This is a genomic window from Desulfocurvus sp. DL1XJH-121, assembly GCF_054819825.1.
Genome location: NZ_JBTVWW010000007.1, coordinates 57,158 through 113,488, shown reverse-complemented (window position 1 = coordinate 113,488; position 56,331 = coordinate 57,158). Strand labels below are relative to the sequence as shown.

The following is a 56,331-nucleotide window of genomic DNA, read 5'->3' as shown; positions in this document are numbered from 1 at the left end:
ACCCTGGCCGGAGCCTTGTCCGGGGCCGGGTTCGGGGACGTGAAGGTCGTCCGCGATCCCCAGTCGTTCTCCCTCTGGGCCACGGCGAGGAACGCCGCGTCCGGCACCGCCGCGCCCGAGGGCGCCGACCCGGTGGACGACGTTTCCGAGCCGGACGGCCCCTTCGGCATCTAGCCCTCTTCCCCTCCGCGCCCATTTTCCGCGTTCAGGTCTTGCGTTTTCCCCTGCCCGTGCTATTTTATTGAGAACGTTTACTATGTTCAAACCCCGCCAAGGAGGCCATGATGGACAAGTGGGAATGCCCTTGCGGCTATGTCTATGATCCCGAGGAAGGCGACGTGGAGAACGGCGTGCAGCCCGGAACCCCGTGGGAGCAGGTGCCCGAGGACTGGGTCTGTCCCAAGTGCGGCGCGGAAAAGGAATATTTCGAGAAAGTCGAATAACAACGGCGCGGCCCCCGGAGAGAATCCGGGGGCCGCGTTGCTTTTATGTCCCGGCGGGGCTCAGGCCTTGCCGTTGCGCCGCGCCAGAAGCAGGGAAAAATACTGCGGATGGGCCCCTTCCGGGTCCATGTCGCTCTGGATGCGTTCCCCCTCCTGCCCGCAGTTGGAGACCAGGACGGCCGATTCGCGCAGGCCCGTCTCGTCCAGGGCCGCCAAGATGTCGTCGAAATGCTTGTAGGCCTTGAGCACCACCACGCTGTCCGCCGTGCGCGCGGCCTTGCGCAGGGCGTCCCCGCCCTTGGCCCCGGAGACCACGGCCAGGGTCTCCTCGGCCTCGGCCAGCACCGTGCCCGCGGCGGCCGCCGCCGCGCAGTAGGACGTCACCCCGGGCACCACCTCCACCGGGGCCTTGGAATCCAGCCCGCGCAGGGTGCGCAGGAGATAGCCGAAGGTGCTGTAGGTCAGCGGATCCCCCAGGGTCAGGAAGGCCACGGACAGCCCGGCGCGCAGGTCCGCCAGCACGGCCCGGGCGTTTTCCGTCCAGGCCGCGTCCAGGGCGGCCTTGTCGCGGGTCATGGGAAAGGCCAGGGTCTCCACCTCCACTCCCGGGCGCAGATGCGGCCGCACGATGCCGTGGGACACGGAGTGGGTGTTCTTGCTGGAGCGCGCCGCATAGACCTTGTGGGCCTCGCCCAGCACGCGCACGGCCTTGACCGTGAGCAGCTCGGGATCGCCCGGGCCCACGCCCACGCCGTACAATATTCCGTAATCCATTACTTTTCCTTTTGTTTATCAAAATTCCGAAAATTATTCTTCCCAGGCCGTTCAAAAATAGTGAGATGCAAGGCGCAAGAAAAATTCAAGACCGAAGCGTACTCCCCGTACGTGAGGGTTTGAATTTTTCGCAGCAACGCAGCAGATCGCTGTTTTTCAACGGCCTGGGTGCAGAAATTCCGCCAGTTCTTCCACGGCCCGCACCGCGTTGGGGCCGGGCCGGGAATACAGGCCCTCGTCCACGGTGAGCACCCTGCCCCGGCGCACGGCGGGCAGGGACGCCAGAAGCGGCCGCTCGGCCGGGGGCAGGGGATTTTTGTTCATGGCCCCGCTCTGGACCACGTACACGTCCGGGTCGAGGCCGTACACGGCCTCCTCGCCCAGGCGCACCATCTTCTTGGACGAATCCACGGCGTTCTCCCCGCCCGCGCGGCGGATCACGTCGTCCACGATGCCCCCGCGCCCGGCGGCCAGCAGGCTCTGGGCGCGGACCTCGAAAAACACCCTGGGCCGCCCGGGCTCCGGCCCCAGCCGCGAGGCCACGGCGTCCAGCCGCGCGCGCATGGAGTCCGTGAGCGCCCCGGCCTCGGCCTCGGCCCCTGCCAGCGCGCCCAGGGACTGGACGGCCTGGAACAATTCCTCGAAATTCCTGGGGTTGTACACCGCCACGGTAAGGCCGTGCTCGCGCAGGGCGGCCACGGCCTGGGCGGCCTGGCTGCGCCCGGCCAGTTGCACCACCAGATCGGGCCTGAGGCCCAGCACCAGCTCCAGGCTGGGGCGCATGTGCGTACCCACGCTGGGCAGGGCCGCGAGCCCGGGCACGGTTTCGTCCGCCATGGTGCGCCCCACCAGCCGGTCCCCCAGGCCCATGGCCAGGTACAGCTCCGAAAACGCCCCGTACAGGCAGAGGATGCGCCGGGCCGGGGCCGCAAGTTCGATCCGCGCGCCCTGCCCGTCCACGGCCCGCACGCCCCCGGCCGATGCGGGCCGGGCGGCGGGGAGCAGCAGGACGAGGAACAGCAGCGCGGCCATCAGCCGTCTACCCATTGAAAACCTCCCGCATATGGCTGGCCCCGGGCACCCAGTGCGCCTGGGGGGCGCCCGTGCCCGGGTGCGGGGCCACCTGGATGCGCGTGCCGTAGATGCGGGTCAGGGTGTCGGCGTCGAAGACCTCCTCCACCTTCCCGGACACGGCCACGACCCCGTCCTTCAGGAAATGCAGCTCGTCGCAGTACAGGGCCGCGAGGTTCAGGTCGTGCACGGCCACCAGGGCGGCGCGCCCGGCGTCGGCCAGCTCCCGCAGCAGGTCGAACAGGGCCACGGTGCCCGCCATGTCCATGCTGGCCGTGGGTTCGTCCAGGAGCAGCACCTCGGCCTCCTGGGCCAGGGCGCGGGCCACGAGCACGCGCTGGAACTCGCCCCCGGAAATCTGATCCACGGGCCGGTCCCAGAGCCCGGGAACGCCGGCCAGGCGCAGGGCCTCGCGGGCCACGGCGATGTCCCGGTCCGAGGCCCGGCCCAGAAGCCCCTGATGCGCGTAGCGGCCCATGAGCACCACCGAGGAACAGCGCAGGGCGAAGGTGGTCTCGGCGCGCTGGGGCACGCAGGCGATGCGCCGGGCGCGCTGGCGCGGGGCCATGGAATGCACTTCGCACTGTTCGCCCGGCCCGGTCCAAAGCACGCGGCCCGCAGCGGGCGCGAGGACCCCGGAGAGGGTCGAGAGCAGCGTGGTCTTGCCGCTGCCGTTGGGGCCGAGGAGCCCGGTGATGGTGCCCGGCCCGAGGCGCAGGTCCACGCCCGAGAGCACCGTGCGCCCCTGGTGGGCGCAGGAAAGGTGTTCGGCCCGGATCACAGCGCGCCTCCCCTGGCCCGCCGCCTGAGCAGCAGGCAGAAGAACGGCCCGCCGAACAGGGCCGTGACCACGCCCACGGGCAGTTCCTGCCCGCCGGGCAGCAGCACCCGCGCCAGCACGTCGGACCAGATGAGGGCCACGCCCCCGGCCAGGGCCGATGCGGGCACCAATCGGCGGTGCTCCGCGCCCACTGCCATGCGCACCAGGTGCGGCACCACCAGCCCCACGAAGCCGATGACCCCGGACACGGACACGGCCGCGCCAGTGAGCAGGCTGGCCGCCAGGAGCAGGCGCAGGCGCGAACGGTCGGCGTCCAGCCCCAGCATGCGGGCCTGGGCGTCGCCCATGGACAAGAGGTCCACCTCCCGGGCCCAGGCCAGGGCCGCGAGGCCGCCGGCCAGCATGTAGGGCCAGACGAATGCCACGTGGGCCCAGCCCCGGCCCTGGAAGCTGCCCATGACCCAGAACACGATGCCCGTCACGGACTCCTCGTCCAGGGACTTGAGCAGGGAGATGAGCGCCGAAAGGAAGGTGGCCACCACGATGCCCGCCAGGACCACGGTTTCGCGCCGCAACCGCCCGGCCACGCTGCCCAGGGCGATGACCGCCGTCAGCGCCGCCCCGGCCCCGGCCATGGCCGCCAGGGGCAGCAGCCCCACCCCGGCCAGCACGGGCAGGGTTGAAATGCCCAGAAAGATGGCCACGGTGGCCCCGAAGGCCGCGCCCGTGGACACGCCGATGGTGAAGGGGTCGGCCAGGGGGTTTTGGAGGATGCCCTGGAACACGGCCCCGGCCATGGCCAGGGAAGCGCCCGTGAGCCAGGCCAGGCAGGCCCGGGGCAGGCGGATGTCCAGGACCACCACCCCGGCCACGGGGATCGGGTCGGCCAGCCCCCCGGTGAGCCCGGACCAGAGATGGCCCAGGACCTCGCCCGCGGGCACGGACAAGGGGCCGAACAGGCAGGCCAGAAACACCGAAACCACGGAGGCCAGCCCCAGCCCCGCCAGAAGCGGAGTCGTGGCCGCCTGCGCGTGTCCGGCGCCCAGGCGCCCCCTGTCCGTCCCCTGTCCGTTCATGATGCTAGTCCAGAGTGGCCAGGGCGGCTTTCAGATGCTCCACCCAGATGGCCCGGAAGGCCGGGTATTCGGCCGTGCCCTTGATGACGGGGGTGACCTTAAAGCCGGCCTTGGTCAGCACGGAGATCCAGGAATCGTCCTCCGCGCCGGCCATGTCGTTGCGCGCGTGGTCGCCGGCCACGGACATCAGGGGCCGGAGCCACACGGCCTTGACCTTGCGGGCCTTGAGCTCGGCCACCACGTAGTCCAGGCTGGGCGTCCCTTCCACGGTGCCCACCAGGATGTCGGAGTCCTTCTGGGCCAGATACCACTGCAGGCCGGGATAGTAGATGTTGCCCGCATGGTGGGTGCCGTGGCCCATGAGCACCACGGCCTCGCCCTTCTTGCGCTGTTTGGGCGTGGTGGCCAGGATGGCGTCCACGACCTTTTCCATGTCGCCGGGCCCGGTCATCATGGGCAGGCCCACGCTGAGCTTGTGGAACCCGCCGGGGATGCCCCGGAAGGAGTTCACCACGGACAGGACCTTCTGATGGAACTCCTCGCCGGGAATGGTGTGCAGGGACTGCACGGCCACGTCGGTGAAGCCCTCGTCCATCATCTTGGCCAGGGCGGTCTGCACGGAATCAGGCGACACGCCCTCTTCCTTCTGCAGCTTGTGGCGGATGATGTTGCTGGTATAGGCCCAGCGCACGGGCACGCCCGGGCAGTCCTTGGCGACCTGCTTCTGCATGTCCAGGAACGAGACCTTGGCCTCGGGCACGGAGGTGCCGAAGGCCACCAGCAGGATGCCCTTCTTGGGGGCCTTGGCACCGTCGTGGCCAGCCAGGGCGGGGATGCAAATGAGGCACAGGATCAGCGCCAGGGTCGCGGCGGACGCCGCTTTGAAGCCGGGGACGAAGCGCATGGACAAACCTCCTGCGTTCGTACAGGTGGGCGGCCTGAAACAATGGAGTGGAGCCGGCCGTTCCCATGGAACGGGCCGGGTAAGCGCCGGACGTATGTACGGGGAACGTCGAACCCGCCTGACGAATGCCCTCGTCGCCCGGCGGCTAGCGCAGGCCCCAAGGCAGGTCTTCTGGCTCTCCCGGAGTCCGTTTCGCCTTCCCGGAGCGCTTAACGCGTCCAGTGGCGTCATGAAACGGACATCCTCCCTTCCGCGCGGGAAGGGCCGGGATCACAGCGGCGGGGCCGCCCCGGATTCGCACCGGGTTCCCTGGCCCGACAAGCGGGCCGCCTTGAGGAAGCATCCTCTTACGCCAAAGCGCGGGATTTGTCATCGCCCCGGGGGGGCGCGCCGCATCCGGGACGTCGTATTTTTGGCTACCCGAGGTGTCCGTCTCGTCTTTTGATAATATCTTGAAAATACAGCCAGTTATAAAAAAATCTCATAATTTCTAGAGTCCCTCGCGCCCCTTTCCGTTGTTGGGCTATTCGCCCCGCTGCCCGCCCCTTCGCCTCGGGAAGTCCGCCGCGCAAGGCCCGGCGCGCCCTGGCCCGCGAGTTGCAAACGATCCCGTGTGTCCGTTGCGGCGCGGTGAGTTTCACTGTCCGCATGAAAAACTTTACCAATTTTCAAGAGGATCGCATGCGCTGGACGCCCCTGTTCCTGTTTCTGTTCCTGGCCCTGATCGTGGCCTTCGCCACCCCGGTGACCTGCGCCGAAGACTCGCAGGAGCGCGAGGCCCTGTCGCGGGTCACGGACCAGGCCGCGCCTTCGGGCTCCCACAGCGTGCGCCTGAAGGTCTCCCCCGTGACCTACGGCGGCTCCCACGGCCAGCAGGTCGCGCCCGCGCCCGACAAGCAGGACAGCACCGCCCTGGAGCGCCCCGTGCCCGACTCCCGCTATCGCGTGCGCCTGCATTTGGACGCCGCCGCGCCCCACGGGCCTTCGGATTCCGTCCTGGCCGCCAGGAGCTGCGCCAGGCGGCTCATGGCCCTGGTGGAACAGGACCTGCTCTCCCGCGCGCGGTTCCCCGGCATGGCCGCCTAGGGCCGCCCCGGGCCGCGAGCCCGCGCCTCACGGTCCGCCCGGGGCCGCCGCCCCCCCTCTCGCCTTGACTTTAGGGTGCAGTTGACTAAATTGGTGCCCTCCCTTTCGCACCAACATTTTCCTTACAAGGATTTGACCGCACCATGAGCGATTACAAGAAGACCCTGCATCTGCCCCAGACGTCCTTTCCCATGAAGGCCAACCTGGTCCAGCGCGAGCCCGAGACCCTCGCCTTCTGGGAGAAGATCGACGCCTACGGGGCCATGGTCCAAGCCAACGAGGGCGCGGACCGCTACGTGCTGCACGACGGCCCGCCCTACGCCAACGGCCACATCCACCTGGGCACGACCCTGAACAAGGTGCTCAAGGACATCATCGTCAAGTCCCGCAACATGGCCGGGACCAAGGCCGAATACGTGCCCGGCTGGGACTGTCACGGCCTGCCCATCGAGCACAAGGTCTCCCAGGAGTTGCGCGAAAAGGGCAAGACCGACCTGCCCGCCCTCACGGTGCGCAAGATCTGCCGTTCCTATGCCGAGAAATGGGTGGACGTGCAGCGCGGGGAATTCAAGCGCCTGGGCGTGCTGGGCACCTGGGACGACCCGTACCTGACCATGAAGCCCGTGTACGAGGCCGCCACGGCCCGCGAGCTGGGCAATTTCATGGGCAAGGGCTCGGTGGTGCGCGCCAAGAAGCCCATCTACTGGTGCAACGATTGCCAGACCGCCCTGGCCGAGGCCGAGGTGGAGTACGCGGACCACACCTCGCCCTCCATCTACGTGCGCTTCCCCCTGAACGATCCCAAGCTCAAGGACGTCGCCCCGGCCGTGGACCCGGCCAAGGCCTACGTGGTCATCTGGACCACCACGCCCTGGACCCTGCCGTCCAACCTGGCCGTGGCCCTGCACCCCGAGTTCGACTACGTGCTGGTGGAAGTCTGCGGCGAATACTTCCTGCTGGCCCAGGGCCTCCTCGAGGACTGCGCCAAGAAGTTCGGCTGGGACGCCCCCAAGGTGGTGGCAGAGGCCAAGGGCGAGGCCTTCGAGGGCCTCAAGGCCTCCCATCCCTTCTACGGCCGCGAGTCCGTGCTCGTTCTCGGCGACCACGTGACCCTGGAGGCGGGCACCGGCTGCGTGCACACGGCCCCGGGCCACGGCCGCGAGGACTACGAGATGGCCCTCAAGTATGGCCTGGACGTGCTCTCGCCCCTGGACGACCAGGGCCGCTACCTGAACAGCGTGGAATTCTTCGCGGGCCTGCGCGTGGAGGAGGCCAACGAGCCGGTCATCGCCAAGCTCACGGAGCTTTCCCGTCTCATGGCCCGGGAGAACCTCTCCCACTCCTACCCCCACTGCTGGCGCTGCAAGAAGCCCGTCATCTACCGGGCCACCACCCAGTGGTTCATCTCCATGGAGGAGAACGGCCTGCGCGACAAGGCGCTGAAGGCCATCAACGACGACGTGCGTTGGATCCCGGCCTGGGGCCGCGAGCGCATCCACAACATGATCGAATTCCGCCCGGACTGGTGCATCTCGCGCCAGCGCACCTGGGGCGTGCCCATCGTTGCCCTGCTCTGCAAGGACTGCGGCGAGGCATGGTTCGACAAGGACTGGGTCATGGGCATCGTGGACAGGTTCGAGACCCATGAGCGCGGCTGCGATTATTGGTTCGAGGCCCCCATGGAGGACGTGGTGCCCCAGGGCCTCGTCTGCCCCCACTGCGGCGGCAACCACTGGGAAAAGGAAGACGACATCCTGGACGTCTGGTTCGACTCGGGCACCAGCTTCGCGGCCGTGGCCGAGAAGCGCCCGGAGTTGTCCTTCCCCACGGACATGTACCTCGAGGGCTCGGACCAGCATCGCGGCTGGTTCCACTCCTCGCTGCTGGCCAGCGTGGGCACGCGCGGCGTGGCACCCTACAAGAACGTCCTGACCCATGGCTACGTGGTGGACGGCGAGGGCAAGAAGATGTCCAAGTCCGTGGGCAACGTGGTGGCGCCCCAGGAGATCATCGACAAGTTCGGCGCGGACATCCTGCGCATGTGGGTTTCCAGCGTGAACTACCAGGACGACGTGCGCATCTCCGACGACATCCTCTCGCGCCTGGTGGACGCCTACCGCCGCATCCGCAACACCCTGCGCTACCTCCTGGGCAACCTGGGCGACTTCGACCCGGCGGTGAACGCCGTGTCCCCGGAGGCCATGCTGCCCCTGGACCGCTTCGCCATGACCCTGGTTAACGGCGTGCACAAGCGCGTGCTGCGCGGCTACGACGAGTTCGAGTTCCACCGCGTGCACCACGCCCTGCACAACATGTGCGTCACGGAGCTCTCGGCCTTCTACCTGGATATCGTCAAGGACCGCCTGTACGTGTCCGCCCAGGATTCCGTGGAGCGCAAGAGCGCCCAGACCGCCCTCTGGCAGATCGCCCTGACGCTCATCGGCGACATCGCGCCCATACTGACCTTCACGGCCGAGGAGGCCTTCTCGCACCTGCCTAAGGCCATCAAGCCCGACGTGCCCACGGTGCTGGCCATGCGCTTCGCCATGGACGAGGCCTATCTCCTGCCCGAGGCCGAGCGCCAGCGCTGGGAGACCGTGGCCGACGTGCGCGCCGAGGTCACCAAGGCCATCGAGCCCGTGCGCAAGGCCGGGACCGTGGGCCACAGCCTGAACACCCACGTCACGCTCTACGCCCGCGAGGAGCTGTTGGACGACCTCTCGGCCCGGGGCGTGGACCTGGAAGAGATCTGCATCGTGTCCAAGGCCGAACTGGCCCCCCTGGCCGACGCCCCCGCCGACGCCTTCGAGAGCGAGGAAGTGGACGGCCTGAAGGTGGCCGTGGCCGTGGCCCCGGGCGAGAAGTGCCAGCGCTGCTGGAAGTACAGCCAGGAGTTGGGAAGCGACGCGGACCACGCCGACGTCTGCCCGCGCTGCGCGGCCGTGCTGCGCGCCGAGGGCACGGCGGACTAGGGAGACGGCCATGCAGCGAGGACCAAGGCTCCGGGGGATGCGATGACGCGCTCGCGCTTCACCTATCCCCTGTCCCTGGCCGCCATCGTGCTCGTCCTGGACCAGTGCACCAAGTTCTGGGTCCAGGCGTCCCTGGCGCAATACGAGAGCGTGGAGATCATCCCCGGGTTCTTCAACCTGGTGCACGTGCTCAACCGGGGCGCGGCCTTCGGGTTCCTGAACCAGGACGACATCTCCTGGCAGCGGCCGTTCTTCGTGGCCGTGGCCCTGGCGGCCAGCTTCGTGGTCATCCACCTCATCCGCGGCGGGCAGGCCCGCGAATGGTTCTCGGCCACGGGCCTGGGGCTGATCCTGGGCGGGGCCCTGGGCAACCTCGTGGACCGCGTGCGCCTGGGCCTTGTGGTGGATTTCCTGGACTTCTTCGCGGGCGGCTGGCACTGGCCCGCCTTCAACGTGGCGGACATGGGCATCAGCGTGGGCGTGACCCTCCTGCTGATCTCCTTCTACATCACGGATCGCGGGCAGCGCAGGCGCCCCAAGGAGTAGACCGTGCAGATACTTGCCGACCTGCCCCCCTGGTTCCTGGTCGTCCTGGCCGTAACCATCATTTGCCTCGGCATATCTTTTTGGGGTATTTGGCATGCCTATTGGCGTGAGTTCCCGACCGTCCAGGAAAAGATGATCTGGCTGGTCGTGATAGTCTTCATTCCCTTCGCGGGTGGCATCGCCTACCTGGGCTGGGGACGGACCAGAGCAAGGAAAACGACATGAAACGCATACTCATATTCGCGGCCCTGGCCGCCTGTACCGTTCTTACGGCCTGCGTGAAACCCGAGGACGTGCGGACCCTGGACAACCGGGTCTACGAGCAGAAACTGCGCATCGACGAACTCGAGGGCAAGGTGGAGCAGGCGACCCAGGTGGATTCGGAAAAGGCCGATCTCTGGGCCCAGGTGCAGAGCATGCGCCAGGAGCTGGCCCAGACCAGGAGCGAGCTCGAAGCCCTGCAAAAGGACGTCGCGGGCGTGCACGAGGGCATGGACCTCGGCGCCAAGGCCCTTGATACCCTGGGCGAGGACGTCAAGGACGTGAAAATCGGCTGGCAGCGCCTCAATTCGCAGCTTGGGGCCGACGTGGACCTGGCGGCCATCCGCGCCGAGCGCATGATTCCGCCGGCGGCCCAGCCGCAGCCCGACGGGGTCAACGCCACCCTGCCCGGAGGCCCCGAGGCCGGACCGGCCGGCGAAAGCTCCACCGCGGCCGACACCCCCAACGCCTCGGCCCCGGACCAGACCGCGGCCCAGGTCACGGCGGACGCCGCCTCCACCCTGTACAAGAGCGCCCGCTCGTCCTTCGAGGCCAGCGACTACCGCCAGGGCGTGGCCCTGTGGGACGAGTTCGTGTCCTCGTTTCCCGAGCACAGGCTTGTTCCCAACGCCCTCTTCTGGCAGGGTGAGTGCTATTACCAGATGAAGGATTACGCGCGGGCGGTCCTCAAGTACCAGGTGGTCATCGACAAGTACAAGAAGAGCACCAAATACCCCACCGCACTCCTCAAGCAGGGCATCTCGTTCATGCGCCTGGGACGGGTCAAGGCGGGCAAGCTGCTGCTCAAGGACGTGGTCAAGCAGTTCCCCCAGGCCCCCGAGGGCAAGCGCGCGGCCACCATCCTCAAACAAGTGAAGTAATACGAACGGGCCCCCGCATCCGGGGGCCGGAGAAATCCATGCAGGACGTGATCAAGGCCCAGCGCAAGATAGTCTACCTCAAGTTCCCGCCCGAGCGCTCGGGAAGGCCCGTGATGTGCAACCTCACGCGGCTCTTCGACCTGACCTTCAACATCCTCCAGGCGCACATCCTGCCCCGGGGCGAAGGCCGCATGACCCTGGAGCTCACGGGCACCGAGGACAACTACCGCAAGGGCGTCAACTACCTGAAGGAACAGGGTATCCGCGTCGAGCACGTGGCCCAGAAGATATTCCGCGACGAGGATTCGTGCATCGATTGCGGCGTCTGTACGGCCCTGTGCCGCAGCCAGGCCCTGCACGTGCACCCGGTGACGCGCAAGGTGGAGTTCGACTCGGAAAAATGCACGGCCTGCGGCATGTGCACCAGGGTCTGCCCGGTGAACGCCATGGTGGTGCAGTTAGAGGAAAACGACTAACCGCGGATCGCTGCTTTCGGGCGGCCTGCCGGAGGGAACCATGGACGACGAAGGCTTTGCACGGGTTGAGACCAGAGTGCGGGCCTACGTGCGCCCCGCTCCCTCGCGCGACGCCCTGCCCCTGGCCTACGACAACCCGGCCCTGGCCGAGGGCGACGCGGGGCCGGATCTGGCCTCGGGCGGCCTGTCCCAGGCCGTGACGGACTTCATGGTTTCCCTGGACGCCAAGCTGGACACGGTCATCAGCCTCCTGAACCAGAAGAGGCTGGAGGACGAGTTCGCGGCGGAGGTCGAGGTCGTGGAGGTGGGCGGCGACGGCCTGCGTTTCGCCACCACCGGAGACTTCGCGGACGGCGACGCCCTTGAGTTCGCCCTGGTGCTGAATCAGTTTCCCCTGCGCGTGGCCTCGGTGGTGGGCGTGGTGGAGCCGGCCGATTCGGGGCCGGGACGTCCCGTGACCTTCACCCGGGTCCGCGAAGCGGACCTGGAGGCCCTGGTGGGTTTCGTGTTTCAGGAACAGCGAGCCCGCATACGCGAAACCAAATGGGCCACATAGGCCTCAAGACAAGGACGCCAGTCATGACTCCCGCGGAAAATCTGCAGATCGACCAGTTGGTCCAGGACATCACCAAAAAGGTTGTGGGCGGCCTGGACGCCATCCTCCTGGAGGCCGTGCAAAAGGAAATCTCGGAGGTGCTCTCCAAGACCCTGACCCGCGCCCTCAAGGAAGGGGAATTCTTCCGCAAGGTCAACGACGACATGCGCGAAGGGTTGGAGAAGATCTACAAGGAGATCAACAAGACCAAGGAGGACGTGGCCAAGGGCCTGCCCCAGCCCGAGCAGACCAACGAACTCATCAACCAGGCCTCGGACCAGCTGGACGCCATCCTCAAGTCCACCGAGGACGCCACCGTGGCCATCATGGACATCGTGGAGGCCCACCAGCAGCGCGTCATCAACGTGGGCGAGGTGCTGCAGCAGTTCCGCACGGGCGGCGCGAGCAAGGACAACGTCAACGAACTCATCGAGCTCAACAAGCGCAACCAGCAGGATCTCATGGAGATCATGACCGCCCTCTCCTTCCAGGATCTGACGGGCCAGCGCATCAAGAAGATCATCACGGCCCTCAAGAGCATCGAGGAGATCGTGTTCAACGTCTACATGAGCACGGGCCTCAAGGTCCGCGTGCGCGACCAGGAACCCGAAAAGGACGACCAGGACATCGAGAAGGAGACCCAGCAGAAGCTGGAGGCCCTGGAAAAGGGCAAAGCCGTCAAGGGCTCCAAGCTCGAAGGCCCGTCCGAGGGAACCTCCCAGGCCGACGTGGACGACCTCCTGGCGCAGCTCGGGCTGTAGCCGCTCCCCTTCCGGCTTTCAGGCCGCCCCTCCCGCGCGGGAGGGGCGGCCTTTTTTCATTTCCTGACCAGCAGCCAGATGACGTGCACCAGCCCCGGCACGTACCCGCACAGGGTCAGCACCAGGTTCAGCCAGAAGTGCAGGCCCAGGCCGACCTTGAGAAAGGCCCCCAGGGGCGGGACCAGGACGGAGATGATGATGCGGATGAGTTCCATACGGCCTCCGGTTTCGGGTTCATGCTGCGGACAGCATACGCGAAAATCCGGGTCCGGGACAGCCCGCGTAGAATCGAAAAGCGTCCTAGGCTGTTCACAAATGTGCGAGCGCAAGGCGCAAGGAAAATGCAAGACCGACGCGTATTCCAATACGCGAAGGTTTGCATTTTTCGCAGCAACGAAGCGATCGTGCGTTTGTGGGCAGCCTAGGGCTACAAAAGAAACATCTTGGCCAGGCCCAGGAACAGCAGGAAGCCCATGGTGTCCGTCACCGTGGTCAGGAAGATGGCCGAGGCCTGGGCCGGGTCGCGGCCGAGCATGCGCAGCACCACCGGGAACATGGCCCCGGACACGCTGCCCACCACAAGGTCCAGGGCCAGGGCCAGGGCCATGACGGCGGCCAGGATGGGTTTGCCCGTGAAGACGACCACGCCCAGCAGGATGAGCAGGCCCATGGCCAGCCCGTTGACCACGCCGATGCGCGACTCGCGCCAGACCGCGAACCAGGCGCGCTTGGCGTCCCATCCCTCCATGGCCAACTGGCGGATCATCACGGCCAGGGACTGCTGCCCCGCGTTGCCCGCCAGGTTCGCCACCATGGGCATCAGCGCCGCGAGAATGGTGATCTGGGCGATGGTGCCCTCGTAGTGGTGCACCACCAGGGCAGCGAGCACCGAGTTGGCCACGTTGACCACCAGCCACGGCAGGCGCATGCCCACCGAGCGCAGCCAGGGGGTGTCCACGGTCTCGTCCTGGCCCGCGCCCACCATGCCCAACATGTCCTCGCTGGCCTCTTCGTGGATGATGTCGATGACGTCGTCGTGGGTGACCACGCCGAGGAGCCGCCCATCCGCGTCCACCACGGGCAGGGCCAGGAAGTTGTAATGTGACAGGACGTGCGCCACCTCTTCCTGGTCCACGTCGGGGGTGGTGGTCACCAGTTGCTGGGTCTCCAGCATCTCGCGCAGGGGCATGCGCGGCCGGGCCAGCATCAGGTTGCGCAACGAGAGCACGCCCACCAGGCGCTCGTCGCCGTCCACGATGTAGGCGTAATAGGGAATTTCCGATTCCTCGGCCGCGTGGCGGATGAGCTGGATGGCCTGGTCCGCGGTGAGGTCCTGGTTGACCAGGGTGACCTCGGTGTTCATGACTCCGCCCGCGGTCTCGGAGTCAAAGTTCATGAGGGTCTCGATTTCCCGGGCGTCCTCGCTCTCCACCCTGTCCAGGAGCAGTTCCTGGTGGGCGGCGTCCAGGTCGTCGAGAACGTCGGCGGCGTCGTCCGGAGACATCTCCTCCAGAATGTCGGCGGCGAAATCCGGAGGCAGCGCGCGCATCAGTATGGCGCGGTCGTGCTTCTCCATTTCGGCCACCACGTCGGCGGCGTCGTCCAAGGCCAGGGTCTGCAAGACCCCGACCTGGTCGGGCACCGGGAGATCCTCCAGGAGGTCGGCCCCGTCGGCCGGGTGGGCGTTCTCGAAATCGGCCGCCAGGGCCTCTTCGATCTCGCCCGCGTCGGGCACGCGCAGGGGGCGTTCCTCCCCGTTCCGGGGGCTGTATTCTTTCTCCGTCATGGCGCCATGAGGTATACCATACGGCCTCGCAGGTCAAAGGAGAAAGCAGTGAACTTGACGGGCACGCGCCTTTGCCGTAAGCCCAAACACCCTGCGGAGCGCCTTATCCATCAGCGTCCCGCCGTCCACGGAGGGACCATGAACTCCAAGCCTTTTGCCGCGTTCTTCAGCGAACCCCGCCTGGCTTTCGTCCGCGAATCCATAACCCGGGCCCTGGCCGAAGACGGCCGCGACCTGACCAGCGACGCCCTGTTCCCCCCCGGGGAGCGGGCCGAGGCCGTGATCGTGGCCAAGGAGCCCACCCTGGTGGCCGGCCTGGCCCTGGCGCCCCTGATCCTGGATCAGGTGGAGCCCGGGGCGTCCGAGGGCGCCGAGCTCCTGGCCGCAGAGGGCTCCGAGGCCGCCGTGGGCGACGTGGTGGCCCGCTTCTCGGGCTCGGCGCGCACCCTGCTCACGGCCGAACGCATTATTCTCAACTACCTTTCCCACCTTTCGGGCATTGCCAACCTGACCCGCTCCTATGCGCGCCTGCTCGCGGGCTCGCGCACCCGGCTCCTGGATACGCGCAAGACCCTGCCGGGCCTGCGCTATCTGGAGAAATACGCCGTGTTGATGGGCGGCGGGGAAAACCATAGGATGGACCTTGCCGAAATGCTGATGCTCAAGGACAACCACATCGACCGCGCCGGAGGCATCGCCCCGGCCGTGGCGGCGCTCAGGGCGGCCTACTCCCCCTGCCCGCCCATCGAGGTGGAATGCCGCACCGTGGACGAGGTGCGTCAGGCCGTTCAGGCCCGGGTCCAGCGCATCATGCTCGACAACATGCCCCCGTCGGAACTGGCGGCCGTGCTGGCCCTGGTGCCCGAGGGCATCGAGACGGAAATCAGCGGCGGCGTTAATCTCACGAACATCGCCGAAATAGCGGCCGCGGGCGCGGATTTCGTGTCCGTGGGGCGACTGACCCACTCGGCCCCGGCCGCGGACTTCAGCATGCGCATCGCAACCAGAGAGAAGTCATGAGCGAGAATCCCACGCAGATCATAGAGAGACGGCTGGAGGAGCTCGGCCCCCGGGTCACGGTCATGGGCCACCACTACCAGAACGACCGGGTCATCCGGCACTGCGGCGAGGTCGGGGACTCCCTGGAGCTGGCCCGCAAGGTGCCGGGCCTGACCTCGGAGCACATCGTGTTCTGCGGCGTGAGCTTCATGGCCGAGACCGCGCGCGTCCTGGCCCAGGACTGCCAGAAGGTCACGGCCCCCGCGCCCGACGCCGGGTGCGTGATGTCGGGCATGGCCCCCTGGGCGCTCCTGGACGCCGTGCTGCGCCGCCTGAACGCCCAGGGCCGCACGGTCACTCCCCTGGCCTACGTGAACACCGAGGCCAGCGTGAAGGCCGTGGTGGCCCGCCACGGCGGCGGCGTGTGCACCTCGGCCAACGCGCCCAGGATGCTTTCCTGGGCCCTGGAGCGCGGCCAGGGCGTGCTGTTCCTGCCCGACGCCAACCTGGGCATGAACACGGCGGACAAGCTGGGCCTGCGCCCCGAGGTCCGCGTCCGGCTGGACGTGCGCGACCATGGCTGCCGTGTGGAGCCCGACGCCCTGGCGGACAAGGAGCTGCTGCTCTGGCCCGGGCTGTGCGCCGTGCACCACCGCTTCAAGAAGAGCCATATCGACGAGGTGCGCCGCCGGGATCCCGACGCCCTGGTGGTGGTCCACCCCGAGTGCCATCCCGAGGTGGTGGCCGCGGCCGACGCCGACGGGTCCACCTCCTTCATCATCGACTACGTGGCCAAGGCCCCCGAGGGGGCGGCCATCTACGTGGGCACGGAGATCAGCCTGGTGGAGCGCCTGGCCAAGCGTTGGCAGGGCCGGAAGATGATCCGCCCCCTGACCCCGAGCATGTGCTCCAGCATGGCCATGACCACCGAGGCCAAGCTGGCCGAACTGCTGACGGACCTGGACGCGGCCCCGGCCGTGACCGTGCCCGCCGACGTGGCCCGGGACGCGAAAATCGCCATCCAGCGCATGCTGGACGTCTGCGCATAAGGAACACGTTCAATGGACAGCCTTCGCTTCAAGACCCAGGTCCTGATCATCGGTTCGGGCATCGCGGGCGGCACCACGGCCCTGACCCTGGCCGACGCGGGCCTGGAGGTGACCCTGATCACGGCGGACGACGCGCTGGACAAGGGCAACACGACCCTGGCCCAGGGCGGCATCATCTACCGCGCCGAGGACGACGACCCCCGCGAACTGGAGGCCGACATCCTCACGGCGGGCTGGAAGATCAACAACCGCCGCGCCGTGCGCTATCTGGCCCGGCGCGGGCCCAGGGCCGTGGAGGAGATGCTCTTCGACCGCCTGAAGGTGGGCTTCGCCAGGAACGAGGACGGCTCCTGGGACCTGGTGCGCGAGGGCGGGCACGGCAAGAGCCGCATCCTGCACACCGCGGACTACACGGGACGCAGCATCATGGACTGCCTCAAGCAGGAAGTGCTGCGGACCGCGAACATCACCGTACTCACCCGGCGCACGGCCGTGGACCTTCTGACCACCCACCACCACTCCACCAACCTGGACTTCAAGTACCAGCTCACCAACCAGTGCTGCGGGGCCTACGTCCTGAACCAGGACCTGGGGCAGGTGGAGACCATCCTGGCGGACTACACCGTGCTGGCCACGGGCGGCATGGGCCAGATCTACCTGCACACCACCAACACGGCGTCGAGCATCGGCTCGGGCATGGTCATGGCCGCGCGGGCCAAGGCCAAGACCGTGAACGCGGAATACGTCCAGTTCCACCCCACGTCCCTGTTCCACCGCGCGCCGCGCAAATTCCTGATCTCCGAGGCCGTGCGCGGGGCCGGGGCCAAGCTCGTGAACTCCAAGGGCGAGCCCTTCATGCAGCGCCACGATCCCCGGGCGGACCTGGCGCCGCGCGACATCGTGGCCCGGGCCATCCAGGAGGAGATGCTGACCACGGGCGAGGACTGCGTGTTTCTGGACGCGGCCAACTACGTGAGCCGGGACATCGCCTCCAACTTCCCGACCATCCTGGAGAAATGCCGCGAGATCGGCGTGGACATGACCCGCGAGGCCATTCCCGTGGTGCCCGCGGCCCATTATTTCTGCGGCGGCGTGCTCACGGACACGCGCGGCCGCACCACCCTGGAGCGCCTCTACGCCTGCGGGGAATGCGCCTGCACGGGCCTGCACGGGGCCAATCGCCTGGCCAGCACGTCGCTGCTGGAGGGCCTGGTCTGGGGCATGGCCGCCGGGCAGGACATCGCGGCCCGCTACGGCTCGCGCGCGGGCCTGTCCCACCGCATGGCCGACGCCATGCCCGACTGGGTGAACCCCGGCAACGTGCACAACGAGGACCCGGCCCTCATCGCCCAGGACTGGGCCTCCCTGCGCCACACCATGTGGAACTACGTGGGCATCACGCGCACGGACGACCGCCTGCACCGGGCCTTCGACGACATGCGCAGCCTCTATCGCCACCTGCAGGACTTCTACCGCAGGACGCCCATGTCCAAGGCCCTGGTGGACCTGTTCCACGGGGCCTACGCCGCCTATATCGTGACCCTGGCGTCCATGCGCAACACCGAGACCAAGGGCTGCCACTACCGAGTCAAATAGGGGCCGGAGTCCCCTGCGCGCTCAAAAGCAACAAAAACGCCGCCCTCGGGGCGGCGTTTTTCGTTTATGGCAAGTGCGCCTCCCCGATCAGGGAGGCCCCCATGCTCTCGGCTTCGAGGCAGTCCCGGGGAAAGGTCTCGACGAAGTCCCGGCGTCTGGCCTCCACGTCGAAGCGCAGGGGCCCGAAGGGCGTGTAGTCGTCCTGGTGCATGGTGGCGCAGCGCATCAGGACCTTGGACGGGGCCAGCAGCAGTTGCTCCAGCCAGCGGGTCATGAGGTCGATACCCTCGAAATAGCTATCCTTCTCCGCCTGGGCCCGGGGGCCGCCCATGGTGTAGATGAACAGCGAGGGAATGGGCCTGGAGCCCAGGGTCTTGTGGTCCGAGAACGGATACAGGGGATACAGCAGGCGCTCCAGGAAGCAGCGCATGACGCCGCTCTGCCCCCCGTAGAACACGGGCGAGCCCAGGACCAGGGCGTCGGCGGCCATGGCCTCCTCCAGGAGCGGGCTCAGGCCGTCCCGCGCGGCGCAGCGCCCGTAATGCGCGCCCCCGGGCTTCTTGCACGAATAGCAGCTCACGCAGCCCTTGAACTCGTATCCGTAGAGATGCGCCAGCCTGATGTCCGCGCCCTTGTCCGCCGCCCCTTTCAGGGCGTGCTCCATGAGAGTCGCGGTGTTGCCCTTCTTGCGCGGGCTGCCACAGATTCCCAATACTTTCAAGATGGCCTCCTTGCGGCCTGAAGGTCGAAACGGCGTCTACAGCCAGGTCACCCGCGCGGCGTTGCGCGGCGGGACGAGGTAGTGCTTCTGGCGCGGCAGGCCGAGCATGAGCGCGCCCCCGGCCCGTTGCCCCTCGGGCAGGCCCAGGACCCGGGCCAGGGCGGGTTCCGCCCAGGACGCGGCCGTGACCAGCCCGCCCCAGCATACGCCCAGGCCCAGGGAGGCCGCGTGCAGTTCCATATAAGTCAGGGCGATGGCGCAGTCCACGTCGTTCCAGACGTATTTCTCGGGCGCGTGGGCCACGGCCAGTACCGTGCCCCCGCGCAGGACCACGTCCCTGCCCCGCTCGGCCAGCTGCACGTGGCGCGCGCGGCGCGGGTCCCGGCCCATCCACTGCACGGTCAGCTCCCTGATTTCTTCCAGGCGCGCGCAGTCCTGGATCATGATCCAGGAGACGTTCTGGGAATTGGAGGCAGTGGGCGCGCGTCGGGTCACCTCCAGCAGGCGTTCCAGCTGTTCCCTGGACACGGGGGCCTTGCGGAACTCGCGCACCGAACGGCGGCCCAGGAGCAGCGCCTCCACCTCATCGGGCCCCGGTCTGTTGGCGGGGACCGGATGGAATTCCTCCAGGGGCATCAGGTTGTTCGTCAGGGCCGAGGTGGGACACACGGCCACACAGTGGCCGCACCGGATGCAGGCCTTTGCCGCGCCCGCGATGGCGGCGGGAACGGCCCCGCCCGCTTCCATCTCGATGAGCCCGACGGGACAGGCCCGGACGCAGAGGCCGTCGCGGTTGCACGTGTCGGTGTCGATTGTGATGAGATTCATGGATTTCCTCCCATGGTCTTCGGAACTGTATAGCACAAGTTTTGGGCACCACGGCAAGAAGGCACTTTCCGGTGCCCTGGTTTCCTCTGGGAAACCCCGGCCCCGCAAAACAGGAGCGCCCCGGTCCAGGGGGGGATAGACCGGGGCGCTGATGTTCGCGGGTCCCTGAGAGGAGGAGAAGGGACCCATGGCGAGAGCACCGAAGTGGATGTGAATGGTTCAAGGAGCCAGATGCGATCACATCCGGCACTCACCTATCAAGCTCCGTGCCAAGCGCGTAATCGCTTTGAATCACATGGAAATATATCAGAGGAGGTTTTCGAACGGAGTACGGAGTGCACAAGACTGCACAGAAAAGTGCAAAATGTGTGCAACAGGATGCACATCTTGCACAAGGCGCCCGGGCCGCCCCCGGAGGCGAGACGGCCTACTGGCCGGAATTGCGGTACAATGCCAGGATCTTCCATTGGCCCGCGCAGTCCCGCAGGAGATACCACCAGCGCTGCGTGGAGCCGTCCTCGCGGGTGATTTCCTGCAGGATTTCCTTGTCCGCGGCCTCCACCACCACCATGGCCTTGCCGTACACGGCCAGGGGCTCCCCGGCGAAGCGGGTGGGCTTGACGGACAGCACGCGCTGGGCGGTCCACTGCCCCAGCTTGCCGAACATGGCCCGGCGCTCGGCCTGGGGCCAGGAATCCGGGAAGCAGCGCATGGCCTCCTCCGGATCCTTGGCCAGGGTGTAGGTACGCACCGTGGCCTGGGGCAAGGACAGGCCATGGGCCAGGAGCGCGTCGCGCAGGGCGCAGCCCCCCAGGGCCGAAACCAGGAACAGGGTCAGGAACAGGCCCAGGGCGAGCCTGAGGGCGTTTTTCCGCTGTATCATGGGGTTGGTCATGAGTTTTGTCCTCCTGGACTCTCAGACGAACACGGCCCGGCCCTGCGTGCTGCGGGACCGGGCCGTGGAATGAACGGATGCAAGCCTTAGGCTTCGACTTCCGCGGGGGGCTCCTTCTCGGGCTCGCGGCTGGGGCCGAATCCCATGAGGATCGGGCTGGCCACGAAGACCGAGGAGTAGGTTCCCACCACCACGCCCACCAGGAGCGCGAAGGCGAAGTCGTGGATCACGCCGCCGCCGAAGAAGAACAGCGCCAGCACGACCAACAGGGTGGTGCCGGAGGTCAGCAGCGTGCGCGACAGGGTCTGGTTCACGGAGGTGTTGATGATCTCCTTGAAGCTCGGTTTCTTCTTGCCGTGCAGGTTCTCGCGGATGCGATCAAAGACGATGATCGTGTCGTTCAGCGAGTAGCCGATGATGGTCAACAGCGCCGCCACGATGGTCAGGTCGAACTCCTTGCCCAGGAGCGAGAACACTCCCACGGTGATGATCACGTCGTGTATCAGGGCCACCACCGCGCCCAGCGCGTAGTTCAGCCTCAAGTACCAGCACAGGCCCAGGGTGATGGCCAGGGCGGCCACGATGAGCAGGCTCAGGGGCACGCTGGCCAGGCCCAGCAGGTACACGCCGCCGGACAGGACCGCGGCCATGATGGCCGACACGAACCAGCGGGCCTCGAAGCGCCCGGAGATGTAGATGGCGATGAGCAGCACCGCGTAGAACATGGCCTCCAGGGCGCTGGCGCGCAGGTCCGCGCCCACCTTGGGGCCGACCATCTCCTGGCGCTGGATCTCGAAGGAGCCCTGCGGCGTCTTGGCCAGGGCGTCCTCCACCATGGTGCGCACCTGGTCGGTGGTGCGGTCCTTCTCGGAGATGCGGATCATGAACTCGTGATCCTCATCCAGGCCCAGGCGCTGGACCACGGCGTCCTTGAGGCCGCTGCCCGCCAGGGCGTCCTTGAGGGAGCCGATCTCCACCTCGTGGTCGGCCTTGACCTGCACGGTGATGCCGCCGGCGAAGTCGATGCCGTACTTGGGGCCGCCGTTCACGGCCAGGGACGCGAGGCCCACGGCGATGACCAGGGCCGAGAGGCCGAAGGCCAGCTTGCGGCGGCCGATGAAGTCGATCTTGGTGCCCGGGCGGATGATGGTCAGGCCGGACACGGGCTTCTTGATCTTCGGGCAGAGGTCGAAGAGGATCCGCGACACGAAGATGGCCGTGAACATGGAGGCGATGATGCCCAGGGTCAGGGTCACGGCGAAGCCCCGGATGGGGCCGGTGCCGAACTGGTAGAGGATCACCGCCGCGATGATGGTGGTCACGTTGGCGTCGAGGATGGTCAGGGTGGCGCGGCCATAGCCCTCGGCCACGGCCTGGGCCGTGGAGAGCCCTCGCCTGAGTTCCTCGCGTATGCGTTCGAAGATGATGACGTTGGCGTCCACGGCCATGCCGATGGTCAGGATGATGCCCGCTATGCCCGGCAGGGTCAGGGTGGCGCCGAAGGCGGCCAGACCGGCCATGATGAGCACGATGTTCAGGAGCAGCACGATGTCGGCGATGATGCCGCCGAAGCCGTAGTACAGGGCCATGAAGCCCAGGACCAGGACGAAGCCCACCACGGTGGAGGTGATGCCCTTGTCGATGGATTCCTGTCCCAGGGACGGGCCCACGCTGCGTTCTTCCAGCACCTTCACGGGCGCGGGCAGCGAGCCCGAGCGCAGGACCACGGCCAGGTCGTGGGCCTCGTCGGTGCTGAAGTGGCCGGTGATCTGGGCGCGGCCTCCCGCGATCTTGTCGCGGATCACCGGGGCGGAATAGACCTCGCCGTCCAGCACGATGGCCAGGCGGCGGTTCACGTTCTCGCCGGTGATGCGGGCGAACTTGCGCGCCCCGGCGGCGTTGAAGGTCAGGTTCACGTAGGCCTGGCCGAAATTGTCGAAGTTGGCGCCGGCGTTGGAGATGTACTCACCCGAGAGGGCGGCCTCCTTCTGCACCACGATGGACTCGGTCTTGTAGCTGCCGTCGGGGAGGAGCTTCTTCAGGGGCAGGACGTCCAGGCCCTTGACCTTGGCCTGCTCGGGGCTGAGGTCGTCCTCCACCAGGCGGAATTCGAGATGCGCGGTGCGCCCGATGATCTCGATGGCCCGCTTGGGGTCGTCCAGGCCGGGCAGCTGCACCTGGATGCGCGCGCCCTGCTGCTTGCGGATGTCGGGCTCGGTCACGCCGAACTGGTCGATGCGGTTGCGGATGGTCTTCACGGCCTGGTCCACGGTCAGGCCCTGGATGCGCTTGCGGTACTCGGGGGTCATGCCCAGGACGTAGCGCACGCCGCCGTCGCTCTGGGGCTCGCGCGCCGTGACCACGAGGGAGCCCTTGTAGTGGTCGCTCAGGTAGGTGTCCAGGGTCTCGGCCATGTCCGCGCGCACCGCGAAGAACTCGACCTTCTCGCCGGGCAGGACCTTGGGCCGGACCACCACGACCTTCTCGTCGCGGGCGCTGGCCTTGATGTCCTGGGCCATCTGCCCCAGAGCGTAGTCCACGGCCTTGGGCACGTCCACTTCCAGGGTCAGGTTCACGCCGCCCTTGAGGTCCAGACCGAGGCTGATCTCGTCGTCGGGCAACATGGAATCCAGTGCTCCGCCCTTGGGCACGAAGCTCGGCAGGGCCCAGGCAAGGCCCAGAAGGCCCACGACAAGGGCCGTCAGAATTCGTAAGCGCAGGGTGCCTTTCATCTTAGCTCCTAGAAGGTCCGTTCAAAACAAAAGCGAAGCTCGCTTCGCCGCGGGACTCGCGAAAACAGGGATTGATAATCCGCTTGCACGCCAAAGGCAAGCCCGCCGCGGCCCCGCCACGGGGCTTGTGCGGCGGGCTCTCGGCCGCTCGGTTGGCGCCGGAGGCTCCGGCGCCCCGGGCTTGCCCTACTTCTTTTCGTCCTTGGGCTTGGCGGTCTTGGGAGCGCGGTCGGCCATGGTGGACACGAAGCCGCGGTTGATCTCCACTTCCAGGCCATTGCCCAGGTCCACGGTCAGAACGTCGCCGTCGATGGCGGAAATGCGGCCGTACAGGCCGCCGCTGGTCAGCACCTTGTCGCCTTTCTTCAGGCCGCCGAGCATTTCCTTGTGTTGCTTGGCCTTCTTCTGCTGCGGACGGATCAGCAGGAAGTAGAAGATCACGAACATCAGGATCAGCGGCATCATGGACATCAGGGGATTGCCGGCGTCGGCGCCGGGCGCGCCCTGGGCGCCCATGGCGTGGGCAACTTCTGCGAAGAACATCTGGCCTCCTAAACTGGGTTGGCAGAGCTCCGTGGGCCACGGAGCAATTCGTTGACTATAAGATGCGCCCCACCCGGGCGCTGCGCGGTCGGAAACCGCATCGCGTCCTGTTAAATCGTCCTAGTTCTTTCGTCAACTCAAATCCCCCCGGGGCCCGGGCACGAGGCAAGGATGCGGAGCCTCGAAGACGCCTCCGAGGGCTTTTTGCATTTTATTCACAGAAAAGAAAATTTTAGATTCACAAAATTCGAAAAAAATTGCCCACCCCGTTCTCTGGACTCGTAGTTTTGATTCCTATACAAATGGTTCCCCCGATAATCGGTCATTTGTGCCCGTCCTATAAGGACGGACACGCCATCGGCTCCGGCTCCGGGAACGTGCGTCCTGCGCCTTCGTATCCCGGCACACTCACTCCAACCCCTTCTGATTGCAGGGAGTTTACCTCGATGTGCCGCTTATTCGCACTCACCAGCACCGACCCCGTCTCGCCCATGCGGGCCATTCAGGCCCTGGACGTGATGCGCGAGGGCCACGACGGCTCCGGGGTCGGCCTGTTCCTTTCCGGCCTTGGCGGGCCCCTGGGCAAGCTTAACGGCTGTCCCATCCTCTCGGGCATCTTCACGGCCCGGGGGGAGGAACGCCTCATCAACTACATGTCCGAGCGCGGGTTCAAGCTGCGCTATCGCCTGGCCTGGGACAAGGACGACACCCCGCCCGACGGCACGCCCCAGCGCGACGTCTATCTGGTGGCGGCCTACGACATCCCCGCGGACTGGAAATCCCTGTCCGATGAGGAGATCGGACTGCGCACCATGCAGACCCGCCTCCGCCTCAAGCACATGGGCCTGGACAACGAGGACATCACCGTCTTCAGCTTCTGGCCCGACGTGGTCATGATCAAGGAGATCGGCGACCCCATGAAGGTCGGCCAGTACCTGAACGTTGACCGCGAGGAGCTCCACGCCCGCCAGATCCTGGCCCAGGGCAGACAGAACACCAACTACGCCATCAACCTCTACGCCTGCCACCCGTTCTTCATCCAGGGCATCTGCACCATGACCAACGGCGAGAACACTGCCTTCATCCCCATCAAGGAATACCTGATGGGGCTGGGCATCCCGGGCTACGAGGGCTACCATTCGGACTCCGAGGTCTTCACCCACATCCTGCACTACGCCACCAAGCGGCTGAACCTGCCGCTCGAGGCCTACAAGCACGTCATCACCCCGCTGGGGGACGGCGAGCTGGCCGAGCATCCGGACGCCGCCTTCCTCACGCATCTGAAGACCATCTGCCGCAAGATGATCATCGACGGGCCCAACTGCGTCATCGGTTGCCTGCCCGACAAGACCATGTTCATGGTCCAGGACCGCAAGAAGCTCCGCCCCGGCGTGGTCGGCGGGCGGCCCGGCCTGTTCGCGTTCTCCTCGGAGATCTGCGGGCTGGACGCCGCCATCCCCGAGCGCGACAAGACCAAGGACTTCCAGCCCATGCACCTGGACACCGCCATCGTCACCAAAGACTGCCAGGAGATCAGGATATGCCGTCAAACGCAGCCGTTAGCCCAAGCACGTTAAGCCTCAAGGACCTGCCCTGGCAGATCCAGTGGGCCAAGGACAAGTGCACCCTGTGCGGCCAGTGCGCCACGGTCTGTCCCATGCGCGCCCTGGAGTTGGGCACCCACCGCAAGCGCGAGGTCAAGGTGGCCCTGGGCCTGACCCAGAAGGCCGAGAACAGCTACAGCATCTACCACGGCGTCCGCCAGAAGACCGACCCGGCCCACGCCTGCGTGGGCTGCGGCATGTGCACCCTGGTCTGTCCCAACGACGCCATCGGCCCGGTGCGCGGCGCGGAGCAGCCCAAGCTGGCCATGCATGCCAACCAGGGCGGCGCGGCCCGCACCCGGGGCGGCCGCCGCAATGATCGCAACAGCCTCCTGGACCAGATCAAGTTCGTGCGCATCTCCATGCTCACGGACCCGGCCCTGGACGCCGGACGCCACGAATTCGACCTGACCACCATGATCGGCCGCATCCAGGCCCCCGAGGAGGGCCTCAAGCTCTTCCAGGAGAACGGCTGGATGCCGCCCGTGCGCAAAATCTACCCGCTGATGATCGGCGGCATGAGCTTCGGCGCCCTGTCCCCCAACATGTGGGAAGGGCTGCAGATGGGCGTGGCCTACCTGAACGAGGAGCTGAACATGCCCGTGCGCATGTGCACCGGCGAAGGCGGCTGCCCTCCCCGGCTGCTGCGCTCCCGCTTCCTCAAGTACGTCATCCTGCAGATCGCCTCGGGTTATTTCGGCTGGGACGAGATCATCCACGCCATCCCCGAGATGAAGGAAGACCCCTGCGCCGTGGAGATCAAGTACGGCCAGGGTGCCAAGCCCGGCGACGGCGGCCTGCTCATGTGGCACAAGGTCAACAAGCTCATCGCGGCCATCCGCGGCGTGCCCACGGGCGTGTCCCTGCCCTCGCCTCCCACGCACCAGACCAAGTACTCCATCGAGGAGGCCGTGGCCAAGATGATCCAGTCCATGTCCATGGCCTGGGGATTCCGCGTGCCCGTGTACCCCAAGATCAGCGCCACCACCACGTCCCTGGCCGTGCTGAACAACCTGGCCCGCAACAAGTACGCGGCGGGCCTGGCCATCGACGGCGAGGACGGCGGAACGGGCGCGGCCTACAACGTGTCCATGAACCACATGGGCCATCCCATCGCCTCCAACCTGCGCGACTGCTACCTGAACCTCTGCAAGCTCGGGAAGCAGAACGAGCTCCCGCTCATCGCGGGCGGCGGCATCGGCAAGAACGGCAACCTCGCGGCCAACGCGGCTTCCCTGATCATGCTCGGGGCCAGCGCCGTGCAGGTGGGCAAATACATGATGCAGGCCGCAGCCGGCTGCCTGGGCAACGAGGGCGACCGCTGCAACGTCTGCAACATCGGCGTGTGCCCCAAGGGCATCACCAGCCAGGACCCCCGGCTGTACCGCCGCCTGGACCCCGAGAAGGTGGCCCAGCGCGTGGTGGACGTCTTCCTCTCCTTCGATTCGGAGATGCGCAAGATCCTCGCCCCCCTGGGGCGTTCCACGGCCCTGCCCATCGGCATGTCCGACGCCCTGGGCATCGCGGACAAGGACGCGGCCGACAGACTGCAGATCCGCTACTGCGTGTAAAGACTGGAGAGAACAATGCCCAATACCGATAGCATCACCATCAGCGGACAGGAACAGGGCGAACGCCTGGAGTCGCGCATCCTGGAGGAGCGCGTGCAGCAGGCCGTGGCCGACGGCGCGCGCAGCATCCGCATCCAGGCCTTCGGCCAGCACGGCCTGGGCGGCCGCCTGTGGATCAGCAAGACCGAACCCGTGCACGTGGAAATCGAGGGCTCCCCGGGCCAGCGCCTGGGCTCCATGGGCTTCCCCGGCACGTTCATCGAATCCCACGGCCCGGCCAGCGACGACACGGGCTGGCTCAACGCGGGCGCCCAGATCGTGGTCCACGGCAACGCGGGCAACGGCACCTGCAACGCCATGGCCCAGGGCAAGGTGTTCGTGGCCGGGAACATCGGCGCGCGCGCCATGACCATGACCAAGCAGAACCCGCGCATGGCCGCGCCCGAACTCTGGGTGCTGGGCGACGTGGGCGACTACTTCGCCGAGTTCATGGCCGGCGGCACCGCCGTGATCTGCGGCCTGGACGCGTCCAAGCCCGAGAACGTGCTCGGCTACCGGCCCTGCGTGGGCATGGTGGGCGGCCGCATCTTCTTCCGGGGCCCGCACCAGGGCATCTCCACCAAGGACGCCAAGTTCGTGGAGATCAGCGACGAGGACTGGGCCTGGCTCACGGAGAACCTCAAGCAGTTCCTGGCCCGCATCAAGCGCCCCGAGGCCTTCGAGGCCATGGCCGAGCGCGGCGACTGGAGCCAGATCAAGGCCCTGACGCCCACGGACCGCAAGGGCTCGCCCCGGCGGACCATGGCCGCCTTCCACAGGGAGGTCTGGGACGCGGAGCTGGGTCGCGGCGGCATGATCGGCGACCTGACCAACCTGGACCGCTCGCCCATCCCGCTGATCCCCAGCGGCGACCTGCGGCGTTTCGTGCCCGTGTGGGAGAACCGCAAGTACGCGGCCCCCTGCCAGAGCGCCTGTCCCTCGGGCATCCCGGTGCGCGAGCGCTGGGGGCTGATCCGCGCGGGCAAGCTGGAGGAGGCCGTGAACCTGGCCATGGGCTACACGCCCTTCCCGGCCACGGTCTGCGGGCACCTCTGCCCCAACCTGTGCATGGACAGCTGCACGCGCGGCACCCAGAAGATGGCCCCCGTGGACGCCAAGGCCCTGGGCAAGGCGGGCATCGAGGCCAAAGACCCCGAGCTTCCGGCCCTGTCCGGGCACAAGGTCGCCGTCGTGGGCGGCGGCCCCGCCGGCATCTCCGTGGCCTGGCAGCTCAGGCTCATGGGCCACGAGGCCACGGTCTTCGACCGCGACAAGGAGCTGGGCGGCAAGATCACGGCCCAGATCCCCTCGAACCGCATCCCCGTGGACGTGCTCGAGGCGGAGCTGGCGCGCGTGCGCCGCGTGCTGCCTCACGCCCGGCTGGACAACGACCTCACGCAGGCCGAATTCGAGAAGCTCAAGGACGACTACGAGTTCGTGGTCATCGCCACGGGCGCGCAGGCCCCGCGCATCATCCCCCTGCCCGGCAAGGAGCGCCTGGTGCCCGCCGGGGCCTTCCTCAAGGCCGCCAAGGCCGGAGAGGCCAAGCCCGGCAAGCGCGTGGTGATCATCGGCGCGGGCAACGTGGGCTGCGACGTGGCCAGCGAGGCCGGACGCCTGGGCGCCGAGGACATCCTGCTCATCGACGTGCAGGAGCCCGCGAGCTTCGGCAAGGAGCGCCAGGAGGCCGAGAAATACGGCGCGCGCTTCCGCTGGCCCTGCTTCTCCAAGGAGGTCACGGACGAGGGCCTGGTGCTCTCCACCGGCGAGCTCATCCCCGCGGACACGGTGATCATCTCCATCGGCGACGTGCCGGACCTGGCCTTCCTGCCCGAGTCCATCGCCACGGAGCGCGGCTTCGTGACCGTGAACAGCGCCTTCCAGACGTCCGATCCGCGCGTGTTCGCCATCGGCGACGTGGTGCGCCAGGGCCTCTTGACCCAGGCCATCGGCGACGGCCGCAAGGCCGCCGTGGCCATGGACGCCATCCTCTCGGGCAAGCGCCCCCTGGGCGACCCCGTGGAGATGGACGAGGCCATGCGCTCGCGCCTGGAGTACGTGGACGACGAGGGCCGCCTGTCCGAGACCATCGACTACTCGCGCATGACGCTCGAGTACTTCGACCCGCGCAAGTCCGCCTTCGAGGGCGTGAACGACTGCGCCTCCGAATGCGCCAGTTGCGGCGTGTGCCGCGAATGCGGCCTCTGCGTGACCATCTGCCCCCAGGGCGCCATCTACCGCGTGGACAGCGAGAATGACTTCGAGCTGATCTCGAATCCCGACAAATGCATCGGGTGCGGGTTCTGCGCCGACGCCTGTCCGTGCGGGATTTGGACGCTGGTGGCGAATACGCCGATGGGTTAGGCGAGCATGCGCCTTGCGGCGCGGCAATTAAAGAGAACAAGCGGTCGCTTCCTGTTGGGAGCGGCCGCTTTTTCTTTGCACGGGGGAGGAAGAGTCTCGGAGAAGAACCAATTCTGCCCCCCCTCCCCTCCCGCCGCGATTCCTCGCGGGTTGGGCGTTGGTTTGTCGGGAGTGTGGAGATGGGTGACGCGGCCGCGTCCCGGGCGGGTGCGAAGGGCTTTGCTTCGGGGATTACCATCCCAGCCGCTACGCCCCCCGCACCCGCCCGGGACGCTGGGAAGTCGCGATGGTGCGGTTCCTCAATGATTCTTCCACTCGTGTCGCGGCACAGGTGATGCCGCCCCGTCGCACAAGCCCGGCTCCGCTTCGCTGATTTCCATCACAGCCGCTGCGCCGGGCAGCGCGCCGGGGCTTAGGGAGTTGGTAGGGCAGCATCTCAAACGGTATGGCGACACGGGGACAAGTATGCTGTTAGCGAGCGCCCCCATCCCATCGTCAGGTAGGATACTTCTTCTTTTTTCCTGTCGCGTTCTCGGACCGGGAGGCTTTTCGCCAACGCCCAGGCGCGAGGCGCGGGAGAGGGGTGCGACCGCCTGGATGCGGGCCCGCGTCTGTGGCGCAGCCGCGCAGCGGGACAAATCCTCGAAGGGAGCGCCCCTCTCCCGCGTCGCGCGCCCGCAGCACTGCAGGCCCGCCCCCCAAACCACCCCATCATACCTGTTGCGGAACGCGACGGGAGGGCGGGTGGGCACTATTGGTTTTGCCCCACGACTCCCCTCCCTCGAACACAAAAAGCCCGCGCATACACGAGGATGCGCGGGCAACAAAGCTCTAATGCTTCCAAAAGCGACGGAGCGATTACTTACGCCAGAATTCGGGAACTAAAAGGATGATGACTGTGTAGATCTCCAGCCGCCCCAGGAGCATGCAGAAGATCAGCACCCACTTGGCCATGTCCGGAAGGTGGGCGTAGTTGTCCGTGGGGCCCACCGCGCCCAGGCCGGGGCCGATGTTGCCGATGCAGGCGACCACGGCGGCGAAGCTCGTGACCACGTCCACGCCCAGGGACGCCAGGATGAACGAGGAGACGATGAACAGGCCCAGGAAGAGCATGAAGAAGCCCGTGATGGAGGACAGGACGTCGGGTTTGACCGTGGTGCGGCCGAGCTTCACGCTGGTCACGGCGCGGGGGTGGATGAGGCGGAAGAGCTCGCTGTAGGCCATCTTGAGGAGCAGCAGGATGCGCATGCACTTCATGCCGCCGCCCGTGGACCCGGCGCAGCCGCCCAGGAACATGAGCAGCAGCAAGAGCGCCTGGGACAGGGGCCGCCACAGCTCGTAGTCCGCCGTGGCGAAGCCCGTGGTGGTCAGGATGCTGGCCACCTGGAAGGACGAAAAACGCAGGGCCGAGCCCAGGTCCTCGTAGGTCGGGCCCCATTCGGCAAAGGCCGAAAGCCCGGTCCAGACCACGAACACGCCCATGAAGAAACGGAACTCCGGGTCCCGGAACATGATGGCGGGACGCCCGCGCAACACGTTGTAATGCAGGGTGAAGTTGGCCCCGGCGATGAGCATGAAGACCGTGATGACCACGTCGATGTACACGCTGTCGTAGGCCGCCACCGAGGTGTTGCGCGTGGAGAAGCCGCCCGTGGCCATGGTGCCGAAGGTGTGGCACAGGGATTCGAACAGGTCCATGCCCCCGCCCCAGAGCAGCACGGTCTCCAGCACCGTGAACAGCACGTAGACCTTCCAGAGCAACAGCGCCGTGTCCTTGATGCGCGGCTTGAGCTTGTCCGGCACCGGGCCCGGCACCTCGGCCTTGTAGAGCTGCATGCCGCCCACGCCGAGGAACGGCAGGATGGCCAGGGAGAGCACGATGATGCCCATGCCCCCGAGCCAGTGGGTGAAGGAGCGCCAGAACAGCAGGCTGCGGGGCACGGCCTCGATGTCCGAAAGCACGCTGGCCCCGGTGGTGGTGAACCCGGACATGGACTCGAACAGGCAGTCCGTGAGGGTGGGCATGGTCCCGGCGAACAGGAACGGCAGGGCCCCGAACAGGGCCGCGCCCACCCAGCCCAGGGCCACGATGGTCATGCCCTCGCGGTGGTTCATGGGCTTGGCCTCGGGGTCGCGGAACACGCTGTACAGCCCGCCGCCCACGGCCAGGGTGGCCACGATGGCCTCCATCAGGGGCAGGACGCCCTCGTCCCCGTAGTACAGGGCCCAACCCAGGGCCAGGAGCATGGTCATGCCGATGGACACCAGAATGGCGCCGACCACGAACAGAGCGTACCGCCAGCGCATCCTAGACGTTCCTGTCCCTGCTGCGTAGCTGCCTGCGCATGTCGCTGCGCTGCTCCAGCTTGACCTCCAGGCGCTTTTCAATGCGCGCGATGTGCTTGCGCGTGCAGAGCAGCACGATGCGGTCACCGGGCTGGATCACGGAGTCGCCCGAGGGGAAGACCACGTCCTCGCCGCGCTGGATGGTCAGGATCAGCGCGCCCCGGGGCAGGTCCAGGTCCCTGATGGCCTTGCCCACGATGTCGGAATTCTCCTGGGCCACGGCCTCCAGGGCCTCGGCCTCGTCGCCCTTGATGGTGGCGGCGGAGATGACGTGCCCCTTGCGCATGTATTGCAGGATGGTGTTCACCGCGCTCTGGCGGGGGCTGACCAGGTTCTCGATGCCGATGGCCCGGACCAGGGGAAAATAGGCGAACTTGTTGATGCGCGTCACGGCGCGGCGCGCGCCCAGGCTCTTGGCCAGGAGCGAGGTCAGGATGTTGGTCTCCTCGTCGCCCGTGAGGCAGACCACGAGGTCCATGTCGTTGACGTTCTCCTCGCGCAGGAGGTCCTGGTCCCGGCCCTCGCCGTTGAGGACCACCGTGCCGTTCAGGCGCTGGGACAGCCATTCGCAACGCTCGGGGTCGCTCTCCAAGAGGCGCACGTGCAGCTTCTTCTGCCGCTCCAGCTGCGAGGCCAGGCGGAAGCCGATGTCCCCGCCGCCGATGATCAGGATGTTGCGCACCTGCTGCGGATGGCCGCCGAAAATCTCGATGATGGTGCGCACGTCCTCCTGCATGCAGGCGAAGTACACGCTGTCCCCGGCCTGGATCACGTCCTCGCCCGAGGGGATGATCAGGTTCTCGTCGCGCAGGATGGCCGCGATGATCACGCCCACCCCGTTCATGACCTGGGGCAGCTGGATGAGCTTGCGCCCCACCACCGGCCCCTCGGCCACAAGGTAACGCACCAGCTTGACCCGCCCTCCGGCGAAGTCGTTGATCTCCCCGGCCTCGGGCACGCTGACCACCTGTTCGATGGCCTTGACCACTTCCACGTCGGGGTTGATGATCTTGTCGATCTTCAGGATGTCCAGGACCTTGCGGCTCTCGGACCCCGAGTACTCGTCGTTGCGGATGCGGGCCAGCTTGAGGATGCCCGGGGCCATGGCCGAGGCGAAGGTGCAGGCGATGATGTTGATCTCGTCGGAGTCCGTGACCGCCAGCAGGATGTCCGCGTCGCGCACGCCCGCCTTTTCCAGAATCTCGGGCGCGGAGCCCGAGCCTTCCACGGTCTGCACGTCCACGTACTCGATGAGCCGCTTGAGCGCTCCGGCGCTGCGGTCCACCACGACCACGTCCTTGTTCTCGGAAGCCAGCCGCCGGGCGATGTGGAAGCCCACCTCTCCGGCGCCGATGATGATGACCTTCAATGGCTGCTCACTTTGTTGATGCTCTCGTTCCCCCGGGCCTTTGTATCGGAATTGCCACGGCAAATCCAGCCCGCGCGGCCGCCCCTGCGGCCCACGCAAAAAGCCCGCCGCACAGCTGCGGCGGGCTGGGAATCGAAAACAATAGACGCCCGAGCTTAGGCGATCTTGTTCACGGCCAGGTTGAGCCTGGAAATCCGGCGGGCGGCCTGGCGGGCGTGAATGACCTTTTTGCTCGCGGCCTTGTCCAGCACGGACGTGGCGACCAGCAGAGCGGCCTGGGCCTGCTCCTGGTCATTGGCGTCCACGGCGGCGCGCACGGCCTTGACCACGTTCTTGATGCGGGTGGTCACGGCGCGGTTGCGGGCGCGGCGCTTCAGGCTCTGACGGTGCCTTTTCAAGGCGGACTTATGGTTGGCCAATGTCTTGCTCCTTAATAATCAATGATTGCCTTGTCGGCCTTAGCAGTGGGGACAAGGCAGTTATACCGTTCAGGGTCGCTTGTCAACCGTTGGGGCGCGATTTTTACCGCACGCGCCGGGGCGGGCTAGACCTGCAGGGCCGAGAAATCGGCCAGACGCCCCAGCCTGGAGACCAGGGCCTGAAGCAGGTTCAGCCGGTTGGCGCGCAGGGTTTCGTCCTCGCACATGACCATCACGTTGTCGAAGAAGGCGTCCACGGCCGGGCGCAGCTGCCCCAGCACGTCCAGGAGCCCCGCGAAGTCGTCCTTAGCCCACAGGGCGTCCCAGGAGGGGATCATCTCCTCCAGGCGGGCGGCCAGGGCCTTTTCCTCGGCGTCCGCGAGCAGGGAGGCGTCGTATGCGCCCGTGAGGTCCATGCCCCCGGCCTGCTTGACGATGATGTTGGCCGCGCGCTTGAAGGTCAAGACGTCCTGGCCGAACTCCGGGCGCTTGGCGAAGGCCGCCAGGGCCTCCACGCGCCCGGCCAGGGCCGGCAGGTCGTTGAACCCGGCGCCCAGGGCCGCGTCCACCACCAGGGTCTCGAAGCCTTGGCCCGTGAAATGCGCGCGCAGGCGTCCGGCGAAGAACTCCATGAGCTTGGCCAGGGCCTCGTCGGGCGAAAGCTTCCAGTCGATGCCCGCGTAGCACTGCTGGGCCGTGCGCAGGATCCCTTCCAGGTCCAGGCGCAGGTTGAAGGCCAGCAGGATGCGGATGATGCCCAGTGCCGCGCGGCGCAGGGCGTAGGGGTCGTTGGCCCCGGTGGGCACCTTGCCCAGGCCGAAGCAGCCCGCCAGGGAGTCGGCCTTGTCCGCCATGGACAGGACGGCCCCAGCCAGGCTCGCGGGCACCGGGCTGGCGGGCCCGGCGGGCAGGTATTGCTGGTACAGGGCGTCGGCCACGGCCTGGGACTCGCCCTTCCTGGCCGCGTAGATGCCGCCCATGATGCCCTGCAGTTCGTCGAATTCACCCACCATGCCCGTGACCAAGTCGGCCTTGGACAGGCGTCCGGCGCGGGCCGCGTCGTCCGTGAGCTCCGGTGCGGCCTCGCGGGCCAGGGCCCCGGCCAGGGCCTCCAGGCGGCGGGTCTTGTCGCCCATGCTGCCCAGGCCCTTCAGGTAGATGACCGTGTCCAGGCCCTTGAGCCACTGGTCGAAGTCCGCCTCCAGGTCCGTCTTCCAGAAGAAGCGGGCGTCCTCCAGGCGGGCGCGCAGCACGCGCTCCCAGCCCTTCTTGACCAGGGCGGGATCCTTGGGCTCCAGGTTCAGGGTGGGGATGAAATGCGGCAGCAGCTTGCCGTCGGGCCCTTCCACGCCGAAGCTCTTCTGGTGACTCTCCATGCTGGTCAGGAGCGCCTCGCGGGGCACTTCCAGGAAGGAGGGGTCGAAGTCCCCGAGGATGACCACGGGCCATTCCTCCAGGCCCACGACCTCGTCCAGCAGGTCGTCGTTCCAGACCACCCTGCCCCCGGCCTGGGCGGCCAGCTTGTCGGCCTCGGCGCGGATCAGGGCGCGGCGCTCCTCGCGGTTCAGGATCACCCGGCACTTGTCGCGCACCACGCCCATGTAGGCGTCGGCGTCGGCGACCTCGAAGGGCCCGGGCCCGTGCACGCGGTGGCCGCAGGTGGAGCGGCCGGACGTGAGGCCCGCCAGCTCGAATTCCACGACCTTGCCGCCGAACAGGGCCAGCAGCCATTTCAGCGGGCGGCCGAAGCCGAAATCCAGGGAGCCCCAGCGCATCTTCTTGGGGAACTGCAGGCCGCTGACGGCGGCCTCGCACACGGCGGGCAGGAAATCGAGGCTCGCCCCGCCGCCCACGGTCTTGCGCGCGGCCAGGTATTCGCCCTTGTCCGTCTGCTGGATGAAGCAGTCGGCCATGTCCACGCCCTGGGTCTTGGCGAAGCCCTGCGCCGCCTTGGTGGGCTCGCCGGCGTCGTCGTAGGCCACGCGCCTGGGCGGGCCGGTGACCAACTCCTCCACGCTGTCGCGCGCTTCGGCCACGTCGGCCACCAGGGCCACCACCCTGCGCGGGGTGGCGTAGGTCGTCACCTCCCCGTGGGGGATCATGGCCTCGTCCAGGCCCGAGGCGATGAGCTGCCCCAGGTCATCGGAAAGCTTGGGGAAAAACCGGGCCGGGAGTTCCTCGGCGCCAATTTCGAGTATCAATGTCGGCATGTTGCTGCGTCCTTTGGTCTGTGCCGCCTACTTGGCGAGCATGGGGTAGCCCATTTCCTCGCGCTGCTCGGCGTAGAGGTGCGCGATCTTCTGGGCCATGGACCGCACGCGCAGGATGTAGGCCATGCGCTCGGTGATGGAGATGGCTCCGCGCGCGTCCAGCAGGTTGAAGCTGTGGGAGCACTTCAGGCAGTAGTCGTAGGCGGGCCAGGGCAGGCGCTGTCCGCACAGGGCCTGGCATTCCTTCTCGTACATGTCGAAGAGCTTGAGCAGCATGTCCTGGTCGGAGAGGTCGAAATTGTAGCGCGACTGCTCCACCTCGTTCTGGTGGTACACGTGGCCGTAGGTCACGTTCCCGTTCCAGGACAGGTCGTAGACGCTCTCCTTCTCCTGGAGGTACATGCAGATGCGCTCCAGGCCGTAGGTGATCTCCACGCTCACGGGGGAGAGGTCGATGCCGCCCACCTGCTGGAAGTAGGTGAACTGGGTGATCTCCATGCCGTTGAGCCAGACTTCCCAGCCCAGGCCCCAGGCGCCCAGGGTCGGGGACTCCCAGTTGTCCTCAACGAAGCGGATGTCGTGCCCGGCGGGATCGATGCCCAGGGCCCGCAGGCTGTCCAGGTACAGCTCCTGGACGTTGTCCGGGGAGGGCTTGAGGATCACCTGGAACTGGAAATAGTGCTGCAGGCGGTTGGGGTTCTCGCCGTAGCGGCCGTCCGTGGGCCGCCGGGAGGGCTCGACGTAGGCCACCTTCCACGGCTCGGGGCCGATGACCCGGAAGAACGTCGCGGGGTTGAAGGTCCCCGCCCCGCACTCCACGTCGATGGGCTGCTGGATCACGCAGCCGCGTCCGGCCCAGAAGTTCTGCAGGGCCAGGATCACGTCTTGGAAATGCATTCTTGACTCCTTAGCAGGCCGTTGAAAAACAGCGATCTGCGGCGTTGCTGCGAACAATTCAAACCCTCGCGTACGGGGAGTACGCGTCGGTCTTGAATTGTCCTTGCGCCTTGCATCTCACTGTTTTTGAACGGCCTGCGCAAACGACTTTTTCAACAATCTGCTTACGCAAAGCCCACTGGGGGCAAAATTCGCATCCCGGGGGCGTCTCGACTGACTGGTCGAAAACATAAAATTTCAACAGCCTGTCAAACAGGCCGGAAGCCACCGTCCTTCCAGGCCAGCCCCAGATGGTAGCGGACCAGGGCGTCCACGGCGTCGTAGACCTGCCTGCGCGCTACGGGAGAGGGATCGAGACGGCCCCAGTCCTCGGGCCCGCCCCGGTTCACGGCGCGCAAAACGCCGACGGCCTCCTTCCCCAGGGGGATGCGGCGGCCCGGCCCCGTGGCGCACGCCGCGCACGCCGCGCGCCCCTCTTCCACCAGGAAGACGGGCGCAACGCTGTCCATTAAGTCTTTTCCGCAGCGGGGGCAAGTGGCGAAGTCCGGGGCGTAGCCCTGGAGAAACGCGGTCTTGGCGCGGAACAGCACCGGGAACATGGTGGACACGTCCCCGTCTGCGTCGAGCATGGCCAGGGCCGAGGAGAAGAGCTCGAACCCCGGCTCGGCGGCCGCAGGATTCTCATGGGCTGTTTCAAAGAATTTCAAACAGTTGGCAGCCTGCCCCAGGCGGCGCTGGTTGGTGCGCAGCCCCGGGTGCCCGCTGATGAGCGAGCCCTCCATGAGGTACAGGTAGTCCCCGCGCGGGTTTTTCTTGAAGCGGAACAGGACGTGGTTCAGGGGGTCCAGGCAGCCCAGGAAGCGCCTGCGGCTCCTGGCCCCGCCGAAGGCGAAGGCCGTGAGCACCCCGCGCGAGGGCGTGGCCAGCCTGATCCAGAGGTCGATTTCGCGGAAGCGCCCCACCTTGAGGATCAGGGAACGCTCGGTGAATTCCATGGCCGCCCCCCGCAGGCTACTGCTCGGGGAAAACCAGGGTCTTGACCTGCCCGGACTGGGCCTCGTAGGCGAAGGGCTTGCCGTCCAGCTCGACGTGGACGCCCCCGGCGTTGCCCAGCTTCATGGTCATGGTCCGGGCGTAGCGCAGGACCTTGGTCTGTCCGGGCTGGAGCATGATGTCCACGGTCACGCCGCCCTCGTCGTCGCCGCCGTCCACCTGGGCCAGGATCCAGCAGGCCTCGGCGGCGGAGACCGCCACGTGCCTCCGCCCGTCCTGGGCCAGGGCCAGGGCCGCGTGGTGCTCCGCGGGCGCGGCCACGGGGGCCTCGGGTTTGGCCTCGACGGCCGCCGCGGCCGGGGCCGCCGGCATGGCGGCCTCGGGCTTGGCGGCGGGCTCTTCGTCCGGAGCGGCGGCCGGAACGGCTTCGTCCGCCGGAGCCTCGGGCTGCGGCGCGGCCTCGGGCGCCGGGAACAGGGGCTTCTTCTCCGCGTGGGCGGCCTGGGGCTCCTCCTGGGGCGCGGGCTGCGAGGACGCGGCAGGTTTGGGCGCGGGCTTGGGCAGCAAGGCGTTCCCGTACACCAGGGCCACGCCCACGGCCACGGCCAGGAGCAGCAGGACGATGGCTATCCACTTGCCCTTGCCGCCCCGGACCACTTCGCGGGACATGGATTCCACGGCCTCGCCCTCTTCCAGGGCCGGGGCCACGTTGTCCTCGGCCAGGAATTCCCGGCCCATGGCCTGGGCGTATTCCTCGGGGTCCAGGCCCAGGAGCTTGGCGTAGTTGCGAGCGAACCCCTTGGCGTACACGGGGTGGGGCAGCGCGGTGAGATCGCCGGCCTCCATGGCCAGCACGTTGTTCCTGCTGATCTTGGTCCGTTGGACCACGTCGTCCACGGTCAGGCCCTTGTTTACACGGGCGGCCTGCAGATTGTGGCCCATTTCCTTGATGTCCATGTCGTGCTCCAATGCCGAGCCCTCGGGCTACAGCTTCACGTCGATGACCGCGTTCTCGCGCAGTCCCTGGATGTATTCCGAGAAGCGCTCCTCCAACTGCTGCTGGTAGAGCTTCTTGTCGATTTCGTTTTTGGCGTCCTCAAAGGGACGCTCGCCGCCGCCGGCCTCGGCGTTGAGCTTGAGCACGGCGCCGAAGCCCCGGAAGTCGAAGGGCTTGCTCATGCCGCCGGTCTGGACGCCCACCAGGGCGTCGCGCCAGTCCGGAGCCAGATCGGGCCAGTCCATGGTGCCCAGGCTTCCGCCCTGCGCCGCTCCGGGTCCCTGGGAATACTCGCGCGCGGCGTCCTCGAAGGTCAGTTCGCCCTTGGCGATGCGCCGGGCCAGCTCCTCGGCCTGGGCCAGCGAGGGCGCCAGGATCACGGACAGGTCCACGTTCCTGGCCTGGATGTAGTCGGCCTTGTGCGCGTCGTAGTAGGCCCGGACCTCCTCCTCGCTGACCACCACCTTGCGCTTGACCATGGCGCCCAGCAGGCGGTGCTTGAGGATGTCGTCGCGGATGCGCTGCTTCATCTGGTCCACGGTCAGGCCTTCGAGCTTGAGCTGCTGCTCGAAGTCCTCGGGGTCGAGCTTGCTCTGGGTGCGGATGCGCTCCAGCTCGTTCTCGACCTCGAATTCGGCCACGGTCACGCCCAGCTTCTTGACCTGCTGATCCAGGAGCCTGTCCTCGATCATCTTGTCCAGAAGCTCCTTGCGGGCATGGGCGATGCCTTGCTTGTCCTGTTCGCTGAGCTCGCGGCCCTTGAAGCGCGCCAGCATGGGCTTGAGATGTTCGTTGACTTCAAACAGGGTGATGATCTCGCCGTTGACAACGGCGACGATGCGGTCCACGACTTCGCCCGCCAGGGCCGCCTGGGCGGCCAGGATCATCGTCACGAGGACGACGGCACGTGTGATCGCCAACAAATTCGGTCTCCTTGAAATGATGTTCGGAATGCCCGGGGCCGAAGGGGCCCGGCCGGGCCGAATCGCTGTTTTTGGTACAATCAATCCCGGCGCTTGGCAATCTCCCCTCAGGGGGCCGGGGCTTTTTCCTCGTCGGAAGGCGGGGCTTCTCCGGGCATGTCCTGGGCCTGGGGCGGAACGGTCTCGGCCGCCGGTTCGCCGGTGTCGGCCTGGGCGGCCTCGTCCTTGGCGTTCATGGGCAGCAGCGCGGACACGCTGATGTCCGCCGTGGCCAGCCTGCCCTCCAGCCAGTGGTCGAAGGCCTCGCGCAGCTTGGCGTCCACCAGCATGCGCTCCACCACGGGATAGGCCTGGGACGGGTCCAGCACCCGCGCGGGGATGGTCTCGTCGTAGATCAGGACCTCGTAGCCGCCCTTGTCCGCGATGACCGAGCTGGCCTCGCCCGGGCCCAGGCCCTTCAAGGCGTTCTTCCAGGTCACAGTCAACTGGTCCTCGCGCACGCGCACCTCGCGCACGTGCACGCGGTCGAACTTGCCGGGCTGGTCCTCGATGGACTCGCCGCTGCGGTAGCTCTGCATGGCGCTCTCGATGGCGTCGCGGCTGGGGCCGCTGACGAGGTGGAAACGGACCCGCGCGGGCAGGAAGAAGTCCTGGATGCGTTCGCGGTAGTAGGCCTCGGCCTCCTCGTAGCCGATGGTGATGCCGGGACGCAGGACCTCGTGGAAGAACTTCTCCATGGTCAGGCGGGAGCGCAACTCCTGACGCCAGCTCTCGATGTCGATGTACTCCTCCACCAGGACCTGCTCGAAGGCGCCTTCGGGATAGTCGGAACGGATGTCGGCCTCGGCCTCGGCGAGCTCCTCGGGGGTCACGGCCAGGCCCCTGGCCTCCAGTTCCTGGGAAACCAGCTCTTCCACCACGATGTCCGCGAGGATGTGGCCGTATTCCTTTTTCAGGGCGGCCACGCTGGGGTTGTCCGCGGCCACGGAAAGCTTCTTGAAGTCGTAGCGGACCTGCAGCCGCTCCATGGTCACGGGACGGCCGTTGACGCGGGCCACCACGCCCTTGGCGTCCGGCTCCGGGGCGCACCCCGAAAGGGAGCCCAGGACCCAGGCCAGGACGATGCAGGCAAGAAGAATTCGTTTCATAAAGAAATGCAGCCTATTGGATGGGAGAGGAGCCGTCAGTTCCCACATCCGGGTGTTGTAGCCCCGCCCGCCAGGAGGGTCAACGCCTTTTCCAGTTCCTCCAGGCCCTCGCGCACGGACCCCGCGCTCACGCGCATCTCCAGCCTGCCCGGAGGCAGAAGCCTGGCCGCGTCGCCCTGCTCCTGTACGTAGGCCACCAGCCGGTCCGGGGACACGGCCGTGGCGCCGTCGGCCCAGGTGAGCACGGCCTTGCCCTCGGACAGGTCGGCCTTGGCCACCTGCAACGCGCCCAGGCAGCGCTTGAGGCGCAGCACGGCCACGAAGCGCTCCAGGGCCTCGGGCAGGGCCCCGAAGCGGTCCCGCAATTCCCCGGCGAGGTCCTCCAGGGCCGCGCCGTCCCGCGCCGAGGACAGGGCCTTGTAGTAGTGCAGCCTGTCCCGGGTGTCGGGCACGTATTCCTCGGGGATGTGGGCCTCGAAGAGGATGTTCAGCTCCGGGCTGGTCTCCAGGACCAGGTCCTCGCCGCGCAGGCGGCGGACCTCCTCCTCCAGCATTTCCAGGTACAGGTCCAGGCCCACCTTGGCCACGGTGCCGGATTGGGCCTCGCCCAGGATGTTGCCCGCCCCGCGCAGGCGCAGGTCCTCCATGGCCACCTGGAAGCCCGCGCCCAGGTAGTCCATGTCCAGGATCACCTGCAGGCGCTTGCGCGAGGGCTCGGGCAGGTGGTCCAGGGACGGGACCACGAAATAGGCGTAGGCTTGGCGCGAGCTGCGCCCCACCCTGCCCCGCAGCTGGTAGAGCTGGCCCAGGCCGAACATCTGGGCCTGGTCCACCACCAGGGTGTTGGCCCGGGGAAAATCCAGGCCGGATTCGATGATGGCCGTGCAGACCAGGATGTCCAGCTCCCCGTGCCAGAAGGCGCGCACGGCCTCCTCCAGGTCCCGCTCGCGCATCTGGCCGTGGGCCATGCCCACCCGGGCGTCCGGGGCCAGCTTCCGCACGTACTCCAGGACCCGGGGCAGCCCCTGGACCCGGTTGTGGACCCAGAAGACCTGGCCCTTGCGCTCCAGCTCCCGGGCCAGGATGGCGCGCAGCTCGCCCTCGTCGCGCTCCAAGAGCGAGGTGCGAACGGGCTTGCGGTCCACGGGCGGGGTCTCCATCACGGACAGTCCGCGCAGCCCGGATAGGGACAGTTGCAGGGTGCGCGGAATGGGCGTGGCCGAGAGGGTCAAGACGTCCACGTCCTTCTTGATGGCCTTGAGGCGCTCCTTGTGGCGCACACCGAAGCGCTGCTCCTCGTCCAGGATCAAGAGGCCCAGGCCGGGCATGTCGAGGTCCTTGGAAAGCAGCATGTGCGTGCCGATGAGGATGTCCACCTGGCCCCTGGCCGAGGCCGCGAGCACGGCCTTGCGCCGCGCCGGGGTCACGAAGCGGCTGAGCATGGCCACGTTCAGGGGGAAGCCCTCCATGCGGCGGCGGAAATTCTGGTAGTGCTGCTCGGCCAGCACCGTGGTGGGACAGAGCAGCGCCACCTGGCGGCCGGCCATGGCCGCGCGGAACGCCGCGCGCATGGCCACCTCGGTCTTGCCGAAGCCCACGTCCCCGCAGACCAGGCGGTCCATGGGCGCGTCCTTGTCCATGTCGGCCATGACGTCGCGGATGGCGCTCTCCTGGTCCGGGGTCTCCTGGAAGCCGAAGGAGGCCTCGAACTCCGCGAGCTCGTCGCCCGGGTCGCCGTAGGCGTAGCCCTTGCCCACCTTGCGCCAAGCGTACATCTCCACCAGCTCGCGGGCCACCTTCTCCACGGCCTTGCGCGCCCGGGACTTGGCCCGGGTCCAGGCCGCGCCGCCCATCTTGTCCAGGGCCGGGGTGACGCCCTCGGGGCCCTTGAAGCGCTGGACCACGTCCAGCCGGTCCACGGGCAGATAGAGCTTGTCGTCCCCGGAAAAGACCAGCAGCAGGTAGTCGTTGGAGACCCCGCCCAGCTCCAGGCGGTGCAGGCCGTCGAAGCGCGACAGGCCCCAGTCCCGGTGCACCAGGAGGTCGCCGGGGGTCAGCTCGTCGTAGCCGGCGAGGCCCTTGAAGTCCTTGTCCGCGCCGGGCAGGCCCGCGCCGCGCGGTGCGGGCTGGAGCACGTCCTCGGAGAGGATCAGCGCCCCGTTCCAGGTCAGCTCCAGGCCGCCGCGCAGGGGCGAGACCAGGGCGAACAGGCCCTTGCCCTCGGGGGCGTAGCCCGTGGCCGGAAGCACCCCGTCCTGGGCCGCCAGCTTGAGGAACTTGCGGCGCGAGGCCTCGGTGCGGAAGCTGAGGATGGTCTGGGGGCGCTGCCGCTCCCAGGCCTTCAGGGACTCCAGCAGGGCGTGCCAGGGCCGGTTGCGCTCCTCGGGCTTCCAGAACAGATCCTCGAAGGCGCGCAGCTCCTTTTCGGGCAGGTCCAGGCCGTCGCGCTTCTCGCCGATGGTCAGGTCCTCGAAATGCAGCTGCGGCCCGCGCATCCAGGCCTTGCGGGCGCGCTCGGCAGTGTCCAGAACGTGGGTGCGCGGGGCGCGCCAGCCCAGGCGTCCGGCCTCCTCGTCCAGGCGGCCGGTCCAGGCCCAGTCCTGCTCCTCCAGGCGCGTGCGCAGCACCCCGGCCCCGCAGAGCACCCACACGGCGTCGCGCGGCAGCCAGTCCGCCAGGGACGAGGGGCCCTTGTAGAACAGCCCGGGCCGGGTCGCGCCCTCCAGGGCCTCCACGCGGCGCTCGAGTTCCGTGATTGCCGCCGTGGACAACTCGCCCACGCTCTTCATGTGCCGCCATTTCTCCCGGGCCTCTTCCAGCAACTGGGGCGTCAGGAGCGCCGGGGCGGCGGGCAGGACCACGGCCTCGTCCAGGTCCTCGCGCGAGCGCTGGGTGTCGGGGTCGAAGAGCCGGATGTCGTCCAGCACGTCGCCGAAGAAGTCCAGGCGCAGGGGCGAGGCGTGGCCCGGGGCGTAGATGTCCAGAATGTCCCCGCGCATGGCGGCCTCGCCGGGCCGGGTGACCATGGGGACGCGCGCGTAGCCCCAGAGCACCAGCTGCTCCAGAAGGTCGTCGGGCAGGATCTCCTCGCCCTTGACCAGGTGCAGGTGATGGTGGGCCAGGACGTCCAGGGGCGGCCACTTGGGCAGCAGGTTGTCCACGGACAGGAGCACCCCGCGCGCGCCCACGCCGCGCGACAGGCTGTACAGGGCGGCCCAGCGCATGGCCCAGCGCCCGGGGTCCGAGGACTGGGCCGGATACGGGGGCAGCACGGTCCAGGGATTGTCCGGGAACGGGGTTCCGCCCCCGGGGGTCAGCAGCTCCAGCAGGGACTTGAGGCGCAGCACGTCGCGCGTGCCCGGGGCCACCACCACCACGTTGCGGCCCTGGGCCAGGAGCGCGGCCGCGGCCGAGGCCTGGCTGCCGGGCCCGGACTTGTAGATGCGCAGGGCGTCGGCCTTGGCCGACGAGGCGAAGGAACGCAGGGCTTGAGGTAGAATCACGTGCCGGCCGTGGATGACAGAGGGTGAAAAAAAGAAGCCGCCGCGCCGGTTGCACGGCATGGCGGCTTCGGGGCCGCGTCAGGCGGCCCTTGAATACGGTATTCGTCCGTGGTCGTCTAGACCTGGGAGAGGATGCTCTTTTCCTCGCCCGACAGCAGGCGGTCGAGGTCCAGCAGGATGAGCAGCCGGTCCTCCAGCTTGCCCACGCCGCTGATGTACTCGGACTCCAGGCCGGAAACGACCGGCGGCGGCGGCTCCACCGTGTTGGCGGGTATGCGCAGCACCTCGGAGACGGAATCGACCACGAAACCCACGATCATGTTGTTGATCTCGATGACGATGATGCGGGTGTGCTTGTCGTGCTCACGGGTGACGAGGCCGAAGCGTTTGCGGAGGTCGATGATGGGGATCACGTTGCCGCGCAGGTTGATGACGCCTTCCACAAACTCCGGAGCCTTGGGCACCTTGGTGATTTCCATGGTGCGGATGATCTCCTGGACCTTGAGGATGTCCACGCCGAACTCCTCCTCGCCGATGGAGAAGGTCACGAGCTGAATGAGCTCGGCATCCTGTTTTTTCTGAGTTTCGTCCATATCGTTCTCCTAGAGGGTACCGGATTGCTGGGACAGAAAAACTCCGCACGCCTGTTGTCATAGTAAGCATTTTTTTTCACTTTGCAACCAATTTCAGCAACCTAAGTCACCCGGCGAAAATCGCCGAAACTCGAATTTACTGCCATGGATGCGATATGCTACAATCATACTCATCGGATAGATGACGCTTGCACTTGAGACGCCCCTCCTGTAGGGTGCGCCACTCCGTGCAAGGATTGCGCGGCACCAAGGAGAACCCAGCAGCATGGCCCGATTTCTGCCCCAGAGTTCCCACTTCCCGCTTGAAGAGCAGATCAAGTCCCTGGAGGACGACGAGCTCCTTGATTTCTGGGAGGAAACACAGCACCTGGAGAAGTTCCTCGGCGAGGAGCTCTCCGAACCCGAGACCTCGGGTGAATACGAGCGCATCATCATCCAGGAACTCCTGGTGCGTTCCTGCCGCCGCGGCCTGCGCCCCTAAAAAGTCGAAAAAGGGCTTGCCTTTGCGAGGGTCATCACCTAGTTTCGCAAGCCCGGACAACGCAGGGGTGTAGCTCCAACGGCTAGAGCGCCGGTCTCCAAAACCGGATGTTGGGGGTTCGAATCCCTCCACCCCTGCCACTTCCCTTTTCCGCCCGCCGCACCCCGTGCGGTTTTTTTGTGCCCTGCCCAGGCAAAAAACGCCTCCTGTCCAAGAGCTGGACGGGAGGCGTTTGTTACGAAAAACGGATAAACTTCGGCTCTAGGACGGGTCGGGCCGCCCGATGCAGAAGTAGGCGAATCCCTCCTCTGCCAGGGCCCGGGGGGAATAGAGGTTGCGGCCGTCGAAGACCAGGGGGGCCGTGAGGGCCTCGCGCACCCGCTTGAAGTCGGGGTTGCGGAACTGGTTCCACTCCGTGACCACGGCCAGGGCGTCGGCGCCCTCCAGGGCCTCGTACTGGTCGGAGACGATCTCCAGGAGCGGGTTGTCGCCCAGTTCCCGGGCGGCGGTTTCGGACGCCACGGGGTCGAAGGCCTTGACGCGCATGCCCTTGGCCGTGAGGTAGCGCACCGTGGCCAGGGACGAGGCCTCGCGCACGTCATCGGTGTTGGCCTTGAAGGCCAGGCCCCACAGGGCCAGGGTGCGGCCCTCGAGGCCGCCCTGCGGGGCGAAGTAGGCCTCCACCTTGCGGGCGATGGCCAGCTTCTGGAAGTTGTTGACCTCGTCCACGGCGGACAGCAGCCGGGGCTCGTGGCCCACCTGGCGCGCGGTGTTGATCAGGGCCTTGACGTCCTTGGGGAAGCAGGACCCGCCGTAGCCCACGCCGGGGTAGATGAAATGGTAGCCGATGCGGTGGTCCGAGCCGATGCCCAGGCGCACGTCGCGCACGTCCGCACCCACCTTCTCGCAGATGGCCGAGACCTCGTTGATGAAGGAAATCTTGGAGGCCAACAGGCAGTTGGCCGCGTACTTGGTCATCTCCGCGCTGCGCACGCCCATGACCATGACCTTTTCGCGGCTGCGGGCGAAGGGCGCGTACAGGGCGCGCATGATCTCGGCGCTCTCCTCGTTCTCCGTGCCCAGGATCACGCGGTCGGGCTTCATGAAGTCCGCCACCGCGTCGCCTTCCTTGAGGAACTCGGGGTTGGAGACCACGTCGAAGCCGACGGACTCGCCGCGCGCGGCCAGCTCCGCCGCGACGAGGGAGCGCACTTCGTCGGCCGTGCCCACGGGCACGGTGGACTTGTCCACCACCACCAGGGGCGCCCGCATGGCCGCGCCGATCTCCCGGGCCACCTGATGCACGAAGCCCAGGTCGCAGGACCCGTCCTCGCGGCTGGGAGTGCCCACGGTGATGAAGGCCACCCGCGCGCCGTCGAGGCCGTCGGCCAGGCTGGTGGTGAAGCGCAGCCTGCCCTCGGCGCTGTTGCGCACCACCAGTTCCTCCAGGCCGGGCTCGTAGATGTGCACCCGACCGGCGGTGAGCATCTCCACCACCTCGGGATTCACGTCCACGCAGCAGACGCTGTTGCCCATTTCCGCGAAGCAGGCCGCGCTCACGAGGCCCACGTAGCCGGTGCCGACTATGCAAAGATTCATCAGTATTGCTTCCTTGGGGTTGTATCCTTGGTTCAGGACGAGTGACTGGCCCTTGGCCTACGAACGCCGAAATTCTTAGACACCGCCTTCGGGCAAGTCAATAGCCACGCGCCCTTTCGGGACCCGGGACCCGCGTCCATCCGGCCCTTTTCCTTGACTTTGGGCCTAGGTTGGGCAGAATTTACGGATTCGCCCGCCAACGACGCGGCGCGACTCCGGAAAACCACAAACCACGAGAACACGCCATGCCCTCTCTCGCCGTGAACATCGACCATATCGCCACCCTGCGCCAAGCCCGCCTGGGCACGGAACCCGATCCGGTGACCGCCGCCCACATGGCCGAGCTGGCCGGGGCCCAGTGCATCATCTGCCACCTGCGCGAGGACCGCCGCCACATCCAGGACCGCGATCTGGAACTGCTGCGCGCCACCGTGCAGACGCGCCTGAACCTGGAAATGGCCGCCACGGCCGAGATGCAGGCCATCTGCCTGCGCACCAGGCCGGACATCATCTGCCTGGTGCCGGAAAAGCGCCGGGAGCTGACCACCGAGGGCGGCCTGGACGTGGCCGGGCGCGTGGACGAGATCACGGCCTACCTGGCCCCCATCCTGGACGCGGGCATCGAGACCAGCCTGTTCGTGGACGCGGACCCGCGCCAGTTGGAGGCGGCCAAGGCCACGGGCAGCGAGTACGTGGAGATCCACACCGGGCACTATGCCGACGCCAAGGACCGCGAGGCCCGCAAGGCCGAGCTGGAAAAGATCCTGGCGGGCATCGTCCTGGCCCGGGACCTGGGACTGAAGGTCAACCTGGGCCACGGCCTGAACTACGTGAACGTCCTGGCCTTCGCCGACGTGCCGGGCGTCAACGAATATTCCATCGGCCACAGCATCATCTCCCGCGCGGCCTACGTGGGCCTGGACCGCGCCGTGCGCGAGATGAACGAATTGGTGCGCTCCTTCGCATCCTAGGGGCGAATGCCTCAAACCGGCCTCGGGGAGGACACGGTGATAGTCGGACTCGGCCTGGACGTGGTGGAAGTGGACCGCATCGAGCGGGCCCTGGAGAAATTCGGGGACCGCTTCCTGGGGCGCGTGCTCACGGACCTGGAGCGCGACCAGATGCGCGGCAACCCGGTGCGCTACGTGGCCGTGCGCTTCGCCGCCAAGGAGGCCGCGTCCAAGGCCCTGGGCACGGGCTTTTCCAACGGCGTGTTCTTCGGGAACATCGAAATCCGCCGCCAGGAGTCGGGCAAGCCCGAACTGTTCTTTCTGGGCGAGGCGCAGGACGTCTTCAGAAGCCTGGGCGCGGCCCGGGCCCTCATCAGCCTGACCCACGGCCGGGACACGGCCGCCGCCGTGGTGGTCCTGGACAGCGAGGCCGGATCATGAGCTTTCCCGCACTGCCCGGCTGCCTGCCCCTGCCCACCCCCGGGGAGATGGGGGCCTGGGACGCCGCCGCCATCCAGGACTTCGGCCTGCGCCAGGAGGTGCTCATGGAGAGCGCCGGACGCGGCTGCTTCGAGGTCCTGGCCGAGAATTTCGACTCCCTGGCCGGGCTGGACGCCCTGGTCCTGGCGGGTTCGGGCAACAACGGCGGGGACGCCCTGGTCGTCGCTCGCTGGCTGGCCGACGCCGGGGCGCGCGTGCATGTGGCCCACACGGGCCGCAAGAAACGCTACCGGGGCGCGGCCGCAGCCAACCTGCGCCTGGCCCAGGCCATGGGCCTGGACCTGACGTACCTCCCGGGCAAGGCCCTCGCGGACATCTGCCCGGCCCCGAACATCGTGGTGGACGGGCTGCTGGGAACGGGGTTCGCGGGAGAACTGCGGCCCCAGGCCCGGGCCTGGATCGAGGAGATCAACGACCTTTCGGCCACGGCCTTCGTGCTGACCGTGGACATCCCCTCGGGCCTCTGCGGGCTCACGGGGCGGCCCTTGCCCGTGGCCGTCATGGCCGACTGGACCGTGACCTTCCACGCGGCCAAGCTCGGGCTGCTCATGCCCGGGGCCGAGGAGTTCACGGGCGGGATCGTGGTCCAGCCCATCGGCATCCCCGGGTTCGTGGAGCGCTCCGCACCCCCGGCCTGCCACCTGCTCACCGAGGGCCTGGCGGAACTCATGCCCGGCCCCGCGCCGGACCTGCACAAGGGCGTCGCGGGCCACGTGCTGGTCTGCGGCGGCTCCCCCGGGCTCACGGGCGCGCCGCACCTGGCCGCCCTGGGCGCTCTGCGCGCGGGCGCGGGCCTGGCCACCGCCGCCTGCCCCGCCGGCCTGGCCGCAGAGGTCAAGGCGGGCGCGCCGGACATCATGACCCTGCCCCTGGGCGACGGCGCACAATGGAGCGCCGCGCAGGCCCGCGAGCTGGCCCCGCGCCTTTCCGGCTTCGCGGCCCTGGCCCTGGGACCGGGCCTGGGACGCGCGGACGGGGCCCTGGAATTTCTCCGCGCCCTCGCGGACGCGGACCTGCCGCCCCTGGTGCTGGACGCCGACGCCCTGTACTGGCTGGCGGAAGACCCCGCCCTGCTCGCCCCCCACGCCGCGCGCGCCGTGCTCACCCCGCATCCCGGGGAGCTGGCGCGGCTCATGGGCCTGTCCACGCGCGAGGTCCAGGAGGACCGTATCGCCGCCGCGCGCGCCGCGGCCGGACGCTTCGGCGCGGTGACCGTGCTCAAGGGCGCGGGATCCGTGGTGGCCGAGCCCGGGGGCCGGACCCTGCTTTCGCCCTTTTCCACGCCCAACCTGGCCGTGGCCGGGTCCGGGGACGTGCTGGCCGGGCTCACGGCCGCGCTCCTGGCGCGCGGGCTGGCCCCGGTGCAGGCCGCCTGCCTGGGCGTGTACTGGCACGGATTGGCCGGGGCGCGCCTGGCCGCGTCGCACCCGCTGCGCGGCAATCTGGCCTCGGAAATCGCACACCAACTGCCCCAATGCTGGGAGGAATCCGCAGATGCTTAAGGCCAAGGACATCATGACCGCCGATCCCCTGACCCTGAACGTGGACGACGAGGTCACCGCCGCCGCCCAGATCATGCTCGAACGCCGCATCAACGGCCTGCCCGTGCTGGACGCGGCCGGGCGGCTGGCGGGCATCCTCTGCCAGAGCGACCTCGTGGCGCAGCAGAAGCGCCTCAAGCTGCCCTCGGTGTTCACCCTGCTGGACGGGGTCATCCCCCTGTCCTCCACCAAGGACCTGGAGCGGGAGATGGAGAAGATCACGGCCATCACCGTGGCCCAGGCCATGACCCCGAACCCCGTGGCCGTGTCCCCGGACACCCCGGTGGACGAGATCGCCTCCCTGATGGTGGACCGCAAGTTCCACACCCTGCCCGTGGTCCAGGACGCGCGCCTGGTGGGCGTGGTGGGCAAGGAGGACGTGCTGCGCACCCTGGTGCCCGGGGGCGGCGAGTCTTGAGCGACGCGACCCTGCGCCTGCACCTGCCCGACGAGGAGGCCACCCTGGCCCTGGGCCGGGCCCTGGCCCGGGCGCTCCTGGCCACGCATCCGGCGCAGACGGTGCTGCTCTGCGGGGACCTCGGCGCGGGCAAGACAACCCTGGTGCGCGCCCTGGTGGAATCCCTGCCCGGCGGGGACGAGGCTCAGGTCTCCAGTCCCAGCTTCAACATCATGAACCTCTACCCCACCGAACCCAGGGCCGCGCATTTCGACCTCTACCGCCTGGAAGGCATGGGCACGGACGAGGCACTGGTGGAGGAGATGCAGGACCCCGGGGCCCTGGTGCTGGTGGAATGGGCCCAGTTCCTGGACCCGCGCGACCTGCCCGGGGAATACCTGTCCCTGGCCTGGGAGAACGCGCCCGCGGGACGCACAATAGTATTGACGGCGACGGGAAAGAAGGCCACACAAACGCTTTCCGCCCTTTCGTAATCGATTATCAACGCAAACCCTCACGACCACCAAGGGAGAAGCGAGGCTCATGGGCATTATCGTGCAAAAATTCGGCGGCACATCCGTGGCCAACCTGGACTGCATGCGCCAGGTCCTGGACAAGGTGGTCGCCGCCCGCAGCGACGGGGCCAACAAGGTCCTCGTGGTGCTCTCGGCCATGGCCGGAGAGACCAACCGGCTCATCGCCCTGGCCAAGGAATGGTCCGCCAAGCCGGATCTGGCCGAAATGGACAGCCTGGTATCCACCGGGGAACAGGTCTCCGTGGCGCTGTTCAGCATGCTGCTCAAGGACGCGGGCATCAAGGCCCGCTCCCTGCTGGGCTTCCAGGCGGGCATCAAGACCGACGCCATGTACGGCCGCGCCCGCATCCTGGACATCGACTCCAAGGGGCTGGCCGCCATGCTCGAGGACTACGACGTGCTGGTCACGGCCGGGTTCCAGGGCGTGGACTGCGGCAGCCGCATCACCACCCTGGGGCGCGGCGGCTCGGACACCTCGGCCGTGGCCCTGGCCGTGGCCGTGAAGGCCGACGTCTGCGAGATCTACACCGACGTGGACGGGGTCTACACCACGGACCCCAACCTCTGTTCCACGGCGCGCAAGATCCCCCGCATCAGCTACGACGAGATGCTCGAGCTGGCCAGCATGGGAGCCAAGGTGCTCCAGACCCGGTCCGTGGAATTCGCCAAGAAATACAACATGACCGTGCACGTCCGCTCGACCTTCGCGGACTGCAACGGCACATTCGTGACCCAGGAGGATGAGAGCATGGAAGCCGTGCTTGTTTCGGGCATCGCCTACGACAAGGATCAGATTCGCGTCACCGTCTGCGACGTCGAGGACCGCCCCGGCGTGGCCTCGGCCATCTTCGGCCCCCTGGCCGAAGCGGGCATCGTGGTGGACATGATCATCCAGAACACCTCGCGCGACGGCAAGACCACGGACATGACCTTCACCGTGCCCCAGAACGACCTGGAGAAGACCCGCGAGATCATCGCCTCCGTGGCCGGGGACATCGGGGCCAGCGAATGCCTGGTGGACGAGCGCGTGTCCAAGGTCTCGGTCATCGGCGTGGGCATGCGCAGCCATTCCGGCGTGGCCTCGCGCATGTTCCGGGCCCTGCAGGGCGAAGGCATCAACATCCTGATGATCTCCACCTCCGAGATCAAGGTCACCTGCCTCATCGAGGAGAAGTACACCGAACTGGCCGTGCGCACCCTGCACGACACCTTCGAACTGGAAAAAGAAAACCACGCATGCTGACATGAAGAAGATACGGATATACGACACCACGCTCAGGGACGGGACGCAGGCCGACGAAATCAACCTCTCCAGCGGCGACAAGATTCGCATCGCGCGCAGGCTGGACGACCTGGGCGTGGATTATGTCGAGGGCGGCTGGCCCGGCTCCAACGAGACGGACCGCGCCTTTTTCCGTGAGATCAGGAACTACGACCTGAAGCACGCCAAGGTCGCGGCCTTCGGCAGCACGCACCTGCCGCGCACCACGGCGGACAAGGACAAGAACCTGGCCGCCATCCGCGCGGCCAAGCCCGACGTGGCCACCCTGTTCGGCAAGACCTGGGACCTGCATGTGCGCGAGGCCCTGCGCATCCCCCTTGAGCGCAACCTGGAGATCATCCGCGACTCCATCGCCTACATGGTCCCGTTCTTCGAAGAGGTGATCTACGACGCCGAGCACTTCTTCGACGGCTACAAGGCCAACCCGGATTACGCCCTGGCCACCGTCAAGGCGGCCCACGAGGGCGGCGCGTCGGTGCTGGCGCTCTGCGACACCAACGGCGGCTGCCTGCCCGGCGAGATCCGCGAGATGTGCAAGGCCGTGAAAAAGGCCCTGCCCGGGGCCAAATTCGGCATCCACACGCACAACGATTCCGAGGCCGCCGTGGCCAACGCCCTGGAGGCCGTGGCCGTGGGCGCGGTGCAGGTCCAGGGGACCATCAACGGCTACGGCGAGCGCTGCGGCAACGCCAACCTCTGCTCCCTGATCCCCAACCTGGAACTGAAGTTCGGCGGCAAGTACCGCTGCCTGCCCGAGGGCAACCTGGCCCAGCTCACGGAAACGGCCACCTTCGTGTCCGAGACCTGCAACCTGCGGCCTTTCCTGCGCCAGCCCTACGTGGGCAAATCGGCCTTCGCCCACAAGGGCGGGGTCCACGTCTCGGCCGTGATGCGCAACGCCAAGACCTACGAGCACGTCACGCCCGAGAGCGTGGGCAACCAGCAGCGGGTGCTGCTCTCGGACCTCTCGGGACGCAGCAACATCCTGTTCATGGCCAGGAAGTACGGCTTCAACCTGGACAAGGACGACTCCACCGTGGGCACGCTCCTGGCCGAGATCAAGGAGCGCGAGAGCCGGGGCTACGAGTATTCCTCGGCCGAGGCCAGCTTCATGCTGATGTTCTTCCGGGCCATGGGCTGGTCCAAGGAATACTTCAAGCTCGTCAACTTCAGCGTCATGGACGCCCTGCGCGAAAACGACGAGGCCTTCATCGAGGCCACGGTGATGCTCAAGGTGGGCGGCCAGGTGGAGCACACCGCCGCCTCGGGCCTGGGCCAGGTCAACTCCCTGGACAAGGCCCTGCGCAAGGCCCTGCATCCGTTCTACAAGAATCTCGACGAGATGCGCCTGGAGGACTTCAAGGTCCGGGTGCTCTCCGGCACCACCAGGGACACCGGCGGCACGGCCTCCAACGTGCGCGTGCTCATCGAGAGCGCGGACAAGACCGAACACTGGACCACCGTGGGCGTATCCTACGACGTGATCCACGCCAGCTGGGAGGCCCTGGTGGACTCCGTGAACTACAAGCTGTTCAAGGACGATCGAGCGCGCTGGCCCGCACCGGGCAAGTGAGGACCTGATGGGCGGCACGGCTGGGACGATGCGGGGCTGGTTGCTGGCGCTGGCGTGCGCCCTGGCCCTGTTCCTTTTCGGGCTGGTCCTGTCCTATCTGCTCTGGAACCGCATGGAATCGTCCACGCTCCCGCCCTGCTCCCAGGGCGTGGCCCTGCGCGTGCAGGCCGCCATGGACAGCCTGGGCGGGGCCGCCTCCCTGCTCTCCCGCCAAAGCCGTGAATTGCGCATCACCCCGGCGCACATCTTCCACTTTCCCCTGCGCCACGTGCTCGTCGTGCCCCACGGGGCCGACGCCCGGACCCTGGCCCAGGCCCTGGGCAGGGACTGGCCCTGCGCCGCCACCTGGGCCCGCGAGGTCTCCTCGGACGAGGCCTTCCTGTCCATCATCGCCGTGGGCGATCAGGACATCGTGCCCCTGCGCCTGCGCAAGGAGGATTTCGACCTGGCCGAGTCGGCCCCTTCTGGGACCATCCCCAGCCTGGCTCCGGACTCGGTTCTGGTGCTCCGCAAGCGCCCCGGCAGCGAGCAGGTGCTGATGCGCGTTGAATAGGATTTGGCCTTTGCCCGGCAAAGGGGTATATTTATTGCAATCTTGACATACTTTAGTGAATAGCGACAATATCCCGACCCCTCTTTTCGGCACCTGCCGGCCCGATCGAGGGTCCCCCCAATGGAATGCGCATCGGCAGGCAGGCCAACAACCGACATGATACGGACCATCCTCAGCGGACTGCGAACCATCCCCCTCCCGCCCGTGGTGCGGGACGGATTCGCGCCCCTGTCGCGGGCGACGGTCCTGGTCGGCCGCCTGGCCGCCCGCGAGATGCGCGCCGGGCTCCTGCGCTGCTGGGGTTTCCTGGTGCCCCCTGCGGCCCGCTTCCCCGTGGCCCTGCTCGCCTACCTGCTGCTGGTCTTTTCCCTGGAAGTGGTGTTCCTGCGGACGTTCTCGCCCATGACCGAACCCGATCCCCCGGTGCGGGCGCATCCCGCGGCCCTGGCCCTGGACACGCAGGGCCTGGACACGGTCATGCTGGCGGCGGCCCTGCCCTCGGCGTTTTCCTTCCACGCCCGCCCGGGCCTGCTCCTGGGCTGTACCGAGGCGGCCCTGGCCGAGGCCCCCGAAACCTGGAACGACTTCCAGAAGCACCCGCTCCTGTCCCTGGACCAGGACCTCCTCGATGCGTCCTCTAACGCGCCCTTCGACAGCGTGCGCCAAGCCGTGGTCCACAGCAGCGTGCGCATGCCCGTGGACAGGCTGGCCCTGCATCCCCTGGACAAGACGGGATTCCTGGCCGGGGACACGCGGCGCTTCCGCCGCCTGTTCGCGCGCGTGGACACGCCCGGCGGCGGAAGCCTGCACGCGGACGCGCTCCCCAAGAGCGCCATCGCCCCGCCGCTGACGCGCCTGGACAAACTGCGCCTCAAGCAGGCCCGCACCAGCGGCCTGGGCGAGCTCTGCGCGCTGTTCGAGTCCGGGGTGCGCGGCATCTTCGCCGTGGGCTACGACATCAAGGGCGGCACATCCTACGGCAAGTACCAGATCTCCAGCCGCAAGGGCGCGATGCAGAATTTCCTGAGCTACCTCGACGTGCGCGCCCCGTCCTGGGCCATGCGCCTGCGCGCCAGCGGCCGCTCCAACACCGGGGGCACGGACGGGGCCATGCCCCGCGAATGGAAGCGCATCGCCCGGGAGCACCCCAGGCCCTTCGAGCGCCTGCAGGACGAATTCATCCAGACCCGCTACTACGCGGCTTCCCTGAACGAGATGCGCAAGCGCGCGGGCCTGGACCTGGAGAACCATCCCGAGGCCATCAAGGAAGTCCTCTGGAGCACGGCCGTGCAGCACGGCCCCAGCGGAGGCGCAAGCATATTCATCAAGGCCTGCCTGCGGGCCAAGACCCGCACGGACAAGCCCTACGCGGCCATTCTGGAGGAAGTCTTCCGGGAACGCGAAAAGCGACTTGAAAAATGCCCACCGCAGCAACGCAGCGCCCTGCGTGAACGCCTGCGGCAGGAGAAGGAGATGGCCCTCAACCGCCTGCGGGTGGAACGGGGCACAAGAACGACAGAGGTGGCTTCACTCAATACGTTCATGTAACCACGCGAGGCCCGGCATGGCATCCATCAAGGATCTGCACATCCTGATAGTGGACGACAAAGAGCCTGTAAGAAAGGCCGTCGCCGCAGCCCTGGGCAAAATCGGGTTCACCAACATCTCGGCCACGGGCGATCTGCTCTCGGCCTGGAAATCCATCGCCCGTCAAAAGGTGGGCCTGGTGATCTGCGAGACTGTGGTGGACGGCAAGCTGGGCATCCACTTGCTGAAAAAAATCCGCTCCACCCAGGCCGTGGCCCGCATGCCCGTCTTGATCATGTCCACCCGCAAGGAACCCAAGGTGGCCGACGCGCACATGCGCGCCGGGGCCTCGGCCTTCCTGGTCAAGCCCTTCGACGCCGCCACCCTGCTGGCCAAGCTCAAGAAGGCCCTGGCCACGCCGCCCAAGCCCCCGGCCGGGGACAACGAGAAGATACTCCTGGAGCAGGCCAAGGCGCGCCTGGAAAGCTACGACTCCGACGGCGCCCTGACCCTGTTCACCAAGATCGCCCGCGCCAACCCCAAATGCGCGGCCGCCTACAAGGGCCTGGCCAAGATATTCCAGACCAAGAAGAACACCGAACAGAGCCTAGTCTTCCTGGCCGCGGCCGCCAAGGCCAG

51 protein-coding genes, 1 tRNA gene and 1 riboswitch (2 of these 53 only partly in view) are annotated in these 56,331 nt (G+C 67.4%); of the genes, 28 read left to right on the top strand and 24 right to left on the bottom strand.

Translation table 11 applies throughout. From position 1 onward, the window contains the following. On the top strand, positions 1–174 hold the end of the coding sequence (locus ACYYG1_RS06945; protein ID WP_461209567.1) for a class I SAM-dependent methyltransferase. The gene continues 459 nt to the left of window position 1, outside the view; only the last 174 of its 633 coding nucleotides appear in the window; its start codon lies beyond the left edge, outside the window; it ends in the stop codon at positions 172–174. A gap of 110 nt (positions 175–284) precedes the next feature. After that, entirely contained in the window at positions 285–443 is a 159-nt protein-coding gene (locus ACYYG1_RS06940) for a rubredoxin (RefSeq protein WP_461209610.1), read from the top strand. A gap of 60 nt (positions 444–503) precedes the next feature. On the opposite strand, the gene cobI is transcribed toward ACYYG1_RS06940, so the two are convergent. The 5 genes from cobI to ACYYG1_RS06915 form a co-directional block, all read right to left on the bottom strand. Continuing rightward, positions 504–1,217, bottom strand: a complete 714-nt coding sequence (gene cobI, locus ACYYG1_RS06935) for a precorrin-2 C(20)-methyltransferase (RefSeq protein ID WP_461209566.1) — start codon at positions 1,215–1,217, stop codon at positions 504–506. 156 nt (positions 1,218–1,373) lie between these two features. Then, on the bottom strand, positions 1,374–2,264 hold the full coding sequence (locus tag ACYYG1_RS06930; RefSeq protein WP_461209565.1) for an ABC transporter substrate-binding protein: 891 nt from the start codon (positions 2,262–2,264) through the stop codon (positions 1,374–1,376). Beyond that, a complete protein-coding gene (locus ACYYG1_RS06925; protein ID WP_461209564.1) occupies positions 2,257–3,069 on the bottom strand; it encodes an ABC transporter ATP-binding protein in 813 nt (270 codons plus the stop codon). Before ACYYG1_RS06925 ends, ACYYG1_RS06930 begins: the two co-directional genes overlap by 8 nt. Then, the gene (locus tag ACYYG1_RS06920) at positions 3,066–4,145 is read right to left on the bottom strand and encodes a FecCD family ABC transporter permease (protein ID WP_461209563.1); all 1,080 of its coding nucleotides are present in this window, start codon (positions 4,143–4,145) and stop codon (positions 3,066–3,068) included. Before ACYYG1_RS06920 ends, ACYYG1_RS06925 begins: the two co-directional genes overlap by 4 nt. 4 nt (positions 4,146–4,149) lie before the next feature. After that, positions 4,150–5,049, bottom strand: a complete 900-nt coding sequence (locus ACYYG1_RS06915) for a sirohydrochlorin cobaltochelatase (protein ID WP_461209562.1) — start codon at positions 5,047–5,049, stop codon at positions 4,150–4,152. Positions 5,050–5,193: 144 nt separating this feature from the next. Then, positions 5,194–5,398: riboswitch (cobalamin riboswitch) on the bottom strand. A gap of 332 nt (positions 5,399–5,730) precedes the next feature. On the opposite strand from ACYYG1_RS06915, the gene ACYYG1_RS06910 reads away from it, so the two are divergent. From ACYYG1_RS06910 to ACYYG1_RS06875, 8 genes are all read left to right on the top strand, one after another. Beyond that, positions 5,731–6,135: a hypothetical protein gene (locus ACYYG1_RS06910; protein WP_461209561.1), complete on the top strand. Its 405-nt coding sequence runs from the start codon at positions 5,731–5,733 to the stop codon at positions 6,133–6,135. A 143-nt stretch (positions 6,136–6,278) separates the two neighbouring features. Continuing rightward, positions 6,279–9,107 carry an isoleucine--tRNA ligase gene (ileS, locus tag ACYYG1_RS06905; protein ID WP_461209560.1) on the top strand — a complete coding sequence of 943 codons (2,829 nt, stop codon included), beginning with the start codon at positions 6,279–6,281 and terminating at the stop codon, positions 9,105–9,107. A 42-nt stretch (positions 9,108–9,149) separates the two neighbouring features. Then, on the top strand, positions 9,150–9,653 hold the full coding sequence (lspA, locus tag ACYYG1_RS06900; protein WP_461209559.1) for a signal peptidase II: 504 nt from the start codon (positions 9,150–9,152) through the stop codon (positions 9,651–9,653). A gap of 3 nt (positions 9,654–9,656) precedes the next feature. Continuing rightward, positions 9,657–9,878, top strand: coding sequence for a PLDc N-terminal domain-containing protein (locus ACYYG1_RS06895; RefSeq protein WP_461209558.1), 222 nt, complete (start codon positions 9,657–9,659; stop codon positions 9,876–9,878). After that, entirely contained in the window at positions 9,875–10,795 is a 921-nt protein-coding gene (ybgF, locus tag ACYYG1_RS06890; RefSeq protein WP_461209557.1) for a tol-pal system protein YbgF, read from the top strand. Before ACYYG1_RS06895 ends, ybgF begins: the two co-directional genes overlap by 4 nt. Before the next feature lie 38 nt (positions 10,796–10,833). After that, entirely contained in the window at positions 10,834–11,271 is a 438-nt protein-coding gene (locus tag ACYYG1_RS06885; protein ID WP_461209556.1) for an NIL domain-containing protein, read from the top strand. A gap of 40 nt (positions 11,272–11,311) precedes the next feature. After that, positions 11,312–11,827 (top strand): PilZ domain-containing protein, encoded by a 516-nt coding sequence (locus tag ACYYG1_RS06880; RefSeq protein ID WP_461209555.1) that lies wholly within the window; start codon positions 11,312–11,314, stop codon positions 11,825–11,827. Positions 11,828–11,850: 23 nt separating this feature from the next. Continuing rightward, positions 11,851–12,627 carry a protein phosphatase CheZ gene (locus tag ACYYG1_RS06875; protein WP_461209554.1) on the top strand — a complete coding sequence of 259 codons (777 nt, stop codon included), beginning with the start codon at positions 11,851–11,853 and terminating at the stop codon, positions 12,625–12,627. A gap of 56 nt (positions 12,628–12,683) precedes the next feature. Here the strand turns inward: ACYYG1_RS06875 and ACYYG1_RS06870 are convergent, their stop codons facing one another. Continuing rightward, positions 12,684–12,842, bottom strand: a complete 159-nt coding sequence (locus ACYYG1_RS06870; RefSeq protein ID WP_461209553.1) for a YqaE/Pmp3 family membrane protein — start codon at positions 12,840–12,842, stop codon at positions 12,684–12,686. Positions 12,843–13,054: 212 nt separating this feature from the next. Beyond that, positions 13,055–14,413, bottom strand: a complete 1,359-nt coding sequence (gene mgtE / locus ACYYG1_RS06865; RefSeq protein WP_461209552.1) for a magnesium transporter — start codon at positions 14,411–14,413, stop codon at positions 13,055–13,057. A gap of 138 nt (positions 14,414–14,551) precedes the next feature. Between mgtE and nadC the strand changes: the two genes are divergently transcribed. The 3 genes from nadC to nadB are packed head-to-tail and all read left to right on the top strand — an operon-like array spanning position 14,552 to position 18,057. Then, the gene (nadC, locus tag ACYYG1_RS06860) at positions 14,552–15,433 is read left to right on the top strand and encodes a carboxylating nicotinate-nucleotide diphosphorylase (protein ID WP_461209551.1); all 882 of its coding nucleotides are present in this window, start codon (positions 14,552–14,554) and stop codon (positions 15,431–15,433) included. Then, the gene (locus tag ACYYG1_RS06855; RefSeq protein ID WP_461209550.1) at positions 15,430–16,461 is read left to right on the top strand and encodes a quinolinate synthase; all 1,032 of its coding nucleotides are present in this window, start codon (positions 15,430–15,432) and stop codon (positions 16,459–16,461) included. The genes nadC and ACYYG1_RS06855 overlap by 4 nt, the downstream gene beginning before the upstream one ends. Before the next feature lie 12 nt (positions 16,462–16,473). Further along, positions 16,474–18,057 (top strand): L-aspartate oxidase, encoded by a 1,584-nt coding sequence (nadB, locus tag ACYYG1_RS06850; RefSeq protein WP_461209549.1) that lies wholly within the window; start codon positions 16,474–16,476, stop codon positions 18,055–18,057. Positions 18,058–18,121: 64 nt separating this feature from the next. On the opposite strand, the gene ACYYG1_RS06845 is transcribed toward nadB, so the two are convergent. The 5 genes from ACYYG1_RS06845 to yajC all read right to left on the bottom strand — a co-directional run bounded on the left by ACYYG1_RS06845 (position 18,122) and on the right by yajC (position 23,776). After that, positions 18,122–18,778, bottom strand: coding sequence for a flavodoxin family protein (locus ACYYG1_RS06845; RefSeq protein WP_461209548.1), 657 nt, complete (start codon positions 18,776–18,778; stop codon positions 18,122–18,124). Positions 18,779–18,814: 36 nt separating this feature from the next. Continuing rightward, positions 18,815–19,606 (bottom strand): nitroreductase family protein, encoded by a 792-nt coding sequence (locus ACYYG1_RS06840; protein ID WP_461209547.1) that lies wholly within the window; start codon positions 19,604–19,606, stop codon positions 18,815–18,817. Positions 19,607–20,033: 427 nt separating this feature from the next. Next, positions 20,034–20,501: a hypothetical protein gene (locus ACYYG1_RS06835; protein ID WP_461209546.1), complete on the bottom strand. Its 468-nt coding sequence runs from the start codon at positions 20,499–20,501 to the stop codon at positions 20,034–20,036. 86 nt (positions 20,502–20,587) lie between these two features. Continuing rightward, positions 20,588–23,233 (bottom strand): protein translocase subunit SecD, encoded by a 2,646-nt coding sequence (gene secD, locus ACYYG1_RS06830; protein WP_461209545.1) that lies wholly within the window; start codon positions 23,231–23,233, stop codon positions 20,588–20,590. A 186-nt stretch (positions 23,234–23,419) separates the two neighbouring features. Then, the gene (gene yajC, locus ACYYG1_RS06825; RefSeq protein WP_461209544.1) at positions 23,420–23,776 is read right to left on the bottom strand and encodes a preprotein translocase subunit YajC; all 357 of its coding nucleotides are present in this window, start codon (positions 23,774–23,776) and stop codon (positions 23,420–23,422) included. A 446-nt stretch (positions 23,777–24,222) separates the two neighbouring features. Between yajC and ACYYG1_RS06820 the strand changes: the two genes are divergently transcribed. Genes ACYYG1_RS06820 through ACYYG1_RS06810 form a run of 3 tightly spaced genes read left to right on the top strand, consistent with a single transcriptional unit; the run spans position 24,223 to position 29,354 of the window. Next, positions 24,223–25,353 carry a class II glutamine amidotransferase domain-containing protein gene (locus tag ACYYG1_RS06820; protein ID WP_461209543.1) on the top strand — a complete coding sequence of 377 codons (1,131 nt, stop codon included), beginning with the start codon at positions 24,223–24,225 and terminating at the stop codon, positions 25,351–25,353. Continuing rightward, entirely contained in the window at positions 25,317–26,951 is a 1,635-nt protein-coding gene (locus ACYYG1_RS06815; protein ID WP_461209542.1) for a glutamate synthase-related protein, read from the top strand. The genes ACYYG1_RS06820 and ACYYG1_RS06815 overlap by 37 nt, the downstream gene beginning before the upstream one ends. Before the next feature lie 15 nt (positions 26,952–26,966). Further along, positions 26,967–29,354, top strand: coding sequence for an FAD-dependent oxidoreductase (locus tag ACYYG1_RS06810; protein ID WP_461209541.1), 2,388 nt, complete (start codon positions 26,967–26,969; stop codon positions 29,352–29,354). A gap of 858 nt (positions 29,355–30,212) precedes the next feature. Here ACYYG1_RS06810 and ACYYG1_RS06805 read toward each other — a convergent pair. The 11 genes from ACYYG1_RS06805 to ACYYG1_RS06755 all read right to left on the bottom strand — a co-directional run bounded on the left by ACYYG1_RS06805 (position 30,213) and on the right by ACYYG1_RS06755 (position 44,752). Beyond that, positions 30,213–31,661 (bottom strand): TrkH family potassium uptake protein, encoded by a 1,449-nt coding sequence (locus tag ACYYG1_RS06805; RefSeq protein WP_461209540.1) that lies wholly within the window; start codon positions 31,659–31,661, stop codon positions 30,213–30,215. A 1-nt stretch (position 31,662) separates the two neighbouring features. Next, complete coding sequence (gene trkA, locus ACYYG1_RS06800) at positions 31,663–33,069, bottom strand: Trk system potassium transporter TrkA (protein WP_461209539.1); 1,407 nt, start codon at positions 33,067–33,069, stop codon at positions 31,663–31,665. A gap of 155 nt (positions 33,070–33,224) precedes the next feature. Further along, positions 33,225–33,488, bottom strand: a complete 264-nt coding sequence (rpsT, locus tag ACYYG1_RS06795) for a 30S ribosomal protein S20 (RefSeq protein ID WP_461209538.1) — start codon at positions 33,486–33,488, stop codon at positions 33,225–33,227. A 125-nt stretch (positions 33,489–33,613) separates the two neighbouring features. Next, positions 33,614–35,698, bottom strand: a complete 2,085-nt coding sequence (glyS, locus tag ACYYG1_RS06790) for a glycine--tRNA ligase subunit beta (protein WP_461209537.1) — start codon at positions 35,696–35,698, stop codon at positions 33,614–33,616. A 27-nt stretch (positions 35,699–35,725) separates the two neighbouring features. Next, the gene (gene glyQ, locus ACYYG1_RS06785; protein ID WP_461209536.1) at positions 35,726–36,595 is read right to left on the bottom strand and encodes a glycine--tRNA ligase subunit alpha; all 870 of its coding nucleotides are present in this window, start codon (positions 36,593–36,595) and stop codon (positions 35,726–35,728) included. 248 nt (positions 36,596–36,843) lie between these two features. Beyond that, the gene (gene recO / locus ACYYG1_RS06780; RefSeq protein ID WP_461209535.1) at positions 36,844–37,590 is read right to left on the bottom strand and encodes a DNA repair protein RecO; all 747 of its coding nucleotides are present in this window, start codon (positions 37,588–37,590) and stop codon (positions 36,844–36,846) included. 16 nt (positions 37,591–37,606) lie between these two features. Then, positions 37,607–38,545 carry a helix-turn-helix domain-containing protein gene (locus tag ACYYG1_RS06775; RefSeq protein WP_461209534.1) on the bottom strand — a complete coding sequence of 313 codons (939 nt, stop codon included), beginning with the start codon at positions 38,543–38,545 and terminating at the stop codon, positions 37,607–37,609. Between the two features lie 27 nt (positions 38,546–38,572). Next, a complete protein-coding gene (locus tag ACYYG1_RS06770) occupies positions 38,573–39,592 on the bottom strand; it encodes a SurA N-terminal domain-containing protein (protein ID WP_461209533.1) in 1,020 nt (339 codons plus the stop codon). Positions 39,593–39,615: 23 nt separating this feature from the next. Further along, positions 39,616–40,656 carry a peptidylprolyl isomerase gene (locus tag ACYYG1_RS06765; protein ID WP_461209532.1) on the bottom strand — a complete coding sequence of 347 codons (1,041 nt, stop codon included), beginning with the start codon at positions 40,654–40,656 and terminating at the stop codon, positions 39,616–39,618. 35 nt (positions 40,657–40,691) lie between these two features. Further along, positions 40,692–44,159: a transcription-repair coupling factor gene (gene mfd, locus ACYYG1_RS06760; RefSeq protein WP_461209531.1), complete on the bottom strand. Its 3,468-nt coding sequence runs from the start codon at positions 44,157–44,159 to the stop codon at positions 40,692–40,694. A gap of 116 nt (positions 44,160–44,275) precedes the next feature. After that, positions 44,276–44,752 (bottom strand): chemotaxis protein CheW, encoded by a 477-nt coding sequence (locus ACYYG1_RS06755; RefSeq protein ID WP_461209530.1) that lies wholly within the window; start codon positions 44,750–44,752, stop codon positions 44,276–44,278. A 265-nt stretch (positions 44,753–45,017) separates the two neighbouring features. On the opposite strand from ACYYG1_RS06755, the gene ACYYG1_RS06750 reads away from it, so the two are divergent. Together ACYYG1_RS06750 and ACYYG1_RS06745 are read left to right on the top strand one after the other, a co-directional pair. Further along, entirely contained in the window at positions 45,018–45,233 is a 216-nt protein-coding gene (locus ACYYG1_RS06750) for a hypothetical protein (protein WP_461209529.1), read from the top strand. Between the two features lie 63 nt (positions 45,234–45,296). Continuing rightward, positions 45,297–45,373, top strand: a tRNA-Trp gene (locus tag ACYYG1_RS06745). 121 nt (positions 45,374–45,494) lie between these two features. Here ACYYG1_RS06745 and ACYYG1_RS06740 read toward each other — a convergent pair. After that, the gene (locus ACYYG1_RS06740; protein WP_461209528.1) at positions 45,495–46,832 is read right to left on the bottom strand and encodes a UDP-glucose dehydrogenase family protein; all 1,338 of its coding nucleotides are present in this window, start codon (positions 46,830–46,832) and stop codon (positions 45,495–45,497) included. 245 nt (positions 46,833–47,077) lie between these two features. On the opposite strand from ACYYG1_RS06740, the gene ACYYG1_RS06735 reads away from it, so the two are divergent. From ACYYG1_RS06735 to ACYYG1_RS06690, 10 genes are all read left to right on the top strand, one after another. Further along, the gene (locus ACYYG1_RS06735) at positions 47,078–47,803 is read left to right on the top strand and encodes a pyridoxine 5'-phosphate synthase (RefSeq protein ID WP_461209527.1); all 726 of its coding nucleotides are present in this window, start codon (positions 47,078–47,080) and stop codon (positions 47,801–47,803) included. A 36-nt stretch (positions 47,804–47,839) separates the two neighbouring features. Further along, positions 47,840–48,223, top strand: coding sequence for a holo-[acyl-carrier-protein] synthase (locus tag ACYYG1_RS06730; RefSeq protein ID WP_461209526.1), 384 nt, complete (start codon positions 47,840–47,842; stop codon positions 48,221–48,223). Next, the gene (locus tag ACYYG1_RS06725) at positions 48,220–49,785 is read left to right on the top strand and encodes an NAD(P)H-hydrate dehydratase (RefSeq protein ID WP_461209525.1); all 1,566 of its coding nucleotides are present in this window, start codon (positions 48,220–48,222) and stop codon (positions 49,783–49,785) included. The genes ACYYG1_RS06730 and ACYYG1_RS06725 overlap by 4 nt, the downstream gene beginning before the upstream one ends. Further along, entirely contained in the window at positions 49,778–50,242 is a 465-nt protein-coding gene (locus ACYYG1_RS06720) for a CBS domain-containing protein (RefSeq protein ID WP_461209524.1), read from the top strand. Before ACYYG1_RS06725 ends, ACYYG1_RS06720 begins: the two co-directional genes overlap by 8 nt. Continuing rightward, complete coding sequence (tsaE, locus tag ACYYG1_RS06715) at positions 50,239–50,715, top strand: tRNA (adenosine(37)-N6)-threonylcarbamoyltransferase complex ATPase subunit type 1 TsaE (RefSeq protein WP_461209523.1); 477 nt, start codon at positions 50,239–50,241, stop codon at positions 50,713–50,715. The genes ACYYG1_RS06720 and tsaE overlap by 4 nt, the downstream gene beginning before the upstream one ends. Before the next feature lie 49 nt (positions 50,716–50,764). Further along, on the top strand, positions 50,765–52,000 hold the full coding sequence (locus tag ACYYG1_RS06710; RefSeq protein WP_461209522.1) for an aspartate kinase: 1,236 nt from the start codon (positions 50,765–50,767) through the stop codon (positions 51,998–52,000). A 1-nt stretch (position 52,001) separates the two neighbouring features. Continuing rightward, entirely contained in the window at positions 52,002–53,612 is a 1,611-nt protein-coding gene (gene cimA, locus ACYYG1_RS06705) for a citramalate synthase (RefSeq protein WP_461209521.1), read from the top strand. A gap of 7 nt (positions 53,613–53,619) precedes the next feature. Next, the gene (locus tag ACYYG1_RS06700; protein ID WP_461209520.1) at positions 53,620–54,165 is read left to right on the top strand and encodes a hypothetical protein; all 546 of its coding nucleotides are present in this window, start codon (positions 53,620–53,622) and stop codon (positions 54,163–54,165) included. 156 nt (positions 54,166–54,321) lie between these two features. Next, positions 54,322–55,713: a VgrG-related protein gene (locus tag ACYYG1_RS06695; protein WP_461209519.1), complete on the top strand. Its 1,392-nt coding sequence runs from the start codon at positions 54,322–54,324 to the stop codon at positions 55,711–55,713. A gap of 16 nt (positions 55,714–55,729) precedes the next feature. Then, positions 55,730–56,331: the 5' portion of a response regulator gene (locus ACYYG1_RS06690; RefSeq protein ID WP_461209518.1), read on the top strand. Its footprint extends 757 nt past the window's final position; only the first 602 of its 1,359 coding nucleotides appear in the window; it begins with the start codon at positions 55,730–55,732; the stop codon falls past the right edge of the window.

Bases quoted from the DNA above. Each gene is read 5' to 3' on its own strand.
- ACYYG1_RS06710 (WP_461209522.1), top strand. From the start codon at position 50,765: ATGGGCATTATCGTGCAAAAATTCGGCGGCACATCCGTGGCCAACCTG.
- ACYYG1_RS06815 (WP_461209542.1), top strand. From the start codon at position 25,317: ATGCCGTCAAACGCAGCCGTTAGCCCAAGCACGTTAAGCCTCAAGGAC.
- ACYYG1_RS06880 (WP_461209555.1), top strand. From the start codon at position 11,312: ATGGACGACGAAGGCTTTGCACGGGTTGAGACCAGAGTGCGGGCCTAC.
- ACYYG1_RS06840 (WP_461209547.1), bottom strand. From the start codon at position 19,606: ATGAATCTCATCACAATCGACACCGACACGTGCAACCGCGACGGCCTC.
- ACYYG1_RS06740 (WP_461209528.1), bottom strand. From the start codon at position 46,832: ATGAATCTTTGCATAGTCGGCACCGGCTACGTGGGCCTCGTGAGCGCG.
- ACYYG1_RS06765 (WP_461209532.1), bottom strand. From the start codon at position 40,656: ATGAAACGAATTCTTCTTGCCTGCATCGTCCTGGCCTGGGTCCTGGGC.
- cimA (WP_461209521.1), top strand. From the start codon at position 52,002: ATGAAGAAGATACGGATATACGACACCACGCTCAGGGACGGGACGCAG.
- secD (WP_461209545.1), bottom strand. From the start codon at position 23,233: ATGAAAGGCACCCTGCGCTTACGAATTCTGACGGCCCTTGTCGTGGGC.
- lspA (WP_461209559.1), top strand. From the start codon at position 9,150: ATGACGCGCTCGCGCTTCACCTATCCCCTGTCCCTGGCCGCCATCGTG.
- nadB (WP_461209549.1), top strand. From the start codon at position 16,474: ATGGACAGCCTTCGCTTCAAGACCCAGGTCCTGATCATCGGTTCGGGC.
- yajC (WP_461209544.1), bottom strand. From the start codon at position 23,776: ATGTTCTTCGCAGAAGTTGCCCACGCCATGGGCGCCCAGGGCGCGCCC.
- ACYYG1_RS06870 (WP_461209553.1), bottom strand. From the start codon at position 12,842: ATGGAACTCATCCGCATCATCATCTCCGTCCTGGTCCCGCCCCTGGGG.
- ACYYG1_RS06910 (WP_461209561.1), top strand. From the start codon at position 5,731: ATGCGCTGGACGCCCCTGTTCCTGTTTCTGTTCCTGGCCCTGATCGTG.
- ACYYG1_RS06735 (WP_461209527.1), top strand. From the start codon at position 47,078: ATGCCCTCTCTCGCCGTGAACATCGACCATATCGCCACCCTGCGCCAA.
- ACYYG1_RS06820 (WP_461209543.1), top strand. From the start codon at position 24,223: ATGTGCCGCTTATTCGCACTCACCAGCACCGACCCCGTCTCGCCCATG.
- ACYYG1_RS06940 (WP_461209610.1), top strand. From the start codon at position 285: ATGGACAAGTGGGAATGCCCTTGCGGCTATGTCTATGATCCCGAGGAA.
- nadC (WP_461209551.1), top strand. From the start codon at position 14,552: ATGAACTCCAAGCCTTTTGCCGCGTTCTTCAGCGAACCCCGCCTGGCT.
- ACYYG1_RS06875 (WP_461209554.1), top strand. From the start codon at position 11,851: ATGACTCCCGCGGAAAATCTGCAGATCGACCAGTTGGTCCAGGACATC.
- ACYYG1_RS06805 (WP_461209540.1), bottom strand. From the start codon at position 31,661: ATGCGCTGGCGGTACGCTCTGTTCGTGGTCGGCGCCATTCTGGTGTCC.
- recO (WP_461209535.1), bottom strand. From the start codon at position 37,590: ATGGAATTCACCGAGCGTTCCCTGATCCTCAAGGTGGGGCGCTTCCGC.
- ACYYG1_RS06755 (WP_461209530.1), bottom strand. From the start codon at position 44,752: ATGGACGAAACTCAGAAAAAACAGGATGCCGAGCTCATTCAGCTCGTG.
- glyS (WP_461209537.1), bottom strand. From the start codon at position 35,698: ATGCCGACATTGATACTCGAAATTGGCGCCGAGGAACTCCCGGCCCGG.
- ACYYG1_RS06700 (WP_461209520.1), top strand. From the start codon at position 53,620: ATGGGCGGCACGGCTGGGACGATGCGGGGCTGGTTGCTGGCGCTGGCG.
- ACYYG1_RS06810 (WP_461209541.1), top strand. From the start codon at position 26,967: ATGCCCAATACCGATAGCATCACCATCAGCGGACAGGAACAGGGCGAA.
- ybgF (WP_461209557.1), top strand. From the start codon at position 9,875: ATGAAACGCATACTCATATTCGCGGCCCTGGCCGCCTGTACCGTTCTT.
- ACYYG1_RS06915 (WP_461209562.1), bottom strand. From the start codon at position 5,049: ATGCGCTTCGTCCCCGGCTTCAAAGCGGCGTCCGCCGCGACCCTGGCG.
- ACYYG1_RS06835 (WP_461209546.1), bottom strand. From the start codon at position 20,501: ATGACCAACCCCATGATACAGCGGAAAAACGCCCTCAGGCTCGCCCTG.
- ACYYG1_RS06750 (WP_461209529.1), top strand. From the start codon at position 45,018: ATGGCCCGATTTCTGCCCCAGAGTTCCCACTTCCCGCTTGAAGAGCAG.
- cobI (WP_461209566.1), bottom strand. From the start codon at position 1,217: ATGGATTACGGAATATTGTACGGCGTGGGCGTGGGCCCGGGCGATCCC.
- ACYYG1_RS06775 (WP_461209534.1), bottom strand. From the start codon at position 38,545: ATGGACATCAAGGAAATGGGCCACAATCTGCAGGCCGCCCGTGTAAAC.
- ACYYG1_RS06725 (WP_461209525.1), top strand. From the start codon at position 48,220: ATGAGCTTTCCCGCACTGCCCGGCTGCCTGCCCCTGCCCACCCCCGGG.
- ACYYG1_RS06930 (WP_461209565.1), bottom strand. From the start codon at position 2,264: ATGGGTAGACGGCTGATGGCCGCGCTGCTGTTCCTCGTCCTGCTGCTC.
- ileS (WP_461209560.1), top strand. From the start codon at position 6,279: ATGAGCGATTACAAGAAGACCCTGCATCTGCCCCAGACGTCCTTTCCC.
- ACYYG1_RS06885 (WP_461209556.1), top strand. From the start codon at position 10,834: ATGCAGGACGTGATCAAGGCCCAGCGCAAGATAGTCTACCTCAAGTTC.
- ACYYG1_RS06695 (WP_461209519.1), top strand. From the start codon at position 54,322: ATGATACGGACCATCCTCAGCGGACTGCGAACCATCCCCCTCCCGCCC.
- mgtE (WP_461209552.1), bottom strand. From the start codon at position 14,413: ATGACGGAGAAAGAATACAGCCCCCGGAACGGGGAGGAACGCCCCCTG.
- ACYYG1_RS06920 (WP_461209563.1), bottom strand. From the start codon at position 4,145: ATGAACGGACAGGGGACGGACAGGGGGCGCCTGGGCGCCGGACACGCG.
- ACYYG1_RS06720 (WP_461209524.1), top strand. From the start codon at position 49,778: ATGCTTAAGGCCAAGGACATCATGACCGCCGATCCCCTGACCCTGAAC.
- ACYYG1_RS06855 (WP_461209550.1), top strand. From the start codon at position 15,430: ATGAGCGAGAATCCCACGCAGATCATAGAGAGACGGCTGGAGGAGCTC.
- glyQ (WP_461209536.1), bottom strand. From the start codon at position 36,595: ATGCATTTCCAAGACGTGATCCTGGCCCTGCAGAACTTCTGGGCCGGA.